The sequence below is a fragment of the Winslowiella toletana genome, from assembly GCF_017875465.1.
Classification (GTDB): Bacteria; Pseudomonadota; Gammaproteobacteria; order Enterobacterales; family Enterobacteriaceae; genus Erwinia; species Erwinia toletana.
This window is the reverse complement of record NZ_JAGGMQ010000001.1, coordinates 803,825-861,495: the sequence shown is the minus strand read 5'-3', so window position 1 is coordinate 861,495 and position 57,671 is coordinate 803,825. Positions and strand designations below refer to the sequence as shown.

Sequence of the window (57,671 nt, the reverse complement as noted above, 5' to 3'; positions counted from 1 at the left end):
TACCGATTATCGAGATTATGGAAGCGGCAGGATTTGTCACTAAATCGAATTTTAATCGCGAGTTTTTGCGTATTACCGGTAAAACGCCATCGCAATGGCGCACTGCACAGTTTGTGGCGGGCAATATATCCGGAACCCGCTGCTGACAGCAGCGCCAGTTCTGGCTTTTTATTACCAGTGCAGCTACTGTATCGGGATCGCAAAAACCGCGCCGACACTTTGCCGCCATAGGTTCCTCTTGAAATATCTTGTCTCGTTTCGCACTACGTTAAGGATCTCCCGCTACCTGTTTCGGGCGCTGGCATTAATGCTATGGACGCTGGGCGCGCTGCTGACCGCCTTTTTTATCATTAACGTCTTACACGAGAAAGAGTCGCAGGTGCGTCAGGAGTTCAGCGCCAACTACGATCAGGCGCAGTGGTATATCCATCACTCCACCGACGTCACGCGCGAGCTGAAATATATTGCGGAAAACCGTCTTAACGCTTCCGCCAACGGCCTCGGTATGCTGAATGGCGTATTCCCCGGCAAAACTACGCTGCCACAGTTTTACCCGCTGTATGCGGATTCCGACTGTTCATCGATGAGCAGCAGCTGGCGCAGCTCGCTGGAGTCACTGAGTTATTTTCTGAATTACTGGAAAACCAATTTCTCATCTGCTTATGAACTGAACCGGGTGTTCTTTATCGGCGGCGAAAGCCTGTGTCTGGCGGATTTCGCTATCGGCAGCGCTTCGATCGATCGTGAGCGGGCGCTGAAATCACTGAATGAGCGCATCTTGCGCTACCGCAACAGTAATACCGATGAGCGTAAAAACAGCCTGTACTGGATCGCCTCTGCTACCCAGCCAGGCGTCGGCTACTTCTATATGATCACCCCGGTGTATGTCGCCAATAAACTGGAAGCGCTGCTGGGGATTGAGCAGAATATCCGGCTGGATGACTTTATTGCGCCGGGCAATCTGCCGGTGGTGGCCACCATTATTGACCAGAATAATCAGCCGATTCTTTCGTCGGCGCGCAATGGCGCCAGCTTTGCTACCGATAGTTTGCCGGAAGATAAAGCGTGGTTCGGCTACCTCGATGGTTATAAGCAGCTGGTTATGAAGAAAACGCTACAGCCCTCATCACTGAGCGTGGTCTACTCCATCTCCACTGATGTGCTGGTCAGTCAGCTGAAAATGCTGATTATCAATGCGCTGTTGCTGAATTTATTAAGCGGTATTGTGCTGTTTTCACTGGCGTGGTTGTTTGAGCGCCGCATGTTTCTGCCCGCGGAGGATAATGCTCACCGGCTGGAAGAGCATGAGCAGTTTAACCGTAAGATCGTTGCCTCGGCGCCGGTCGGGATCTGTATTCTGCGCACCAGCGACGGCACCAATATCCTGAGTAATGAACTGGCGCATAACTATCTGAGTTTGCTGACCCAGGAAGATCGCCAGCGCCTGACCGAGATTATTTGCGGCCAGCAGGTTAACTTTGTCGATGTGCTGACCGGCAGCAATACCAATCTGCAAATCAGCTTTGTGCACTCCCGCTATCGCAATGAAAATGTAGCGATCTGCGTACTGGTGGATGTCAGCGCACGCGTGAAAATGGAAGAGTCGCTGCAGGAGATGGCGCAGGCGGCAGAGCAGGCCAGCCAGTCGAAATCGATGTTCCTTGCTACCGTCAGCCATGAACTGCGCACCCCACTGTATGGCATTATCGGTAACCTCGATCTGTTACAGACCAAAGCGCTGCCAAAAGGCGTTGAATCGCTGGTTACCGCGATGACGAATTCCTCCAGCCTGTTGCTAAAAATTATCAGCGATATTCTCGATTTCTCGAAAATCGAATCTGAACAGCTGCGTATTGAGCCGCGCGAATTCTCACCGCGCGAGATCATTACCCATATCGCCTCCAACTATCTGTCGCTGGTGGTGAAAAAGCGCCTGACACTTTACTGTTTTATCGACAGTAAAGTGCCGATTTCACTGGATGGCGATCCGCTGCGCTTACAGCAGGTAATCTCTAATCTGCTGAATAACGCGATTAAATTTACCCATACCGGCTGCATTATTCTCCACGCCTATGTCAAAGAGGGGTATCTGGCGTTTCGTGTGCGCGATACCGGCGTCGGCATTCCGGCGAAAGAGATTACCCGCCTGTTTGATCCTTTCTTCCAGGTCGGCACCGGTGTGCAGCGTAACTTCCAGGGCACCGGCTTAGGGCTGGCGATCTGTGAAAAGCTGATCAATATGATGGATGGCGATATCGAGGTGGATTCCGAGCCGGGGATGGGCAGCCAGTTTATTATCCGCATTCCGTTGTATAACAGTCAGGTAGTAGCGCCACCGCTGCATGAAGGTTTGCAGGATAAACAGGTCTGGCTGGAACTGCGCAATGAGTATCTCGCCAGCTTCCTTGAAAGCCTGCTGCATGAGCACGGTATTCAGGTTTATCGCTATGACGAAAGCCGTTATGGCAGCGATGATGTGATTATTACCGACTATGATTTTGTCGCACAGCGTCAGGTGCGGGCGGTGATTGAGTTTGATGGCCTGCATATTGATATGCCGCAGGAAGTCAGCAGCGGACGCTGGGTATACAGCACCGCCACGCCTCACGAATTACCGGCGCTGCTGGGCCGTATCTATCGCGTACCGCTCGATGTGCCGGAAGGTCTGGCGCTGATGCCGGCAGCGGAAGAGAGCGTCAATAACGAGGATATTCTGATCCTGGTTGTCGACGATCACCCGATCAACCGTATGCTGCTGTCCGATCAGTTAGCCTCGCTGGGCTTCCGGGTGAAAACTGCGCAGGACGGTGTCGATGCGCTGAATGTGATTAGCCGTAGCGAGATTGATATCGTACTGAGCGACGTCAATATGCCGAATATGGATGGTTATCGCCTGACGCAACGGTTACGCCAGCTGGGACAGACGTTCCCGGTGATTGGGGTGACGGCAAATGCGCTGGCGGAAGAGAAGCAGCGTTGTATGGAAGCGGGGATGGATAACTGTCTGTCGAAACCGGTGACGCTGGATACGCTACAGAAGACCTTGTCGTTTTATGCGGAGCGGGTAAGAAAGGGCAGGGAAGGGTAAAACCAGGGCGGCGATAACGCCGTCATTACAGATGGTGCAAAATTCGCAATACGGGCGGCGATAACGCCGCCCCTACGGATGGTTCTGGGTAGGGGCGGCGTTATCGCCGCCCGTGATCATCAGAACTTAGTCTTTCTCGACCGGCATTGAGCTGACTGAAGAGAGATAGTTCAGCAGTGCAATATCGTTTTCCACGCCCAGTTTCATCATCGCTGATTTCTTCTGGCTACTGATGGTTTTGATACTGCGGTTCAGTTTTTTGGCAATTTCTGTTACCAGGAAACCTTCTGCAAACAGACGCAGAACTTCACTCTCTTTTGGTGACAGACGCTTATCGCCATAGCCACCCGCGCTGATTTTCTCCAGCAGTTTCGCCACGCTGTCCGGCGTATACTTCTTGCCTTTCTGCAGGGCTGCCAGCGCTTTCGGCAGGTCGGTTGGCGCGCCTTGTTTCAGCACGATCCCTTCAATATCCAGATCCAGTACTGCGCTGAGGATCGCCGGGTTGTTGTTCATCGTCAGAACGATAATCGACAGATCCGGGTAGTGGCGTTTGATATATTTGATCAGAGTAATGCCGTCGCCATATTTCTCGCCTGGCATCGACAAATCGGTTATCAGTACATTTGCATCTAACTTCGGTAGGCTGTTAACCAATGCTGTGGAGTCTTCGAACTCACCAACAACGTTTACCCATTCAATCTGTTCAAGTGACTTACGAATGCCAAAAAGAACAATCGGATGGTCATCGGCAATAATTACATTCAAATTATTCATCTTATTGGTTACCTTGCTGCAGCAGTTCATCGACGTAAGCGTCGATGTTACTGGTGGTATTTTTAATGTTTGAATCGTCACACTCTTTAATGTGCTGTTCTAACGTTTCACAAAGCTGCTTGCCTGGTACCAGATTGAGCATGGCAAACACGCCTTTCAGGCGATGCGCTGTCTGAGCAAGCGAACTGTAATCTCTGTTCGCCGACTCATTATACAATCTCTTTACATCATCCGGTACTGTGTCGACAAATAGCTGGTAATAACCGCTATTTAACAGCGGTGTGTCATCCTGTTCTTCAACAGGTTCATCACCAGGCACATCCTGCGCCAGTTGTTGTTCAATCAGTTGCAACAATGCATCCAGCACTGCGCTACTGATATTGAAGTTGACCCGGTATTGATTATCGCTAATCGCCCGGAACCCCATCTCATCATCCGTGAGCAATAGTGACCACGGCGTTAAACGCGCCGGATCGTCAGTGACCAGAACATCATGATCCTGGCCGGAGAAGCGCTCATCCGGCGTAATGCAGTTGGCGCCCCAGTTCTCCAGTTGATGACAGACAATTTTGCGTACGTCATCAACAGTAATTTCAATTAATGCGGTCAGCCCCTCCAGCAGTTTCTCTTCCTGCGGCTGCTGGTTTTCCAGCGGCATCTGCAAATTAATACTGTAGCGGGTGCCAATATCCGGTTTGGCATGCACTTCTAAATGGCCGCCCAGCTGCTTACACAGCTGCTTGCACAGGAAGAAGGCGAGGCCGGATGCCTGACCAAAGCGATCCTGCGAGGTTTCGCCAAGGAACGGGAAATCGGTATTACCCAGTTCATCGACGGTTAAACCGGCACCGGTATCGACGATCTGAATCGTCAGACGATCGGGGCGCTCTGCCGGCGAGTCGATATCCAGCGTAATCTTGCCCCAGTTGGTGGTGGTCAGTGAATAGTGCAGCAGCGTGGTCAGTACCTTGCGAATGGCGCGCTGATCGCCAAAGCGCATTTCGTCGCTGCTCAGGCGGTTGCGCACCAGCAGCGTCAGCCCTTTACGGCGCGTCAGCGGCAGCATCTCTAATGCCACATCATCCAGCAATGTTTGCAGATTGAAAGAGGTGGCATCCGGCGTCCAGTCATGGGTTTCCAGCCGGTTCAGCAGCACAATATCCTCGACCAGACGATGCAGCGCCTGGGTTTCCTGCAATATGTCCAGCTGTGCGTCATCTTCACTGTGTATGCTGAGCTGCTGGATATGCTCCACCACATTACCCAGCGGACGATACAGCGCATGACCGAGATTCTGCAACAGCTGTTGCCGCATCTGATGGTTCTTATCCAGCACCTGTTGCGCTTTTTGCAGCTTTTTATTTACCAGCAGTTCACGGTCCTGGTCACGCATCATAAACAGCTGAGTATGCGGCGACACTACGCTGCGCGCATGGCGGATTTCATACACTTCATTATTGACCGTCGCCTGCAGCACGCCCTGATGCTGATCAGACATATTAATGATTTTTTGCAGGTTCAGATGCGGCAGCAGATGTTCGGCAATTTTATTGCTGATAATGGTGCGGTTAGTGGCAAAGTCATACACCAGCAGGCCGACCGGCAGACTGGCGACAATCTCTTCATTCAGCACCCGCAACGCATCAAGTTCGGCGCTCTGATTCTCACTCGGACGCAGCGACTGGTGTCGCAGCAGAAACAGTCCGGCCAGTGACATCAGCAGCAACAGCAGATTAGCCAGCAGTGGCCACATCAGATTACGTAAGGTATCGAACACCAGGCTGCTAATCGGCACGCGATACACCAGCTGCAGTGGGGTGCTGGTCAGCGAAGAGGCAATCTCGACATTCGGATTAACCAGCGAGATCCGGGTGTTCTGCGCATCATCATCACTTTGCGTGCCTTCGCTGGTGACAGTGCTGTCCTGTTTCAGCTGGAAATTTTCCAGCGGCATATTATGCGGGATCAGATCGTTTACCGGCAGATCAAACGCCACCACCGTCGCCAGATGGCCCGGCTGATTAAAGGTGGTACGCACGGTAAAATAGTTATCGTTCTGCCAGGTAAAGCGGCGCAGTGGCGAGAAGCTTTCGCGCTCGTCCAGCGCATTGGCCTGCTGCAACATCTCTGCACGGCGTGCATCAACAATACTGTTAATGGCGCTCTCTTTATAACGCGTGGCCATATCTTTTAACGGCAGCGTGGAGACCAGAATCAGGCTGTTGTCCTGACCATTAAGGAAATACATCGACCAGGTGCTGTTTTCCGCCCCCCACAACGTGTCGAGATAGTTGGACATGCGCAAGGTCATATCCAGCGTGCTGCTGTCGTGAGAACCAAAAATCAGCGCTTCAGTTTTACGGCGCGTCTTTTCCAGATAATAAACATCCTGGCGCAGCCGCGTCTCCTGCAAACTGTTTGGCGGCGTCCCGGCGGCGCTGGCCGCGAGATTTTCATAGATTTGCCAGGTGGCAAAACGATAAGTGTCGATGCGTTTTTGCATGCTGTGGGTGATATCGGACATCGCGTAGCGCTTTTCCGTCAGCCACGCGTTAACCGCGTTATGGATCATAAATCCTAACGCCAGCAGTAGCACCAAAATGAACATCACAAAGAAGCGCGTGACATTGCCTGAGGTGAGGGGAAACTTATATGGCACCATAGCTTAACGTGACACCCAAAATTATCGTGTAACCAGCCGGGCGCTGGCAGCAACAGCTAAAAGCAGTACCGCGATGGCTGTAAAGGCCGTCGTCAGGCTAAACCACTGGGAAACAAACCCGACCAGTGCCGGACCTGCCAGAATACCTGCATATCCGATGGTTGTCATGGCCGAAATCGCCAGGTTGACCGGCATCGCATCCTGTTTTCCGGCCGCGCTGAACAGGATCGGTACGGTATTCGATGCGCCAAGCCCCACCAGAAACAGCGCCACTAATGTCACTGTCACGTCGTTTACGCTGACCGCAAGGAAAATCCCGGCCGCAGCGCTCAGGCTGCCACAGAACAGAATCGTGGTGCTGCCGAAGCGACTGACGGTGCGATCGCCGGTCAGACGGCCAATGGTCATCGCGACGGAGAACACTGCATAGCCCAGACCGGCCTGCGATGCGGGCATGCCGCGGCTGTTAGTCAGGAACAGCGCGCTCCAGTCGAGAATCGCCCCTTCGGTAAGAAACAGAATAAAGCACAAGATGCCGAGGAACAGCACCCAGCCGCGCGGCAGCACCAGCAGCGGCGTATCAGGCTGATGCAGACGCTGGCTTAACAGATGCTTCTGACTGCTTAACAGCAGCAGAAAGATCAGTGCCGCCACCATCAGCACCGCATGCAACGGCATCAGGCCCGTCCACAGCAGGGCGCTGACCAGACCGGCGCCGGCGATGCCGCCGATACTAAAGAAGCCGTGGAAACCTGACATCATGGCGCGACCGGAGGCTTTTTCCACCTCGACCGCCTGAATATTCATCGCCACATCCAGTACGCCGATGGCGGCGCCAAAAATCATCAGCGTGATTGCCAGCGCAATTGACGTCGACAGCGTGGCCAGTAGCGGCAGCAGCAACATCACCGTCAGGCTGGCGAAGACAATCAGCGCCTTGCAGCCATACCTGGCCACTAACTTGCCGGTCAGCGGCATGGCGACCAGCGAGCCGAAGCCCAGCGACAGCAGCAACGCGCCCAGTGAGGCATCACTCAGGCCAATACGGATTTTTGCGTAGGGAACCAGCGGCGCCCAGGCGGACATGCCCAGCCCGGCAATAAAAAATATCACGCGGGTGGCCAGCTGCGTGGCGGGCGACTGTTGCCGCGGAATGACGGAGTCCGTACTGGTCATTAATATGCTTTTATTTTCAACTATTCAGGTGCTCTTTTTACCATATAAATGGCGCGTTTAGAATGTAAACAGTCGTAGTGAACCTTTTGCCACCCGCAGCCAGCAGGCATTTAATGTAAGCCAGAGAGTAATTAACCGATAAAAACGGCAGTGTTAACTTAATTCTCCGCACTAAGGCCAATTTCCAGATATTTCCTGGCAGGGGCATAAAGGTTCGTAAAACGAAAATAAGAGGTCAGCTATTGAAAACGTTTATTTTTAACCCTTTCCCGCGCTTCGCTTCTGCCGCTTAACTTTTCGCCACCCAGAGCATGCTCTGCTTGTGCGGGCAATCACAAATCCTTGTGAATTATATTCATTATTTTCCCCTGTAAATTATGTGGAATTTGGTATTTTTCACCATGGTTTCGCTCTGCCATCGGCGTTAAGTCATCGTCGCCAGCCTGATTAAAATCAAATCATTAGGTGTGTAGTTTATTATTTATTCAGAAATAATTGGAGCAATATGATAATTTTTTCTAAACTGTGAAATTAAATTAATTTATCGATAAGATAAATATTCATCACGACTTAGTGCCGCTTAATTGCTTATATCTGGATAATGAAAGAAAGAGGAAATAACACCTCATAGCACTGTTTAAGCCATTTGCACGACTTTTTTTGCTTTTTTTCGCTGATAAACACCAGGTCAATAAATATTCACGAAGGTGAAAGTTAATGATTTCGTAATCACCAGGATTCTGCAGATTTTCTGTAGTTTCTTGCGTGGCGTTTACCCAACTGGTGTGTAAGGGGTTACTTAGATGGCACAGCTCAATGAAGGCCGCGTCGATATTATCTCACGCGATAACGGAACGCTGATCTCCCAGGCGACTGGCGGCGCTAACCATACGGTAATGCTGACTGAGCCTAGCGTGGTGAAGATAAACGGCACTCGTGCGATGGTCGTGGAGTTTGAGCGGCAGGGAAACGATCTGATCCTGCACATGCGCGATGGAAGCGTTGTGCGTTACCAGCAGTTCTTCTTCGATGACGTCGATGGTTCACACAGTGAGCTGGTGTTCGATGACGGCGTCAACCCGCCTGAACATGCGCTGTTCCCGGTCACCACCGAGATGACTGATGCGACGACCGCGATGGCGATTACCCCAACGTACGAATCACTGGGTAACCTTGAACCGCTGTTGTTGGCCGATAACGAAATTTCCGGTGGTGTAATCACCGCCGCCGGTATCGGCGCGCTGGGCCTGGTTGGGCTGGGAGTCGCCGCAGCGGGTGGCGGAGGTGGTGGTGGCGGAGGTGGGGGCGACACAACGCCAACACCGGTTCAGCCAACGATTACCATCAATCCCTTTGCTGGTGACAATATTCTTGATGCCGGTGAAAAAGGCAGCAGCCAGACGATTTCCGGTACTACCACCAATGTTGAAGCGGGCCGTACGGTAACCATTACGCTCGGTGGCGTGACCTACACCACTACGGTAGCGGCCGATGGCAGCTGGAGCGTCGCGGTTCCTCCGGCCGCGTTACAGGCGCTGGCCAACGGCAGCACCACCATTGCTGTCAGCGTTACCGATGCTGCCGGTACTGCCGCCAGCGACACCCAGGCGATTACCGTCACCGGTCCGGTAGTGGAGGTTCCCACCATCACTATCGGCGCCTTTGCCGGTGATAATATTCTTGATGCCGATGAAAAAGGCAGCAGCCAGGCGATTTCCGGCACCACGACCAATGTTGAAGCCGGACGCACGGTCACCATTACGCTTGGTGGTGTGACCTATACCACCACCGTGGCGGCCAATGGCAGCTGGAGCGTCAACGTACCTTCCACCGCCTTGCAGGCGCTGGCCGAAGGCGCCACCACCATCAATGCCAGCGTCAGCAACAGCGCGGGCGCCACCGCCAGCGACAGCCAGGCGATTACGGTGACCGGTGGTGATAATGAGCAACCCACACTTACCCTGAATGATTTTGCTGGCGACAATGTGCTTGATGGCGCAGAGAAGCAAATCGATCAGTTGCTTAGCGGGACGACGACCAATGTCGAGGCAGGCCGAACCGTTACGATTACGCTGGGTGGTCAGACTTACAGCACGCTGGTGCAGGCTAACGGCAGCTGGAGTGTACTGGTGCCGTCAGCCGCGCTGGAAGCGCTGACGGCGGGAACCACCACTATCAGCGCCAGCGTCAGCAATGCTGCAGGCAATAGCGCCAGTGACAGCAGTGCTCTGGTGGTTCAGCCGGATACTGCAGGCAGTATTGCGCTGGAGCCGATTAGCGATGATGGCTATCTCGGCGCCGGGGAAGTGGCCGCCGGGTTAGTGATTAGCGGCACCACTACCGGTGTCACTGCGGGCAGCATCGTGACTGTCAGTTTCAACGGCAATAATTATACCGCCATCGTCAATGCCGATGGCAGCTGGAGCGCCACCATTCCTTCCCCGGCGCTGAGCGCACTGCCTGATGGTGTACTGACGGTCAGCGCCAGCGTCACCGACAGCAATGGCGATCTGATCAGCAACAGTGGTCAGCTCAATGTGCTGATCAATAGCTCACCGGACGCCACCATCGATCCGCCATTTGGCGGCGACGGCACGCTGAATGGCGATGAGGCCAGTAACGATCAGACCATCGGTGGCAATACCGGTGTGACCGGCCCCGGCCAGACGGTAGTGGTGACCATTGGCGGCAACGATTACAACGCGCCGGTGGCTAATGACGGCAGCTGGACCGTCACCATTCCGGCGCAAGACCTGGGTAACCTGCCGCAGGGCGGCGCTAACCCGATCATAGTGGTAGTTACCGATCCGGCGGGCAATACCAGCACCTCGACGACGCCACTGGTGGTGGATACCTTGCCACCGGCGCTGACCCCAGGTGTACCGATCTCTGGTGACGGCTATCTTAACCAGCAGGAGCAGGCTCAGCCGTTAATTATTGGCGGCAGCGGAGAAGCCAACGCCAGCATTGTGGTTACCCTTGCGGGGGTTAACTACCCGGCAACGGTGGACAGCACGGGTCAGTGGTCGGTCACTGTTCCTGCCAATACCCTTGCTGACGGCAGCTATACGGTGGCGATCACCGCAACCGACGGCGCAGGCAATACCACCACGGTTAACAGCCCGCTGACGGTCATTGCCGATCCGGCTAATTTCCCCACTATCACCCTTAATCCGTTTGCCGGCGACGGCATACTCGATGGCGCTGAACAGCAGACTGAGCAGTTTATTACCGGTACCACTGATGCGCCGCAGGGGCAGACCATTACCGTCACGCTGGGCAATACCAGCTATACCGGCATTGTCGAGTCGGATGGCAGCTGGTCGGTCAGCGTTCCCGCCAGCGCGCTGGCGGGGCTGAACAACGGCACGCAGAACTTCACCGTCAGCGTTAACGATGCGGCAGGCAACACCAGCACCAGTGATGGCAGTTTTGACGTCGATACCACTCTCGCCGCGATTGCGCTTGATCCACTGAGTGGCGACGGCTATCTCAATGCGCAGGAAGCGACCAGCGATCTGACCGTTAGCGGTACTTCAGGCAATGTGGCGGCGGGCAGTGTGGTCAGCTTTGTGATTGGCGCTACAACCTATACCGCGATTGTGCAGGCTGATGGCAGCTGGAGCACCACGGTTCCGTCTGCCGTTCTGGCTAATCTGCCCGATGGTCCGTTAACCATTACCGCCACCACGCCGGGCGCTAACGGCGCCACTATTACGGCGGACGGCACGCTGAATGTGGTGATCGCCAGTCAGCCTGCGGCCACTATCGATCCGCCATTTGGCGGTGACGGCGCGCTGAACGGCAACGAAGTCAGTACCGATCAGACTATCAGCGGTAATACCGGGGTGAATGCGCCCGGTCAGACGGTGCAGGTTACCCTCGGCGGCAATAATTACACCGCGCTGGTGGGCAGCGACGGCAACTGGTCAGTGACTATCCCGGCTACGGATCTGGGCGATCTGCCGCAGGGCAGCAACAATCCGCTGGTGGTGGCGGTTACTGATGCAGCAGGAAATACCAGCACCTCGACTACGCCGCTGTTGGTGGATACGGTGGCGCCAGCGCTGGGACTCGACGATCCGATTTCCGGTAACGGCTATCTGAATGCGCTGGAGCAGGGGCAGCCGTTAGTGATTGTGGGCAGCGGCGAAGCCGATACCAGCATTGTGGTTACGCTGAATGGGGTGGATTACCCGGCCACGGTCACCAGCGGCGGTCAGTGGACGGTAACCATTCCGGCGGCCGATCTGGCGAATATCGCCGATGGTAACTACAGCGTTGGTATTGTCGCCAGCGACGCGGCGGGCAATACCACCGCCACCAGCGCGCCGCTGGTGGTGGATACCCAGTCGCCTCCGCTGGCGCTGACTACGCCAATTTCCGGTGATGGTTATCTTAACCAGCAGGAGCAGGCCGAACCGTTAATTATTGCCGGCAGCGGTGAAGCGGGCGCGAATATCGTCGTCACCCTTGATGAGGTTGATTATCCTGCTACGGTGGACAGTGACGGCAAGTGGTCAGTCACCGTCCCGGCAAATACGCTGGGCGATGGCAGCTATAACGTGGCGATCACCACCACCGACGGTGCGGGTAATGCCACTACGGTTAACAGCCCGCTGACGGTTATTGCCAGCCCGGCTAATCAGCCGACCCTCACGGTCGATCCGCTGACTGGCGACGGGGTGCTGGATGGCGCAGAGCAGCAAACCGAACAGTTCCTTACCGGTACCACCACCAATGTACAGCACGGACAAGTGGTTACCGTTACGCTGGGTGGCGAGAGCTACACCGGCGTGGTGCAGGCCAGCGGTGCCTGGTCAGTCAGTATCCCGGCCAGCGCGCTGGAGGGGCTGACTAACGGCACGCAGAACTATACCGTCAGCGTCGACGATGCAGCGGGCAACAATGCCAGCGACACGGGCAGTTTTGTGGTGGATAACACCGTCGGCGCGATTGCGCTTGATCCCCTGAGTGGCGACGGCTATCTCAATGCGCTGGAGGCGGAAAGCGATCTGACCGTCAGCGGCACCTCAAGCAATGTGGCGGCGGGCAGTACCGTCAGCTTTGTGATTGGCACCACCACCTATACGGCGATTGTGCAGGCCAATGGCAGCTGGAGCACCACGGTTCCGTCCACTGTCCTGGCTAATCTGCCCGATGGTCCGTTAACCATTACCGCTACCACCCCGGGGGCAAACGGCGCCACGATCAGCGCGGACGGGACATTAAATGTGGCGATTAACGATCTGCCGCAGGCGAATATCGATACACCGTTTACTGACGCGATCCTGAGCGGCGATGAGTCGAGGAGCGATCAGACGCTGACCGGCAACACCGGCGCGACCGGTGACGGACAGACGGTGACGGTGACCATTGGCGGCGTCGATTACCCCGTGCAGGTGGCGACAGATGGCAGCTGGAGCCTGCTGGTGCCGTCGACCGCCTTGCAGAACCTGCCGGAAGGCCCGACTACCATCGTGGTGGCGGTCAGCGATGCGGCGGGTAACAGCAATACCTCAACCACCACGGTGCGGGTGGATACGCTGCCGCCAGCGCTGGATATTGAGCCAATTTCCGAAGATGGCCGGGTTAATGGCAGCGAACAGAATCAGCCGCTGCTGATTGAAGGTCATGCGGAAGCAGGATCGACAGTCATCGTTACCCTTGATGGCGTCGACTATCCGGCGACTATTGATGCCAGCGGCTACTGGACGGTCAATGTGCCGTCTGCGGTATTGCAGGGGCTGATTGATGGCACCTACCCGGTCAGCGTCACCGCCAGTGATAGCGCTGGCAATAGCACCACGCAACTTAGCAGCATTATTCTCAGTACCAGCGCCCCGGCCTTTACTCTCGCGCCAGTCGCCGGTGATGGCATGCTTAACAGTATTGAGCAGGGCGTGCCGCTGGAACTGAACGGCACCGGTACGCCGGGCGACAGCGTGCAGGTTACGCTGAATGGCAAAAGTTACAGCGCCATTGTCGATGGCAATAACAACTGGTCGGTCAATGTCCCGACCGGCGATCTGGCGGCGCTGAATAACGGCAGCAGCTACACCGTGGCGGTCACCGTCACCGATCCAGCAGGCAACAGCGCCTCGCAGCAAACCGGGCTGGTAATTGATACCAGCGCGCCGGTCGTCACACTTAATCCGGTTGCGGTTGATGGCATACTGAATGCCAGCGAACAGACGCAGCCGTTAATTGTCGGTGGCAACGGCACGGCGGGCGATACGATTACCGTCACCCTGAATCAGGTCGAATATAGTGTGGTTGTTGGCCAGAACGGTCAGTGGGAGGTGACAATTCCGGCGGCGGACCTGACGAACCTGCCCGGCGGCAATAACCCGCTGACGGTGGAGGCGCGCGATCCGGCGGGCAATACCAGCACGCAGAGCACCAACCTGCTGGTTGATACCGCCGCGCCAGCGCTGGAACTGAATCCGATTGCGGTTGACGGCACGGTAAATGCCAGCGAACAGGGGCAGCCGCTGCTGATCAGTGGTAGTGGCAGCGCCGGGGATATAATTAGCCTCACCCTTAATGGTGAGAACTACACCGCCACCGTTGGCAGTGATAACCAGTGGAGCGTCAGTGTTCCGGTTTCCGCGCTGGGGGCTATCGCCGATGGCACTTATCCGCTTACCGTGACCGCCACTAACGCCAGCGGCAACAGCAGCAGCACCAGCAGTAATCTGACCTTTGATACCGCTACACCAGCGTTAACCGTGGAGCCGGTATCCGATGGTTACCTCAATAATCAGGAGCGCGACGAAAACCTGACGATTAACGGCACCGGCGACGCTGGCGATAATGTCACGGTGACGCTGAATAATGTCGATTATCCGGCGGTGGTAAACAGTGACGGTAACTGGTCGGTGCAAATCCCGCCTGCGGTGCTGGCGTTGCTGCCGGATGGTCCTTATACCGTCAGCGTGACGGTAGTGGATGCGGTGGGTAACACCAATACCAGCACCAGCCCGTTAATCGTCGCCGCCGATCCGGCTAATCTGCCGACCATCAGTGTCGATCCGTTTACCGGTGATGGCCAGCTGAACGGCGCGGAGCAGGGCGAAAGTCAGATTCTGACCGGTACCACCACTAATGTGCAGGCCGGACAGCTGGTAACTGTGCTCCTTAACGGTGTGCCGTATACCGGCGAGGTAAAAGCCGGTGGCGCCTGGAGTGTCAATATCCCGGCCAGCGCTTTTGCCGGTCTGCAAAACAGTACGCAAACCTTTGATGTCAGCGTCAGTGACCTCGCCGGCAATCCTGCCACCGGCAGTGAAACCTTTACCGTCGATAACAGCTTCAGCGCACTGGCGATTGGCATTATCAGTGGCGATGATTACCTCAACGCCATTGAGGCGCAATCCGATCTTACCATCAGTGGCAGTTCAAATAATGTTGCCGAGGGCACGACCGTAACGGTTACGTTAAATAACATTGCGTACACCGGCACCGTTGATGCAGACGGCAAATGGAGCATCATCGTCCCGACCGCGGATTTGCAGGTGCTGCCGGATGGCCCGCTGACGGTTACCGCTACCAGCACTGACAGCAACAACAACCAGGTGACCAGCGAAAATACGCTAAATGTGGCGATCAATACGCTGCCGCAGCCGACGCTGGATACGCCGTTTGGTGATGGCGTGCTCAGTGCGGATGAAGCGCAGAATCCGCAGACGCTGAGCGGCACCACCGGCGTGATTGCCGATGGGCAGCAAGTGTTTGTCACCGTCGGCGGTGTGCAGTATGCGGCGCTGGTCGATGGCCAGGGTAACTGGACCGTCACTATCCCGCCCGCCACGCTGCAAAATCTGCCTGACGGCAACGCCAATGTGGTGGTAGTGGTGGTCAGCGATGTGGCTGGTAACAGCGATACCTTAACCACGCCGGTGGTGGTGGACAGCACGCCGCCGGATATTGCGCTTAACCCGGTCTCTGGCGACGGCATAATTAACGCCACTGAACAGGGCTTGCCGCTGGCGATCAGCGGCAGCACCGAAGCGGGTAGCACGGTGGTGGTGACCCTGAATGGCATCGCTTATCCGGCGATTGTGGCGGCCAGTGGCAGCTGGAGCGCCACGGTTCCGGCCAGCGCATTGCAGGCGCTGACCGACGGCAAATACGATATCAGCATCACTGCCACGGATGCGAATGGCAACAGCGCCACCGTGCTGACGCCGGTCACGCTGGATACCAGTGCGCCAGCCTTTACCGTCGCGGTTATTGCCGGTGACGGCACGCTGAATGCCAGCGAACAGGCACAACCGCTGGCGATCAATGGTACCGGCGTCGCCGGTGACAGCGTCAGTGTGATCCTGAATGGCAACAGCTATAGCGCCACCGTGGGGGCGGATGGCCAGTGGACTGTCAATGTTCCGGCGGCCGATCTGGCAACCCTGACGGATGGCGTTTATCCGGTTCGCATCACCGTCAGCGATGCCGCAGGTAACAGCACCACCCAGCAGGTCAGCCTGCCGGTAGATATTACCCCTCCGGCGCTGACGCTGAATCCGCCTTCCGGTGATGGCATTCTCAGCAGCGCAGAGCAGGGACAGCCGCTGCTGCTTAACGGTAGCGGAGAATCTGGCGATAACATCACCGTCAGCCTTAACGGTAAAAGCTATCAGGCGACAGTTGGCGTAAATGGCCAGTGGTCGCTGGAAGTGCCTGCCGTCGATCTGGCAGGGTTAAGCGAAGGGGCTAATCCGCTTAGCGTCACCACCCGCGACAGCGCAGGCAATATCACCACGGTACAAAGCAGCCTGACGCTGGATACCACTGCGCCAACACTGACGGTAGCGATTAATACCTTTGCCGGTAATGGCATTGTTGATGGCGCAGAGCGCGCGGTCGATCAGATTCTGAGTGGCACCACCAACGCAGAGGCCGGGCAAACGGTAACCGTGACGCTTAATGGCGTCAGCTATAGCGGTCTGGTGCTGGCGGGGGGCGCGTGGAATGTCACCATCCCGGCGGGGGCAATGGCTGGCTTAAACGATGGCAGCCAGACGCTGGCGGTCAGCGTCACAAACGCCGCCGGTAACAGCACCAGCGTTAGCGACAACTACACCATTAACACCAGCGGCAGCAGCCTGGCGATTGCGCCAGTCAGCGATGGTTATCTGAATGCCAGTGAACAAGGGGCAGCGCTAAGCATCAGCGGCCAGAGCACCAATGTCACTGCTGGCAGCATCGTGGTCGTCACGGTGAATGGGGTTGATTATAACGCAACGGTGAACGCCGATGGCAGCTGGACAGCAACGGTGCCAGCCGGTGCGCTGAGCCTGGTGGCCGACGGTCCGTTAGCGATCAGCGCAACGGTAAACGATGCGGCCGGTAATCCGGTTACCAGCACCAGCAGCGTAACGGTGCTGGCAGATACCCTGCCGACGGTAACCATTAATCCATCATTTGGTGATGGCTCGCTGAATGCCGATGATATCGCGGCGAACGGCACGCTGACCGGCAGCACCGGCGTTGCCGGTGAGGGTCAGACGGTTAGCGTTAACTTTGACGGTACGACTTACAACGGAACCGTAGCCAGCGACGGTAGCTGGACCATCTCCATTCCTGCTGCGGCGTTGCAGGAGCTGCAACAGGGCACCACCAGCTTTACCGTTACCGTCGGCGATGTAGCGGGTAATACCGCGACCGGCAACGGCAGCGTGCTGGTGGATACGCTGCCGCCAGCTCTGCTGGTGGGGGTGCTGTCCGGTGATGGCGTGGTTAATGCCACCGAACTGGGCCAGCCGCTGGCAGTCAGCGGCACCGGTGAAAATGGCGCGACTATTGTCGTCAGCTTTGCTGGCACGCCATATACCACTACGGTAGACACCAACGGTAGCTGGACGCTTAATATCCCGGCTGATGCCCTGAGCGGTCTGACTAACGGCAGTTACGATCTGACGGTGACCGCTACCGACAGCGCGGGCAACAGCACGCAGCAGCCAGCCTCGTTTACGGTGAAAGCCGACGCGGCCTCGTTGCCGACCATCAGCTTTGACGCCTTTGCCGGGAATAATGTGGTGGATGGCGCCGAGCAGCAAACGGCGCAGACTCTCTCGGGGGTTACTACTAACGTTGAAGCGGGTCAGACGGTGACCATTACTCTTGATGGCGCTATCTATACCGCGATTGTGCAGCCGAGCGGCGCGTGGAGCATAGCGATTCCGGCGTCCGCTTTACAGGATCTGGCTAATGGCGACAACAGCCTGGTAGTGGCAGTCAGTGATGCTGCAGGTAACAGTATCAGCAACACTCTCGACTTTAGCGTAAACAATGCGCTGTCCGGACTGGCCGTCGATCCAGTCAGCGGCGATGGCTATCTGAATGCCACGGAAGCCGGGCAGGATCTGCTGATCAGCGGGACTTCACAAAATGTGGCGACCGGCAGTACGGTAACCATCGAGTTTAATAATCAGACCTTTACCGCTGAAGTGGGCGCCAATGGCGTCTGGAGCGTGGCGATCCCACCGGCCGCGCTGGCAGGTCTGACGGATGGCCCGACGACCGTCAACGTCAGCGCTACCGATGCGGCGGGTAATCCGGTATCCAGTGATGCCACCCTGAATGTGCAGATTAATGAACTGCCAGATGCCACCATTCTGCCGCCATTTGGCGACAGCATCCTGAATGCGGCGGAAGCGGGCAGCACGCAGACCCTGCGTGGCAGCACCGGCAAAGCGGGGGACGGTCAGCAGGTCAGCGTCAATATTAACGGTGTTGACTACAACGGGCTGGTAGACAGCGATGGCAACTGGACGGTCAGTCTGTCACCGACGGTGCTACAGACACTGGGCGCAGGCAGTATGGTGGTGACGGTCACTGACGCTGCGGGTAACCAGGATCAGGTCAGCGCGCCGTTTAGTGTCGATCTTATTCCACCAACCTTAACCATCGATACCATTGCCGGTGATGGCCGGGTCAATGCAGCGGAATCGGTGGCGGCGATCGCCATCTCCGGCACCACCACTGCACAGGCGGGGCAGATTGTTACCATTACCCTTAATGGACAAAGCTATACCGCCACCGTTAATGCCAGCGGTGTCTGGTCACTGGATCTGCCTGCTGGCGCGCTGGCCGGGATCAGTAATGGCAGTTATACCCTGACTGCGACGGTCACTGATGCGGCGGGCAATCCGACCAGCAGCAGCAGTGCGGTGACGGTGGAAACCGCCGCGCTGGTGCCAACCTTCAATACGCCATTTACTGATGGCTATCTGAACAGTGCTGAAGCTCAGCAGCCGCAGACGCTGACTGGCACCACCGGCGCTAGCGGCGCCGGACAATCGGTGGTGGTGAATATTGGCGGCACTGATTACAACGCGCAGGTAGATGCCAGCGGTAACTGGTCACTGGTGTTGCAGCCAGCCACGCTACAGGATCTGAGCAGCGGCAATCTGCCGATTGTGGTGACGGTAACCGATGGGTCCGGCAATCAGGGGGTGATCGACAGCACCGCCAGTGTGGATTTCCAGGCGCCGACGCTGACTATCAGCACCATTGCTGGCGATAATATTATTAATGCCGCCGAGTACCAGCAGGTAGTGGCAGTCAGCGGTACTGCCTCGGTAACTGAGGCGGGTCAGCAGGTGACCGTGACCTTTAATGGCGTCAGCTATCAGACGCTGGTGCAGAGTGACGGCAGCTGGAGCGTCAACCTGCCAGCGGGTGCGTTGCAGGGGCTGGCGGATGGCAGCTATCCGGTTAGCGCCGAACTCAGTGATAAAGCGCTGAACAGCACCAGCGTGACGCAGAACATCACCATTGATGCCAGCCCGGCAACTTTGCCAACGCTGACCATCAGCGCGGTGTCTGGCGATAACTATATTAATCAGGCTGAGGCTGGTCAGGTGCTGGCGATCTCGGGCACCAGCACCAATCTGGAAGCGGGTCGTACGGTGAGCGTGGTGCTGAATGGCAAAACCTATACCGCGACGGTCGACGCCAGCGGCGGCTGGAGCACCAATGTACCGGCCGCCGATGCAGGCGCGCTGGCCGACGGTGCGCAAACCATTACCGCCTCAGCCACCGACACCGCAGGCAATCCGGCCAGCAATACCCATAACGTTACGGTGATTGCGGCGGCGGCGGACCAGCCAACGCTGAACTTTAATCCGGTCAGCGGCGATGACATTATCAATGCCCAGGAATCCAACAGTAATCTGATTATCAGCGGCACCAGTCAGCGTATACCCGCTGGCGGCAACGTGCTGGTGACGCTGGATGGTAAAACATACAACGCCACGGTGGATGCTAACGGCAACTGGAGCACCACTGTGCCGGCTGCCGATGTGCGCGCACTGGATCAGGGCAGCAATACCGTCACCGCCAGTTCGGCCGATGTCGCCGGTAACCCGGCTAACGCCAGCCACAACTTTACCGTTGATACGGTCGAGCCGTTGCTGAGCGTCACGCTGGATGCGGGTGATGTGCTGAATCTGGCGGAAGCGCTGGCCGGACTGCTGGTCAGCGGCCAGACCGAAGCGGGATTAACCGTCACGGTCACGCTGAACAATAAAGAGTACAGCGCCACGGCGGACGTTAATGGCGCCTGGAGCCTGACCATTCCATCCGGCGACCTGCTGTTATTGCAGGATGGCGAGCTGGGGGTTGGCGTATCGGTTACTGACCGTGCGGGCAATACCAGCACCGACGTGGTCAATCTTGATGTGCTGATTAATGCGCTGCCAGTGCTGAATATTACCACTCCGTTTGTCGATGGCCTGTTAAACGCGGCGGAATCGCTGGTGGCACAGACCATCACTGGCACATCCAGCAATCTTGCGGTGGGTACTGCGGTGGTGGTCACCATTGGCGGACTGACCTTTAATGGCACGGTCACTGCGAATAACGTCTGGAGTGTCAATATCCCGGCGGGCAGTCTGGCGGGACTGAGCGATGGCCAGCTACAGGTTGAAGTCAGTGCGGTTGACACTGCCGGTAACCCGGCGACCGCCACGGTCAGCGCCGATGTGCTGATCAATACCTTGCCGGATGCCACCATTCTGACGCCATTTGTTGACGGCTTACTGAATGCGGCGGAAGCAGGCGTTAATCAGCTGATCAGCGGCACTACCGGGATCACGGGTAGCGGCCAGACGGTGACGCTGAAAATTGATAACACCACCTTTACCACCACCGTCGATCAAAATGGCAACTGGAGCGCCACCCTGACGCCAACGCAGCTGGCGGCGCTGGGCAACGGCACCCATACCATTGACGTCACCGTAACTGACCGCGCGCAGAACAGCGACAGTACGACGCTCGGCTTCAACGCCATTATCACCGGTCTGCCGCAGCCAACGCTGGCGACGCCGTTTGTTGATGGTTTCCTGAATGCAGCGGAAGCGGCAGTTAATGGAGCACTGACCGGCACCACCGGTATCACCGGTGCGCAAACCGTGAAGGTTACGCTAAACGGCACCACCTATGACGCCACCGTGGATGCCACGACCGGCGCGTGGAATTTGCCGCTGAGCAGCGGTCTGTTGCAGAGCCTGCAGGATGGCAATCTGCCGATCAGCGTGGTGGTAACCGATGCGGCTGGTAATGTCGGCAACACCAGTGGTTCGCTGACAGTAGCGGTAAATAGTCTGCCCAATGCGACCATCAATCTGCCATTTGGCGATGGCGCACTGAATATTGACGAGGCCGCAGTCAGTCAGCTGATTAGCGGTAAAACCGGCGTGGTGGGCGCGGGTCAAAGCGTCAGCGTACTGATTAGCGGCTTTAATGGTGATAATCCGCTCAACGCCACGGTTGATGCTAATGGCAACTGGTCGTTGTCGCTTACGCCAACCCAGCTGGCGACACTGGCGAATGGTACACACAGCATTACCGTGACCGCCAGAGACGCCGCAGGCAACAGTGATGTGGAGACGCTGAATGTCACCACTGCGCTGACCCTGCCGGAACCGGTGATCAATACGCCGTTTATTGATGGCGTACTGAATATCACTGAAGCGGGAGCGGCGGTGACCTTAACCGGCAGAACCGGGGTGGATGGACTTAATCAGGGCGTACAGCTGAAAATCGATGTTAACGGTATCAGCTATACCGGCACCGTCGATGCCAGTGGTAACTGGTCGGTGAATATTCCGGCCGGGGCATTAAGTGGATTAACCAACGGAACCCACACTATCAACGTGACGGTCACCGACAGTGCCGGTAATACCAACAGCGAGAGCCTGAACTTTACCGCCTCACTGACGGCGCCGGTGCCGACGCTGAATCTGCCGTTTACCGACGGTTACCTTAACGCCGCCGAAGCGCTGGCAGGAGGCGTGTTAAGTGGTAAAACCGGCGTCACCGGCGCGGGTCAGTCCGTCAGTGTCACCATTGCCGGTACCACCTATACCGGCGCTACCGTTGACAATAACGGTAACTGGACGCTGAATGTCGGCAGCGGCGTGCTCTCTGCGCTGGGCCAGGGTACGGCCAGCGTGGCGGTGCAGGCTACCGACAGCGCGGGTAACGTCGGCGCGATTAATGGCAGCTTTACGGTGGATACGCAAGTACCGACCATCACCATTACGCCATTTACCGGCGATAACGCGCTGACTTATCTGGAAAGTTTAACCACTCAGACCCTGGGCGGCACCACGACCGGCGCGAGCATCGGCTCGGTAGTGACGGTAACCATTGGCACTGCAACCCTGAGCGGAGTGGTGCAGGCGAATGGCAGCTGGACGGTGAATGTTACGCCGGCGGCGATGCTGCAGCTGGGTACCACCAGCGGCACCATCAGCGCCTCGGTCAGTGATATCGCCGGTAACGTCGGTAATTCCAGCGCGACGGTGACGGTCGATCTGACGCCGCCGCCAGCACCGCTGGTTACGCTGACGCCAGTTGGCGGCGACAATATCATCAATGTGGCCGATGGCACCGGTAATGTGACGCTGGCAGGGACCTACGGCAATATCGGTACCGCGGGCGGCACCGTCACCGTAACCATCAATGGTGCGCTGGCCGGTACAGCCGTGGTTTCCACTGATGATGGCAGCTGGAGCATCAGCGTGCCAAATACCAGCTTTATTGACGGCAATGCGGTGGTCAGTGTTACCGCCAGCGGGCTGGATGGCTCCGCCACCAGCAACTCAACCGTGGTGGTGGATCGCGTGCCGCCAGTGCTGACCATTGGCGCTTTCACCGGCGATAATGTGCTGAATGGCAGTGAAGCCACCGCCACGCAGACCATTAATGGCACCGCCTCGCTGAGTGAAGCAGGGCGCACGGTGAGTGTCACTTTAAACGGCAAAACCTACACTGCCGTGGTGCAGGCCAACGGTAGCTGGTCGGCTGCAGTACCGGCGGCTGATTTGCAGGCGCTGGGACAGGGGGCGCAGACCATCAGCGCCACCCTGAGTGATGCGGCGGGCAATCCCGGCACCGCGACCCATGCGATTACTGTCGATACTGGCGCACCGCTGCTGCAGGTGGATGCATTGCTTGGCGATAACGTGCTGAATGCGGCCGATATTCTGTTAACTCAGACTTTAACCGGCCGTGCGACTGGCGCCGAAGGGCAGACCATCGGCCTCTATCTTGGTGACGGCGCGCCAATTGCCACCGCAGTGGTCAATGCCAATGGCACTTTCTCGATTGACCTGACACCGCAAGTGCTTGGCTCACTGACAGACGGCGCGCTGGTATTTGGCGTGCGGGTCAGTGATGCGGCCGGTAACCAGACGGACGCGACGTTAACCGTTAATAAAGTGGTTAACAGCGCGCTGAATCTGGTGGTGGATACGCTGTTCGGCGACGGCTTCCTTAATGCCGCCGATACCGCAGTCGCGCAAACGATCAGCGGCATCACCACCTCTGCCGGGGTCGGCGCTACTGTGGCGCTGACCATTGGCGGCACCACGCTTACCGCAGCGGTGGGGCAGGATGGTAAGTGGGCGATTGTTGTACCGCCAACGCTGCTGGATGTGTTTAACGATGGCAATATCGCACTCCAGCTGACGCTAACCGATGCCTACGGCAACACCAGTACTGTCGATAAAACCTTTACCGCGATTGTTGATAACCTGCCGCAGATCGGCGCGCTGACCGGCCTGTTTGGCGGTGATAATCTGCTGAATATTGTCGAATCCACCGTGGAACAGACCGTGAAAGGGGTAGTGACGGCGGCGACCGGCTCAACGGTCACCGTAACCCTGGGCAGTAAATCCTACGCGGCGACGGTCAATGCGCTGGGTGAATGGAGTATCAAAATTCCGCCGCTGGATCTCGGCGCACTGACCGATGGCACCCTCGCGCTGGGGGTGAAAGTGGTGGATCCGGCCGGTAATACCACCTCGACCTCGGTTGATGTCGGCATCTTTACCGCGCAGCCTTCTATTACCCTCAGCCCGATCTTTGGCGATGGCATTCTGAATATTGCCGACCTTGCCACCGGTCAGATTATTAGCGGTGTGGTGAATAATGTGGCTGCGGGCAGCACCATTACGCTGGGCATTGGCGGCAATACGGTGACGGCGGAGGTCGGTGCCAATGGCGCCTTTAGCGCTACCGTCTCGCCGGATATTCTCGGCACTTTAACCAGCGGCAATTTAACCATCTCCGCCAGCGTGACCGATGCAGCGGGCAATACCGCGTCCGCTTCACAGGGACTGGTGGTTGACGTTATCCGTCCGGTGGTGAACCTTGCCACACTGTTTGGCGACGGACTGCTGAATGCGGCTGATGCGCTGTTAACCCAGACCATCACCGGTACGGTCAGCGGTGCGGAAGCCGGTTCCCGGGTAGTGGTGACCATCGGTGGGCAACAGTTTGTTACCGCCACCACCGGTAATAGCTTCAGCCTGGCGCTGACGCCAGCGATTCTGCAGGGATTACTGGATGGCAACCTGACGGTGGGTGTGGCGGTAACCGATAGCGCCGGAAATACCGGTAGCGCGACGGCCGGCGCCATCGTCGGTATTCATAATCTGCCGGTGATTACGCTTAATCCGCTGTTTGGCGACGGCATTCTGAATCTGGTGGAATCACTGGTAACTCAGACGATTACCGGTACGGTGACCAATGCGGCTGGCTCGACAGTAAGAATCAATATCGGTAATTCCACCGTCACCGCCCAGGTCGGTAGCGACGGTAAATTTAGTGCGACGGTAGCGCCCGATATTCTCGGTACGCTGCTGAACGGTAACCTGACCGTCGGTGTTTCCGTGACTGACGCGGTAGGCAATACCACCGGTGTCAGTGCTGGCGTACAGGTGGGTATCAGTAATCCACCGACCCTGACGCTGAATACCGTATTTGGCGATGGCGTACTGAGCGCCGCCGATCTGAACTCGACGCAAACCATCAGCGGCAGCAGCAGTAATCTGGCGGTTGGTTCAACGGTCAGCGTGACGCTTGGCGGCAAAAGCTACAGCGCCCTGGTGGCCAGCGGTGGCGCCTGGTCAGTCAGCGTGTCTAAAGCGGATCTCGCGTTACTGAGCAACGGTAATCTGACGGTAAATGCTTCGGCCACCGATGCTTACGGCAATGTGGCGACGAAGAGTGGTTCCGTCAGTGTGATTACCAATACGCCGCCAACGGTCAGTATCAGCGCGGTATTTGGCGATGGCCTGCTGAATGCTACGGATGCGCAGAGTGCGCAGACCATTACCGGTACCACCACCAATGCTGAAGGGTCGACGGTGACGGTGAAAGTCGGCAGCTCGTTAACTCTGACGGGGACGGTCGCTGCGAATGGTACCTGGAGCGTCAGTGTGCCGTCCGCCAGCCTGATTGCGCTGGCTGATGGTACGCAAAACGTCACGGCTACGGTGACCAATGCCGCAGGTAACAGCGGCAGTGGCAGCAGCAGCGCCAGTGTGATTACGCATAGTCTGCCATCGGTCGCGCTGGGCGTGCTGTTCACCGACGGCTATCTGAATCTGTCAGAAGCCTCTGCCACTGAAACCATCACCGGGACGTCGACCAATGCGGTCGGCAGCCGGGTATCGGTTGATGTGGCGGGCACGGTGTACACCACCACGGTGCTGGCAAATGGCACCTGGAGCGTCAACGTGCCATCTTCGACACTGCGCGGCATCTCTGATGGCAGCCACACGGTACTGGTGACGCTGACCGACCCGGTAGGTAACACATCGGTGGCGGGCAGCAGCTTTACCGCGAAAACCCACGATCTGCCGGTTGTCGGCGTCGATCCGGTGCTTGCGCTGGTTAATGTGCTGCTGAATGGTCTGACAGTTTCCGGCGGCACACTGAATCTGGCGCAGGGTACGCGCGTTAATGTGACCCTGAATGGTTCAACCATGCAGGCCACCACTGATGCGCTGGGCCGCTACAGCGTTAAATTCGCTGGCGGACTGTTAACCGCGCTGAATCTGAATTCGATTGTCACGGTGACGGCAGTTGACGTCGCGGGTAACCCGGCATCGACCACTACCACCCTGTTGCTGGGTTCATTGTTGCCGGTTGCCACAGCGGCAACCTCATCGCTGGCGCTGTTCTCGGTGGCGGCCGATGATGCGACCTCGGTCGATACACATGCGTTAGCCGCCACCGCGGCCAGCCATGAGGAAACCGCTAAAGCGAGCAGCAGCACCGAAACCTCGGCTACCACCACGGTTGAGTCGACGCTAACCACCGATGCGGATAGCGCAACCAGCGCGGCAACGGCCACCAGTAGTGAAAGCACCACTGCCACTACAGATGAAACGGCCAGCACGGCGGCTGATGACAGCAGTTATACCATCGGCGGCGTGGTGATTACGCTGGCGGATGGCACCACCCATGAGGGGGCAACGGTCACCGGTAGTCTGGGTGATGATACCGTCACCGTTAATAACCTTAACTTCGAGCATATCGATGGCGGGGCGGGTACCGATACGCTGGTGCTGGGCGGTGAGCATATGGCGCTCGATCTGACGGCGCTGGGTCTGAAAGTGGAGCATATCGAAGTGCTGGATCTCGGCGCATCGGGCACCAACAGCGTCAAGCTGGATCTGAATGAAGCGTTGAAACTGACGGATACGCAAAATGAGGATCTGCTGATTAAAGGTGCGGATGGCAGCCAGGTGACCCTGAGCAATACCGATGGCGGCGTATGGGCGACGGTAGGTCAGCGTACCGTCGATGGTCAGGTATTTGATGTTTATCACAATTCAGCCCTGACCAGCGATAACAGCCTTGGTGATGTGCTGGTGCAACATAATCTGCAGGTGCATGTCGTCTGATGGATTAATGCAGTACTTAACAGGGTCACGCCAGGCGTGGCCCTTTTTTTTCTCACCAACGGTAAATTTGATGAATCTGGTTTAACTGTTTGCGCCATATGAAAAAAAAAGCGTGGCAGTTAATAAACAGTAACCCGCTAAAACTGGTTAATACGCCTGATTTAAACGGTACTGGCTGAATTTTAGCGGAAAAGCGCCCGTTTTTAGCCTGTGGCGGGCGACTCTGTGCTGCCGGAGTGCGGGTGATATCAAAATAACAGGCTGTTTGGACAGGAAAAATTGGCCAAACTGTTCTATTAATTTAATGGTAGTGAAAATTTCCCGGGACAGGGAAACAACGCTGAAAAGTTAATTTAATTTATCGAATGGATGCGTTTGATACTTTGCTAACCGTCCGTAATGGACTTATCGCTGTATAAGGAACCAGGCATGATGCAAACCTCGCTGCTCCCCATTTTTGCTGAGACGGGCTATACCGTTAACAGCCGACAACAAACGCTAAAGCTGTGGTGTTAATCATGAACAGAGTGTTGGTTTCGTTGTGTGTTGGCGCGTTTTGCAGCCTGTCGACACAGTATGCCGTTGCGGCGGCAGAACCCAAGGCAGAATTTAACTGGCGAGCGGCGCCCACCGAGGAGCAAATTGCCACCCTGACATTGCGCGAGGCGATTTTGCGCGCCTTTGCGCGCAACCCTAAAATTGCCGAAGCCGCTGCGCAGATCCGCGTCGGTGAGGCCGATCTGGATGCGGCAAAAAGCGCCTGGTATCCACAAATTTCGCTGCAGGCCAGCGGCGGACGCTCCAACCAGACCGACTCGGCGGGCAGCCTGAATAATAATGCCTCCGGGGGGCTGACGCTCAGCCAGCTGCTGTATGACTTTGGCCGTACCGGCGGGGCGATCGATGAACAGCATGCATTATCTGATGCTTATCGCTTTGGTCTGTACGACACCATGACCACCGTGGCGCAGGATACCCTGCAGGCCTATCTCGAGGTGAAGCGCTATCAGGCTTTGACACTCGCCTCGCGCAGCAATATCGCCTCACTGGAACATGTGCGCGATATTGCCCAGATGCGCGCCGATGCCGGACTCAGTTCGCAATCCGATGTATTGCAGGCGGGAACCCGTATCGCCGGGATGCGCGCCACACTGGAACAGTATCGTGCGCAGCAGCGCTCGGCGCAGGCGCAGCTGACGGTGCTGACCGGGGTGGTTTCGGACAATCTGCCGGAACTGCCGCAAAGCCTGCTGCAACAGCAGGTCACGCTGGACAAAATTGCCTACGAAAAAAGCGCCGCAGTGCGCAGTGCGCAGGCCAAACAGGAAGCGGCCAGCGATCGTGTCCGTCAGGCGCAGTCCAACCACTGGCCCACCATCAAAGTTGAGGCGGGGCGCACCCGCTATGAAAACGACAACCGCTCTTACTGGGACGATCAGCTGCAGTTACGGGTTGAAGCGCCGATCTATCAGGGCGGTTTAGTTAACGCCAAAACGCGTTCGGCGCAAGGCGAACGCGAAGCCGCACTGGCGGCGATTGAACAGTCAAAGCTGGATATCAACCAGCGGGCATCCACCGCGTATGCCGATATGATTGGCGCCCAGCAGCGTCAGCAGGCGGGGGAGGATCAGCTGGCCAGCGCCGATCATACCCGCTCGGTCTATGCCGATGAATACAAACTGAATAAACGCAGCCTGAACGATCTGCTTAGCGTCGAACAGGATGTCTTCCAGGCCGACAGTATGCGCACTGTAGCGCTCTATGACGGCTGGGACGCCACCGTACGCTATGCCGCGGCGGTAGACAATCTGCTCGATATTATGGGGATCGATCGCGAAGCGAACAGCGGGCAAACCCTGCCTGCGTTGTAATGGTTCACCTGCGTACCACGAATAAAAGGCAGTAATGATGACGACACAAACCGCAAGCACCGAAAACTGGATTGAGGCGATGCTGCGCGTAGCCGCCCGCTTTGGTAAACCGGCCGAAGGTCACACCCTGCGCCAGCAGATGCGCTGGTTTGAGCATCTGAGCGCCAGCCAGCAGCTGGAACGACTGGCGGGCCTGCTTGGTCTGCACCTGACGATGATGCCGCGCGATAAAATTCGCTGGCGTCAGGAAGTGACGCCGGTGGTGCTGATTCTGGAAAACGGCAGCGTGGCGGTGGTCGAAGCCATTGATGCGGAAGGCAATGCGCGTTACTGGATCAGCGACGGCGGCGATGTGGTGCGCGAAACCGAACTGGCGCTGCTGCTGGCGCAGAGTAAGGAGCAGGTGGCGATTATTGGTGTCGCGGCGCGCGGGCGTGATGCGCGTATCGACGAATTTGTGCAGCCCTATAAAAAGCACTGGTTCTGGCATAACTTTCGCGGCATGGGACGGCGTATTGCCGAGATCTCACTGGCGTCTATCGTCGGTAATGTGCTGGCGCTGGCCGGTATTCTGTTTTCGATGCAGGTCTATGACCGGGTGATCCCGGCGCAGTCGGAATCGACGCTGTGGGTGCTGTTTGTCGGCGTGCTGATTGCGGCGGCGATTGAATACCTGATCCGCCTGATGCGTACCCAGGTGTCGGATGTGATGGGTAAGCGCATCGATTTAAAAGTGTCGTCAATGCTGTTTGCCCGCGCGATGAATATTCGCAACGAGGCGCGACCGAAATCCACCGGTTCCTTTATCTCGCAGCTACGTGAAATCGACCAGGTACGTGAACTGCTGACCTCCACCACCGTCGGGGCGGCGGCGGATATGCCGTTTGTGATCCTGTTCCTGTTTATTATGGCGTTTATCGGCGGCCCGCTGGTGATTATTCCGCTGCTGGCCATCCCGTTAATCGTGATCCCCGGCCTGCTGTTGCAGATCCCGATGGCTAAGCTGGCGAAAGAGGGGATGCGCGAAGGGGCGCTGCGTAATGCGGTGCTGGTGGAAACCATTGAAGGGATTGAAGATATCAAAGCGTTGCAGGCTGAGCCTTACTTCCAGCGCCAGTGGGAGCAGACGCACGAAGTCAGCGCGGCGATAGGGATGAAACAGCGGCTGTGGGGCGCGCGCCTTACCGGCTGGGCATCATCGGTGCAGCAGCTGACTTATGCCGGCATGCTGGTGTTCGGCACCTATCTGGTGCTGAGTGGCGATATCACCACCGGGACGTTGGTGGCCAGCAGCCTGTTGTCATCACGGACGATTGCACCGCTGATGCAGCTTACGATGGTGTTCTCGCGCTGGCAACATGCGAAAAGCGCGATGAACGGTCTTGATGAGCTGTTAAAACGTCCGCTGGATCAGCCGGAAGAGGGCGAAGTTGCCCACTGCCCAACCCTGACCGGCCACTACGATCTGCGCAATGTGCAGTACACCTATGATGAAGAGAACGTGAAAAACGTGCTCAATGTGGCGAAGCTGCAAATTAAGCCGGGTGAACGTATCGCCCTGCTCGGCAAGGTGGGAGCCGGCAAATCAACGCTGCTGAAACTGCTGGCCGGTCAGGCCAGCGCCACCCAGGGCAAAGTGGTGGTGGATGGCGTGGATATTGGCCGGATTGATCCGGTGGATTTGCGTCGCCAGCTGGGCTGGTTATCGCAGGATTCGCGCTTATTCTTTGGCACCCTGCGGCAGAACCTGATGCTGGGCAATCCGCATGCCAGCGAGCAGGAGATGTTGCAGGCGCTGCGCATCAGCGGCGCGCTGAGTCTGGTGCAGCAGGATGCCGCCAGTCTTGACCGCATTATTAATGAGGGCGGGCGCGGGCTGTCCGGCGGGCAGCGGCAGATGGTGATGTTAAGCCGCATGATCCTGCGTCAGCCGCAGGTGGTGTTGATGGATGAGCCGACCGCGTCAATGGATGAGCAGCTGGAAGAGCATGTGATTCGTCAGATGCAGGGCTGGCTTTCCGGACGCACGCTGGTGCTGGTTACCCACCGTCCGGCGCTGCTGAAGCTGGTTGACCGTATTGTGGTGATGGATAACGGGCGGATTATTGCCGACGGTCCGCGCGATGAGATTCTGCGTGCGGTCACCCCAACTAATCCCGGCGCCACCAGGGCGGGAGATGCCGCATGAGCCTGATTCTGATTGACCGCGATCTAAAGCGAAATGAAAAACGCACTTCGGCGATTATCTGGATTTCGACCGCCGCGCTGGTGCTGTTTCTGGTCTGGGCGCACTTCGCCATCCTCGATGAAGTGACAGTGGGCACCGGTAAAGTGACGCCTTCCACCCGCGCGCAGGTGATTGAAAGTCTCGATGGCGGTATTGTGGAACAACTGAATGTGCATGAAGGGGATATTGTCGAGAAGGGCCAGGTTCTTGGACGACTGGATCCGACCCGTTTTCAGTCCAACTTTGGCGAAGCGCAATCCAAAGCGCGCACTTTACGCGCCTCAGCTGAGCGCCTGCGTTCAGAACTTACCGGCGCGCCGTTGCAGTTTAGTGCTGAAACCCTGCAGGAGCCGGAGCTGGTGGCGCGCGAAACACAGCTCTATCAGTCACGTCGCCGTAATCTGACAGAGACCGTCAGAAATCTGCAGCAGTCGATGAAACTGGTGCAGGATGAGTTGCGGATGACGCAGCCGCTGGTCGCCAAAGGAGCGGCCGGACAGGTTGAGGTGATTCGGTTGCAGCGCCAGGTGGCAGAACTGCGCGGTAAAATCGATGAAGCGACCAATGACTATGCGGTGCGCGCGCGTGAAGAGCAGGTGAAGAATAACGCCGATCTTGATGCGCAATTGCAGGTGCTGACCGGTAAGCAGGATCAGCTGAATCACGCGGTGCTCTATTCGCCGGTGCGCGGAATTGTGAAAGATATTCAGGTTACCACCGTCGGCGGCGTACTCCAGCCGGGCGGCAAGCTGATGGAAATTGTGCCGCTGGAGGATCAGCTGCTGATTGAAACCCGCATCAACCCACGCGATATCGCCTATATCCGGCCAGGACTGCCGGCGACAGTGAAAATTACCGCTTATGACTCCTCAATCTACGGCAATCTGACGGGCGATGTGGAGAGTGTCTCACCGGACACCCTGCAGGATGAGGTGAAGCGTGATCAATACTACTATCGCATCTATGTACGCACACAAAAGGCCGAATTAACCAATCGCGCCGGACGCACCTTCCCGATAGTGCCCGGTATGGTCGCCAGTGTTGAAATTAAAACTGGTCAGAAATCAGTGATGGATTATCTGATTAAGCCGCTGAATAAAGTTAAAGAATCAATGCGCGAACGCTAGGAAATAGCGCCAGCAATAATTAAGACGTCGATTATTTCCACAAAATAAATAAGTGGAAATAATTGCCGCTTATAAATGAGCATTGCGTGCTAAAAGATGCAAATAATGCGCTAATAAAGAGCGGTTATTTTTCGCGTGTAAAACAGGTTTACGTTTAATGACGATCAGATAATCAGCGGAAAACGGGCAAAAAAAATGCCGAACAAATAACGTTCGGCGGGAAATAACGGTATAACATCTCATTCGGGGTGAATGAAGGTAATAATCAAATAAAATGATGATAGCGGGTACATTCTATAACCTGATGGCAGATTATTTTTATCATTCAGTGCTTAAAATGTAATTTTATGTAATTCAATGATTTATAAGGTTTAATATATTTTGGTGCATTAAGTGCTATATTTTTTAGCTATGAGTGCTGTGTAAAAGTTCCGCAAAAATTACATTTTGAAATATGTATCATTTAGTTTGAAACAGTTTCGGAGATTCAGTAGCATTTTCCCGATAGCATATTAGTTCCCTCAAATTGACAATAGCTTGCCGGCTGAATTTTAAACGTTCAGCACGCAGTGGCAAATAAGGCACATAACTAGAGGGTAATAAAATGAAACTTCGAGTTCTTTCCCTGATGGTCCCCGCGATGCTGATCGCCGGCTCAGCGGGTGCAGCAGAGATCTATAATAAAGACGGCAACAAATTAGATCTCTTCGGTAAAGTCGATGGCTTGCACTATTTCTCCGATAACGACGGCAGTGATGGCGATCAGTCCTATGTTCGTTTCGGTTTCAAAGGTGAAACCCAGGTTTCCGACCAGCTGACGGGTTACGGCCAGTGGGAGTACCAGGCTGCACTGAACAACGCGGAGTCAGAAGGCACCGCAAACAGCTATACCCGTGTCGGATTTGCGGGTCTGAAATTCGGTGATGCGGGTTCTTTCGATTACGGTCGTAACTACGGTGTGGCGTACGATATCGGCGCATGGACCGACGTACTGCCAGAGTTTGGCGGCGACACCTACGGCGCTGACAACTTTATGTTCCAGCGCGGTAATGGCATGGCCACTTACCGTAACAGCAACTTCTTTGGTCTGGTCGATGGCCTGAACTTCGCGGTTCAGTATCAGGGCAAAAACAGCAGCGCCACGGAATCGCCAAACGGCCGTGATGTTCTGGGCCAGAATGGCGATGGCTGGGGTATGTCCACCACTTACGATATCGGTTCTGGCTTCGGTATCGGCGCCTCCATGTTCTCCTCTGACCGTACGACAGACCAGAACGCCCCAGACACGCTGGGTAGCGGTGATAAAGCGACCGCTTATACCGGTGGTCTGAAATATGACGCCAATAATATCTACCTGGCGGCGATGTATACCAAGTCCTATAACGCAACCCGTTTCGGCACCAGTGGTTCCGGCGCATACGGTTATGCGGATAAAGCAGAAAACTGGGAACTGGTGGCGCAGTATCAGTTCGACTTCGGCCTGCGTCCGTCACTGGCTTACGTCACCTCACGCGGTACCGATGTTGAAGGTTATGGCAAACAGAACCTGAAAAAATACATCGATGTGGGCGCGACTTACTATTTCAACAAAAACATGTCCACCTATGTTGATTACCAGATCAATATGCTGGATGACAATCAGTTCACCCAGGATGCTGGCGTGAATACTGATGATATTGTGGCGCTGGGTCTGGTTTACCAGTTCTAAGTGTCAACGGGGGCGTCGCAGTGCGCTCCCGCTCCTGCCTTAACCAAAATGCCAGCGTAATTAGCTGGTGATTCATATAAATAAAGCCAGCATTGCTGGCTTTATCATTGTTTATTCTTGAGTGTTATGATCTTCTGCTGCGCTATCGCAGCCTGGATAATGAGCGTGAAAATTCAGGATGTCTGAGATTTTCTCGCGCTTTTTGCGCATAAAATCTTCATCATACTTTTCACTACCTTCACCGAACAGAACCTTGTGATCGCTGACACCATGGAAGATTGCTACCTCCCAGGCGCTGTCGTAGCCAATGGGAATATCGACCATCTTTCCGCGAAACGAAACAATGATCAGGGGGTCATGTTTTCCAGCAATAATTCGGCCATGAAAAAAACCAACATAATACCCGATGCCAGCAGCTACACGCCCGTCAGCAGCTTCAAAGGTATCCATGGCTTTAACGCGTCCCCAGCCGGGTGAATCGTCGCCAGAATATAGAGAGATTGTGTGAGTGTCTTCGATATGATCAGTGAGCCTGATCACCGTCTGGAGAAGTGTTTCACCAAGAGTAAAATTCATTTTATGCATTTTTTCAGTGCCGTATTCCAGTCTGGCACTGGCGTAAGCAAATTCTTCGCTGAACTCAACTTTTGCTATAAAGCGTTTCTCGATCGCCACGATGTTTGTTTTCTCCCTGAATCCTTTCTTCAGCCTGAGCAAACATTTTACTCAGCTGAGCCGTCTTCTGCTTACGCGTCCCGGTAAGCCTTACAGTCGGAGCATCGAGACTAAGAATTGCAGCATTCTGCTTTGGAGAATGTTTCATAAAGAGCCTCCGTTAATCTACGTGAGCAGTATAAACTCTGAGCAGGCCGATGGGAATCAGGCCTGCAATATTTACAAGCACTGATCGCTATCGCGCCAGTATCGCCCCCAGCGCCTCCTCCAGCAGTAACGCCGTTCGCTCAATATCTTTACCCATCTGCACCTGCACAATCGCGCCATCCACTAATATCGCCACCAGCTCCGCCCGGCTCTGCTGCTCTGCGGGTAAATGCGCGGCAATCGCTGCGCACATTTGCTGCTTATGCTGTTGCACAATAGCCAGCGCCTCTGGCAGCGTATCGGCCAGTTCGGTGGCGGCATTGATAAAGGCGCAGCCGCGAAAGTCGGGCTGTTGAAACCAGCGGTGGAATGCCGCGGTTAACGCCCGGACAGGATTTTTTGCGCACTGTTCTGCCGCCAGCAACTGTTGAAAACCGGCGATCCAGCGCTGATGGCGCAACTGCAGGAAAGCCAGAACCAGATCGTTTTTCGCCGGAAAATGACGATAGAAAGTCACTTTGGTGACGCCAGCCGCCGCAATAATCTTGTCAACGCCCGTCGCGCGAATACCATCCTGATAAAACAGGCGATGGGCGCTGGCAAGAATACGATCGTGGGCGCTGGCTTGCGCATTACAAGGTTCGGAGATCAGCATCAAATTCCTCAGATGGTGGTAGACAACTCTGTCTACATACGGCAGAGTAATACAGGTAGACAGAGTTGTCTACTTACTTCAGGAGGCCATATGTCATTAGTTCCCCCGTTTGATAATGCCAGCGCCAGCAAAAAAGTGCGTATGGCCGAGGATGCGTGGAATTCACGCGATCCGCAACGCGTCGCGCAGGTTTATGCGCCGGACACGCGCTGGCGTAATCGCGCGCAGTTTATCCATGGTCGCGATCAGGTCGTTGCCTTTCTGACCCGTAAATGGGCGCAAGAGCACCAGTATCGTTTAATCAAGCAGTTGTGGGCCTGTAGCGACGATGTGATTGCGGTGCGTTTTGCCTATGAATGGCATGATGACAGCGGTAACTGGTTTCGCAGCTACGGCAATGAAAACTGGCGCTTTAATGCGGAAGGTTTGATGACCGAGCGTTTCGCCAGCATCAACGATTTGCCAATTCAGCCGGACGATCGTCTGTTTCACTGGCCGCTGGGGCGCCGCCCGGATGAACATCCGGGATTAAGTGAACTGGGTTGTTAATAATCAGCTCTGCCGCCAGCGACAGAGCCTGAGATGGCTTAGCCTGCCGCCATTTCGCGTTTAAATACCGCCAGCGTATGGGCTTTGACGCGGATAAACTCCGGATCGCTCATCGCTTCCGCACCGCGTGGACGCGGCAGGGTAAAGGGCACAATTTCGGCGACGCTGGTGGGCCGCCGGGTCAGCAGCAGGATCTCGTCAGCGAGAAACACCGCATCTTCAAGGTCATGAGAGACAATCAGCATGGTCACCCCGGTGGCCTGCTGCACTTCCTGCAGCTTGTCACGAATAAACAGCGTCATTTCAAAATCCAGCGCGGAGAAAGGCTCATCGAGAAACATCACCTCCGGGCCAGGCGCCAGCGCACGCATAATACATACCGTCTGCTGCTGTCCACCCGACAGCTCATACGGATAACGCTGCAAATCAAAGCGGATATCAAACATCTGCGCCAGTTCCTGCACCCGCGCCTGCACCGCGCTTTTACTCATGCCGCGGCGCAGCAGCGGATAAGCAATATTTTTCCATGCGCTCATCCATGGGAACAGCGCCTCACGATAGTTCTGGAAGACATAGCCAATGGTGGTTTCAGCAAGGGTTTTGCCATCAAACAGCACTTCACCCTGGTCGGGCGGGATCAGCCCGGCCACCATATTCATCAGCGTTGATTTGCCGCAACCATTCGGGCCGAAAATCGAGACAATCTTGCCCTTTGGCAGATCAAGATTGAGGTTCTGATAGAGCGGCTGACCGGCAAAAGATTTATACAGGCCGCGAATAGTGACGTGGGTGTTACGGGCGGGATAGATCATTTCCGTTGTCGTCATGCTTTGCCACTCCAGTGGACGAAACTTTTCTCAATCAGCAGAAAAACCAGATTTAGCAGGTAGCCAAAAGCGCCGGTAATCAGAATCGAAGCGTACATATCTTTGATATTAAACACCTGCTGGGCGTCGATAATGCGGTGTCCCAGCCCGGTTTCGGAACCGATAAACATCTCGGAGACAATCACGATCACCAGCGCCATGGAGACGCCGGTACGCAGGCCGACAAAAGTCTGCGCCAGGCTCTCCATCAGCATAATGTCTTTAAAAATATGCCAGCGTGAAATTCCCATCACTTGCGCCGCCATTAACCGGGTCTTTTTGGCGTTCATTACGCCATAAGCGCTGTTAAACAGGATCACCAGCACCGCCGCAAAGGCGGCAATCGCGATTTTATTGGCGTCGGTGATGCCGAAAATTAACATAAATAGCGGGATCAGCGCCGACGAGGGGGTAGAACGAAAGAAGTCGATCAGGAACTCGACGCTGCGGTAGACTTTTTCGCTGCTGCCTGACACGATGCCGAGCGGCACGCCAATCACCGCAGCAAAAGCGAACGCCATTAGCGTGCGATACAGCGTGGCGCCAATATCCTGCATCATGCTGGCGTCACCCAGCATCGAAAACAGATAGCCAAGGGTTTCACCAGGCGAAGGCAGCAGCACCGGATTAAGCCATCTGGCGCTTACCGCCGTTTGCCACAGCAAAAACAGTACCACCGGGCCGATAAACGGCAGCAGGCGACGTGACCAGCGTGATGACATATAACCTCCCTGTCAGGCGTGATAGATAATTTTGGCGACGTCTACTGGCTGACGGAAAATTTTACGCTCGCTAAACACGTCATAAAATTTCTGGAACCATTGCAGATTATTGCCCGTAAGCTGGTCGTACATCACAAAGCCCGGCAGCGGCACCTCTTTCACCAGTGCCGGTTCAATGCTGGTGTAGCCTGCGACGTTTTCACGCGCGGCATCCGGGTTTTGCTGAATAAATTCAACGGCTTTGCCATAGGCGGCGATAAAGGCTGTAGCCTGCGCATTTTCACTGCTGATAAAACTGCTGGTCAGCGCGGCAGCGCCGCCAAACCATGGCGCGGCGGCATCGCCCAGCACATATCTGGAAATCACGCCGGTCTCCAGCACCCGCGCCAGACCTTTCATACGGCCCACGGTACCGGTGGGTTCGAGGGTATAGACACCGTCGACTTGTCCGGCAGCAAGGGCAGGGGCATGCTGACCGACCGGCAGCTCCATCACCTGTGGCGCGGTAAAACCATTTTTTTCCAGAATGATTTTTGCCATAGTGACGTTCTGAATGCCGGGGCCGCAGGCAATTTTTTTGCCTTTTAGTTCTGCGATGCTTTGTACTGTGCTATTGAGTGGCACCAGAAATTCATCCAGCACCATTTTTTCATTAGATGGATTGGCGCAGATGATTTTAAACAGATTGGGACTGGTGATTTCACCCAGTCCCAGTGCGCCAGTAGCAGTACCGTTGGCGCAGCCGTGAATGCGGCCAGTGATCATCGACTCGACCACTTGTTGTGCGCTGGCGAATTTTACCGCTTTAACATTGAGTCCGGCCTGCTTAAACAGACCGCGCTCGACGCCGACATATAGGGGTAAACCGCCGACAATCGGCCAGTAGCCGATGCGAATCTCTTCTTCGGCGGCGAAGGCCAGCTGACTGCCGAGCATGCCCTCCAGCGCCACGCCACCGAGGGTCAGGGCGGAGTACTTCATCAGGCGGCGGCGCAACAGGTCAATATTTACCGTTTTTTTATCTTCGCTCATAGCCAGCTCCCAGCTTCTCAATGTTGTGTACACTTGTATACAAGATAAAAAACATTAAGCAGAAGTTGTGCCAGGTTTACTGCTGGCGCTGTACAAGGGATTTATCGCTGGCGCACCGGATTGCTAGCATCGCTTTGGTGCAGCTTGTTCCGTAATGGTGCTTGCGTGCGGAGATCAAAAAAGCCCCGATAAACGGGGCCTTAATGGAATGCTAGCGATGGCGTTGGCGGGTAAGAGTTTTAGCTCGAGTCTGTTTATAATATTTATGGCCTGAGTAAATCACCAGACCAATCAGCACTACGAGGAGCACGATATTTTGCATATAAGTCTCCTTTATAGCTTGTTGTCATACGCAAATAGCTTGAGTGAGATCGCTGTCTCGGACATTCATTCTGGTCAGGCGAAGCGCTGGGGTCAAGGGGGCGTTGGCTGATTTACAAATGCTTTAACTGCGGCAATTTTTGTTAACAAAGAGCAACAACAGGGAAATAGTATGAAGTGTTATCTGCTGCGAGGGGCGTTTTTACTGGCATGTTTAACCGTAGCGTCCTGTGACAGGCCGCAGGCGCTGGCGGCTTCTCCGCTGGTGCTGGAAGGTAAAACCATGGGCACATTCTGGCGCGTCAGCCTCGCGGGGGTCGACAGCACGCGTGGCGCCGCGCTGCAACAGACGATTCAGCAGCAACTTGATGAGGACGATCATCAGTTGTCAACATGGAAAACCGATTCCGTACTGTCCCGTTTTAATCAGTATCGCGGCTCGCAGCCGCAGCCGGTCAGCGCCAATATGGCGCATATCATCACCATGGCGCTGCGGATTGGCATTAAAACTGGCGGCGCGATGGATATTACCGTCGGGCCGCTGGTCAATCTGTGGGGTTTTGGGCCGGACAGGCAGCCAACTCATACGCCAGACCAGGCGGAGATTGATGCGGCGCGCGCGCTGACCGGCTTACAGCATCTGAAGGTGATCCAGACCGGTGAAGGACAATGGCTGCAAAAAGATCTGCCAGCGCTGTATGTCGATCTCTCGACGATGGGTGAGGGTTTTGCCACTGACCATCTGGCGCGACTGATGGAGAAAGAGGGGATTAATAACTATCTGGTCTCCGTCGGCGGAGCGGTGCTGACGCGCGGCAGAAATGCCGAAGATAAACCCTGGCGCGTCGCCATCCAGAAACCTACCGATCAGCAGAGTGCTGTGCAGGCGGTGGTCGATTTACAGGGGCATGGCATCAGCACCTCCGGCAGTTATCGCAACTATTATGAGCTGGACGGGAAACGTATTTCTCATGTTATTGACCCGGTGAGCGGACGCCCGATTGAGCATAAGCTGGTATCAGCAACGGTGATCGCCACCACCGCGCTGGAAGCGGATGGCTGGGATACCGGACTGATGGTGCTGGGTACGGAAAAAGCCAGACAGCTGGCGATACGCGAAAAACTGGCGGTATATCTGATCAGTAAGCAGGATGACGGTTTCACCAGCTGGATGTCGCCGCAGTTTGCGGCCTTTATTCAGAAACAATAGCGCCGCCGCTAAGCGGTGCAGGAGAAAAGTATGCTGGATCTGTTCGCTGATGATGCGCCCTGGTCGGAGCCGCTGGCAGAGGGCGCGGTGATATTACGTCGTCTGGTGCGTGATGAGGGGGCGGAATTGCTGGCACTGGTGCTGGACGTGGCGGCGCAGAATCCGTTTCATCACCGCATTACGCCGGGTGGCCACCGCATGTCGGTGGCGATGACCAATTGCGGCGATCTTGGCTGGTCAACCGATGCGCGTGGCTATCAGTATACCGAACAGGATCAGGCCACCGGACGACACTGGCCACCGATGCCGCCACGCTTTCGTCAGCTGGCGACCGCCGCTGCCGCACAGGCGGGGTTTGCTGATTTCCAGCCTGACGCCTGCCTGATAAACCGCTATGAGCCGGGCGCGAAACTTACCTTGCATCAGGATAAGGATGAAAAGGATCTGCGCCAGCCGATAGTTTCGGTTTCACTGGGTCTGCCGGCGGTGTTCCAGTTTGGCGGTTTTGAGCGTGGTGACGCCACGCAGCGCGTGTTGCTGGAGCATGGCGATGTGGTGGTATGGGGTGGCCCGTCCCGTCTGCGCTTTCATGGCATTCTGCCGCTTAAAGCCGGCGTGCATCCCCTTGCCGGCGCTTATCGCTACAATATTACTTTTCGTCGCGCGCATTGACCGGGGCCGATAACGGCCCCCCCCCACAACATCGTAGGGGCGGCGTTCTCGCCGCCCGTGTCGATAATTGCCCCCACAACCGAAAACCGATAGCAGAATGAGAATTATTATTGCTATCGAATCGCTTCTCATTAAACTGCTGGCAGCTTGTTCTTTTTGTTTTTCTGATTATTTTAAAAAACACAGGAAGTTGTTATGGAGTTGCTTTACGTTGTTTATAAGCAGTACCGCTGGCCGTTTATCCTGGTAATGATCCTCAGTCTGCTCAGTGCTGTGCTGGGGATTGGACTGATTGCTTTTATTAACCGTGAGTTAATTGTGAATGTTAACTCGTCGCTGCTGGTGCTTCCTCAGTTCCTGGGTTTATTGCTGCTGCTGATGGCGGTCACTTTTGGCGCTCAGCTGGCGCTTACCCAGCTGGGACATCACTTTATTTATCGTCTGCGCGGCGAATTTATAAAACGTATTCTGGATACCCGCGTTGAACGTATCGAACAGATTGGTAACGCCCAGCTGCTGGCGGGGTTAACCAGCGATGTGCGCAATATTACGCTGGCGTTTGTGCGCCTGCCGGAGCTGATTCAGGGGATTATTATCACCATCGGTTGCGCCGCTTATCTGGCGTGGCTTTCGCCGCAAATGATGATGGTGACCACTGTCTGGGTGGCGGTCACCGTGGTTGGCGGCTGGTTGCTGGTGTCACGGGTTTACCGCCATCTGGCGACGCTGCGTGAAACCGAAGATCGTCTGTATAAAGATTATCAGACGGTGATCGATGGCCGCAAAGAGCTGGCGCTGAACCGCGAACGCGCGCAACAGATCTTCGAAGATGTCTATCAGCAAGACGCGAAAACCTACCGTCACCATATTGTTCGTGCCGATACGTTCCATCTGAGCGCGGTCAACTGGTCGAATATTATGATGCTTGGCGCGATTGGCCTTGCCTTCTTTATGGCCAACAGTCTTGGCTGGGCAGATACCGCCGTGGCCGCCACCTATTCACTGACGCTGCTGTTTCTGCGTACGCCGCTGTTGCAGGCGGTGGGCGCGTTGCCAACCTTACTGAGTGCGCAGGTAGCGTTTAATAAGCTTAATACCTTTAAGCTGGCGGACTACCGTGAAGCGTTCAGCACACTGCCGCCGTCGAAAAACTGGCAGACGCTGGAACTGCGCGATGTAGTGTTCCATTACGGTGACAGCGGTTTTGCCGTCGGTCCGATCAATCTGACCCTGAAGCGCGGTGAACTGGTGTTTTTGATTGGCGGCAATGGCAGCGGTAAATCGACGCTGGCGATGTTGCTTACCGGTTTATATCAGCCCGCCTCCGGTGCGCTGATACTGGATGGCGAAGTCATTGATAGCGAACGCCTCGATGAATTCCGTAAGCTATTCTCGGCGGTGTTTACCGATGTTCATCTGTTTGACCGCCTGATTGGCCGCGACGGTGTGCCTGCCGATCCGGCGCTGGTGCAACAGTGGCTGGAACGCCTGAAAATGCAGGATAAACTGAAGCTGGAAGGCAATAAGGTGCTGAATCTGCAACTGTCCAAGGGACAGAGCAAGCGTCTGGCGCTACTGCTGGCCACCGCCGAGCAGCGCGATATTCTGCTGCTGGATGAGTGGGCTGCCGATCAGGATCCGCATTTCCGCCGCATCTTCTACCGCGAACTGCTGCCGTGGTTACAGGGAATGGGGAAAACGGTATTTGCCATCAGCCATGACGATCACTACTTTATCCATGCTGACCGTCTGCTGGAAATGCGCGATGGCCAGCTGAGTGAGCTGACCGGCCATGAACGTGAGCAGGCGACGCTCGACGCGGTAAAACGCACCGATACCGCACACTAAGGTTTCTGCCTGCTGAGGAGACATGATGAATATGCAACAGATGGTGTTGTTAATATCCACAGGGTCTCTTTCTGCCGCATGGCTCTGCTGGCTGGTGAAAGCTAAAAAGATTGATAAGTGGCTGGCGACAGGGCTGTTTACCGCGCTGATGCTGGTGTGCAGCCAGGTGGCGCGCAGTGATTTCCTTAACTCAGACGCTGACAGCACCCGCAGTGTGCACCAGCAGGTCAGTGAAAGCCTCGATAAGTTGCCGGTGATGGTCACCCTGCAACAGCAGGATCCGGCAACCCGTCTGGCGCTGGAACAGTCGGTACTGGCGGCGATTGAGCAGGGTATGAGCAGGCATCAGGCGCTGGGGCAGTTGCAGGCTGAGATCGCCGAAGTGATTGGCAGGCGGGTCTATTACGCGCCGGACAGTGATATCAATCAGTATATGGCGGTCACGCTGTTACAGCTTGGCGAGCTGCAACAGCAGGGCGGTAGCCTGTGCTTTCAGTTCCTGTTTCCACAAACCGCGGGTGGCATTGACCCGACGAAATATAATTCGGCAGAAGTGTTAATGCAGCGCGTGGAAACGGATAACCATCTGCTGCTCGCCTCTTATCAGCAGCCGCAAAGCAACAGTAAGCAGGATACATTGCAGGCTAATGCCCGTATGCAGCAGATTGCGCAACAGCTGGGACAGAAGTATGGCGATGACCTGAAAATGCTGGTGCCACCGCAGCGTAATGATGTCGATCATCAGCAGGTGTGCCGGATTATCAGCGATCTTTATCAGCGCGTGATGGCGCTGCCGCCAGAGCAGTCTGCGCCGGTGCTGCGTATTATGCTGCGTAGCGGTGAGTCCTGATGAGTTAAATGCATTTATTTTGAAGATATTGTTATTAGTCAGCGGGATAGCAAAAGGCTAAGCTCTTTTCAGACCCGGGCATCAGCAGCCTGCCGTCTTTCCTGAACTTTTCTGTCGTCTTGCCAAATGGTTAACGCCGGTTTATCACATTGATAAACCGGCTTTTTTATCGCTAAAATGCGGAGAGTTACAGTACGCTGGCGAGGAAACGCCGGGTACGCGGATGTTGCGGCTGATTCAGTACCTGTTGCGCCTGTCCCTGCTCGACGACCTTGCCATCAACCATAAAGACCAGCCGGTCCGCCACTTCGCGCGCAAAACCAATCTCATGGGTCACCACCACCATAGTGGTGCCGGAACGCGCCAGTTTTTTAATCACATCCAGCACTTCACCGACCAGCTCGGGATCCAGCGCTGATGTTGGTTCATCAAACAGCATGACACGGGGATTGAGTGCTAACGCGCGGGCAATAGCAATACGCTGCTGCTGGCCGCCAGAAAGATGGCGCGGCCAGGCATCGGCTTTTTCACGCAGGCCAACGGTGTCCAGCAGCTGATACGCCAGCGCGATAGCCTGCGCGCGGCTCTGCTTTTTGTGCGCAATCGGCGCTTCAATAATATTCTCCAGTACCGTCAGATGCGGGAATAAATTGAAGTTCTGAAACACATAGCCCACTTCGGTGCGCTGGCGCAGAATGGCTTTCTCTTTCAGCTCATGCAGGCGATCGCCTTTACGCTGATAGCCAATATAATCACCATCAATCTGAATATAGCCTTCATCCACGCGCTCAAGATGATTAATGGCGCGCAGCAGCGTCGACTTGCCGGATCCTGACGGACCAAGGATCACCGTGACCGAGCCGGGATCCAGCTCCAGCGACACCTCATCCAGCGCCTTATGGCGACCGAAGCTTTTACTGACCTGGGTAATGCTTATCTGACCGCGCACCGTGTTTGTTGCGTAATCAATGGCTTCTGACATGGCTGACTCCCTGAGCAAGGCTGCGCCGTTGCAGGCGTTGACGGATCTGACGCCACAGTGGCGGTCGCTGGCTGCGAGTGGCGCTGCGCGCCAGCCAGCGTTCAACGTAGTGCTGGATCACCGACAGCACGGTGGTGACGATCAGATACCATACCGCGCCCACCATCAGCAGCGGGATCACCTGCTGAGTGCGGTTATAGACCATCTGAATGGTGTAAAACAGCTCTGGCATCGCCAGTACATAAACCATCGCGGTGCCTTTCGCCAGACTGATCACCTCATTAAAACCGGTGGGAATAATCGCGCGCAGCGCCTGCGGTAAAATAATGCGCATGGTGCGACGGCGCGCTGGCAGGCCGAGCGCCATCGCCGCTTCAAACTGCCCCTCATCGACACCGAGAATGCCGCCGCGAATAATTTCGGCGGTATAGGCCGCCTGTACCAGCGTCAGGCCAATAACCGCAGTGGGAAACTGGCCGAGCACATCAATGGTCTGATAACTGGCGAATACCAGCGGGGTAAACGGGATACCCAGCGACAGCGTGTCGTACAGGTATGAGAAGTTATACAGAATGATCAGCACCACAATCAGCGGCAGCGAACGAAACAGCCAGATATAGCCCCAGGCGAGACTGGAGAGTAACCACGAAGGCGAGAGGCGCGCCAGCGCCAGTGCCGATCCGAGCAGAATGCTGAACAGAGTGCCGAGCAGCGTCAGCAGCAGGGTCTGCGCCAGCCCGTGCAGAATCACCGGATCAAAGAACCAGCGGGCAAACACCGACCACTCCCAGCGCGGATTCAGCGCCACCGACTGGATCACCGCTGCAAGGATAAATAGCGCCAGTAATGCGCCGAAATGGCGCAGCGGATAACGTGCGGGCACCACGCGTAATTTTGTAGTTAATTTCACTGACCGCTCCTTAACTGGCATCGGCGTTTGCCGTAACGGTTAACGGTTTGGTAAAACGCAGACGGCCATCATAAGGCGGCAGGGCGTAGCTTTCCGCATCGCGGGTAATATCAAACTGCGGCTGATAGCCATGCGCCAGATAGAGCCGTACCGCCTCGGGCTGACGAAAGCCGGTAGTCAGATAAAGCTGCTGATAACCGGCGCGCAGTGCGCGCCGCTCCAGTTCCTGCAGGATCACCAGCGCCAGTCCCTGACGGCGCACATCCCGGCGCGTCCAGATGCGTTTCAGCTCGGCGGTTTGCGCATCAAACGCTTTATAGGCGCCCATGGCGATGATTTCGCCGTCGCGCTCCAGCACAATAAACAGTCCCTGCGGCGGCAGATACCACTCGGTCAGCTCCTGCTCCTGTTGTGCGGAAAAAAAGTCGCCGTAACGCGCTTCATATTCACCAAACAGGCCGCTAAGAATCGGTTGCAGCTCCTCCGCTTCCGGCGACAGCTCGCGAAATTGTGTCTGACTCATGGTTACCCCCTTAATCGCCGAGGCCTGGTGGATTGATTTCGGAATGGTCGAGGCGTTCAATGCCTTCACCCCAGCGGTTCAGCACCTTGTCGTAGCTGCCATTTTTAATCACGCCATTCAGCGCAATATTGACCGGATCCACCAGGCCATTGCCTTTTTTCAGGGTGACGGCGATATGCGCCGCTTTTGGCCAGCCACCGTCAACGCTGCCGACGCGTCTGGTCTGGCCGGTCAGCGCGGCTTTCCATGCGCCAATCACATTCGGACCAAAGTAAGCATCCGCACGGCCCGACTGCAGGGCCAGCGTCTGCGCCGCATCATCTTTGCTGTAAACCGGGGTAAAGGCTTTCAGCCCTTTAGCCTGATTGGCCTGATCCCACGCCAGCAAAATGGCTTCCTGATTAGTGCCGGAACCGACGATAATCCGCAACCCGGCAATATCTTCCGCTTTAGTGATGGCGCTGATTTTGCTGGTGGATTTGACATAAAAACCGAGTGAATCTTTACGGTAAGTAGCGAAATCGAATTTCTCCTTGCGATCTTTGGTCACCGTCACATTGGTGATAGCAGCATCATATTTGCCGGATGCCACGCCCAGCGGCCAGTCTTCCCACGAGGTGGCGACCACATTCAGCTCCAGGCCAAGGCTGTCAGCCACCAGGCGGGCGATATCCGCCTCACTGCCGAGCAGAGTTTTATTATCATCGGAAAACAGCGTTAACGGCGGTGAGTTCAGCCCGGCAATCGCCACGGTAAATTTGCCCGGTACCGCAAAGCGGTGAGCGGCCGGAATACTGGCGATGGCCTGCGGATTTTTCCCGGTATTCACCGGCACTTTATTGGCTTCGACGCTGACGCCCTGGCCGTTGAGATTGACCTCTTCGGCAGCAGTGAAGCCGCTGCTCAGCAATCCGCAGAGCAGTGCGAGGGTAAATAGTGGATTCGTTTTTGTCATCTCAGACTCTTATTGTGTGAAGGATGCAGCAGCAGGTGAATTTTTTAACGCCGGGCGTATCGCGGATGACGGCCACCGATTGCCGTCATCATTAACCTCCCGGGCGGTATTTATTGATGGTTATGCGGTGGCTAACTGATGACCGGCGAGTAATTCCAGCGACCTGATACGGCGATATCCGTCACTGACTGGTGTATCGATAATAAATTCATCGATATTAAAACGGCGCTGTAAAGCATCCAGCTGTTGATGCACTTCGCTGGCGTTGCCTTTTATTACGGAAGAGACGCGTGGTTCTATACGATAATTTTCTGCGCCAGACTGGCGAATAAAGGCATCGGCCTGCTCCAGGCTGCCGACGGTGACACTCTGGCCATCAGCGGTCTGTACACGATAATGTTGCAGGTCGCTGGCCAGCCGTTCCGCCTCTGCCGCGCAGTCGGTGGTAATAACCTGTACCGCCAGCAATGCGCGCTGACCACCGCTGTGGCGATGGTAAGCCTCCAGTGAGCGCGCCAGCTCATCAATATCGCCATTAATATGCGCCGCAAAGACGAACTGCCAGTCAAGACTGGCTGCCAGCCGGGCACTGTTTTCGCTGGCGCCCAGCAGAAAACGTTGCGCCGGCTGGGAGGGCAGCGGGGTCGCCTGCAACTTATCCTGTTGCGGCGCGCTGTTGTCAGGTCGCAGCCAGCGATCAAGCTGCTCCAGCTGGGCGGCAAAATCGCCTTTTTCCGCCTGATGCAACCCCTGCTGTAACGCGCGGGTGGCGAGCGGCAGACCGCCGGGCGCTTTGCCAACGCCGAGATCAACGCGGCCAGGCGCCAGCGACGCCAGCAGATTAAAGTTCTCCGCTACTTTATACGGGCTGTAGTGCTGCAACATTACACCGCCGGAACCCACGCGCAAACGCCGGGTATGCGCCAGAATCCAGGCAATCAGCACTTCGGGCGCCGGGCTGGCCAGCGCTAAGGTATTATGATGTTCCGCCAGCCAGAAACGATGAAAACCCCACTCTTCAGCACGCTTTGCCAGTTCCAGGGTACGGGCTAACGCCTGCGACGGCGATTCGCCGTCGGCAACCGGGCTTTTATCCAGCAGGCTCAGTCGATAGGCCATAGTAGCGATTCCTTAATTACTGTTGGTGTCGGCAATTATTGAAGTCGCTAACAATTCCTGTAAAACAACAAATTTTGCTTTATGTAGCGATTAAACGGGATTAGCGCTATTGCTTGCTGGCAGATTTGGTTGGCACAAATTGGCATTTGTCGGGGGGGGATTACGCGGGTTTTAATGAACCTTCATTTACAGAGGAGTGAAACGATGAAAGGTTTATGGCTGCATTTTACCCGTATGTTCCATGTACCCTCTGGTATGGCAACGCTGGATAGTTGTCGGATCATTGAAGCTATGATGCCGATGGTCGAGCTGTACGGTGTTGATATTCATGGGCTGCCTTCGCAGCGCGACGATATTGAACCTCGCTAGTTACAGCGTGGCGCAGGCGACGGCAGGTCAGAGCTCATCAATAATCAAGGTGGTGATCTCATCCTGCTGTTGTTGAAAATAGCCGTTAAACAGGCGTCCGGCCTGCAGTCCGGCACTGAAATCGCGCGTCAGCCTCAGCTGCGCGCGACCCGTAGCTCCCTCCAGCCCGACAATTTCGGCACTGTGAAAATCCATAAATTGCCGCAGCAGCGGAAACAGCGCTTTATACAAACTCTCTTTTAAAGAAAACGTCAGCGTCAGCGCCTGCGCCAGCGGCAATCCGCACTGTTTTAATACCTGCAATTCGCTGGCGGAGACAATCATTTCACTCAGTTCAGATGCGCTCTGCGCCTGCATTGTCTGTTCCGCATCCACGCCAATCTGGCGACCCGGTTGCGCCGCAGCGGTAACAATTACCGCCCGCTGCGTGGTATGGCTTAGCGAGCCACAGAACCCTGGCGGCCAGATCGGCGCGCGCTGTTCATCATTCAGCAGCAGAAAATCGTCCACTCCAGCAGCGGCCAGTGCGCGGCGCGCGGCATAGCGGCTGGCAAGGTATTCCGCACGGCGTTTTTTTACCGACTTACTCAGATGCGCAGGGGGATCGACCGCCAGCAGGGCGAACAGCGAATCGTCAAAATGGTGCAGTTCAAAACGTATCTCTGTCAGCCTCAGCCATGAGAACTGCGGCAGCATTATCTCGCGCAAGGTGCGGATAAACGGCGTCGGCGGATAAGACAAGCTAATGAAATCGTTGAGCATGGCCTGCACAGTGTGAGTAAGCGGTGGGCAAATTACAGCAGCAATAGTCGATAAATTCAATGAAGTGGCGGAAGAGAAGTGACTCAGGAGCACACTCCTGAGTCATCAAACAGGGGGTAACTTAATCGTTTGGCGGAATGGCGAAGCCCTTTAACGACACAATAAAGTGCTGGCTTCCTTTGCTGATTTTGGCGCCTTTTTCGCACCAGCGGCTGGCGAGGCGGAAGAAATCGTCACTGCCAATATCATAGGCCAGTTCGACTTTATTAATCCCTGAATGCAATAATTCTTCTGCGTCTTTGTCGTTTTTTGCTTTCATAACAACCATGGTTATGGTTCCGTGTTGGCAATTTTGAGACGCCAGAATAAGAAATTTATATGACAATTTTATTTCAGGTCGATGAATTAAGATTAATGCCAGCATAGTTTGCAACGCAGCGCACGCTTTGTGCGGCAAAACGGCAGTTATTGCTGATCGTTGCTAAAGCCGGGTCCGGCTTGTTGGTTGCGATGCTGCGCTAAAAAAACCAGCTGCAATAGCTGGCTTTGAAGATTAACGCCTCTGGCATCAGGCGATCTTATTTTTCTGCATTACCACCAGTCATACTTAAAGTTCATCAGCAGAATAAGGGCGCTTATCGCCATTATGTTTACGGAAACAACGATTTTGCTCATGCAATCATCCCGTTATGGTTGGCCTGATATGATTTTAGAACAAGATTTTTGACCCGCCACTGTGGTTTTGCTGCGTGATTAAATTCTGCATGGTGGGCAAGGATGTTAAGCAGTTGTTAGTGGGAGCGTTATTGCCAGTATTTTGCACTGTATTAGAATGGTCTGCATTCCGGGTGCGGAGGAGGGCATTAGTGAAAAGACTGGCGGGTGAGCATTTCTCTGATTCAACTTTGGCGAGAAGTAATGCGATTGCATTGGCAATGCATATGCATTATGTTATGCCTGTCGAGAGCAATTGAACTCAGCGATGGTCAATGCCTGATGTGTCAAAACCGGAGTATTAAAAATGATTGATTTAAACCAGGCGGAAGTGTCACTGCGCGCTGAATCGCGGCTCACCGAGCGCAGTCAGACCACTATTCCCGCAGCGATTCGAGATGCGCTGCATCTGAAGCCAGGCGAAGTTATTAAATATTCCCTGCTGTCAGGTGGTCAGGTCATCATGTCCCGGCAGAGTGAGGAGCAGAGTGACCCGGTGGTAGCTCAATTTCTCATGTTTATGGAGCATGACATGCTGAAAAACCCGCAGAATATTCACCGTGTGCCGGTGGCTTTCTGGGCGGACATTAAAGAACTTACTGCTGGAGTTATGGTTGATTTAGACGCGCCGCTTACTGATGACGAGTAGGAGGCTGGTGTGGATTTTTTGGAAATTAATGGCTGGAAGGTTTATTTTTACTCGTGCTTCATCTCTCAGTTAACGCCGCTATATCAGGCGGTGGCTGCACTCAAAGCGAATCATCAAGATAATTACCACAAGAAGCGCCAGACAAAGTTGTTAGCGGCGTATGTACAGGTGATAGAGCGGATCGCTTCTGACCCTCTCGGATCGCAATTCCGGCAGGGTGATACGTTGGGAGTAAATAATAAAAACTGGTTCCGCGCTAAATTTTTGCAGCAGTACCGTCTGTTTTATCGCTGCAGCGAGCAGCATAAAGCCATTGTCATCGGATGGGTAAATGATGAAAACACCTTACGTGCTTACGGTAGTAAGACAGACGCCTACAAGATATTTGAAGCTATGTTAAAGCTTGGTGATCCGCCCAGTGACTGGGACACCTTACTTGCCAGGGCGAAAACTGACACGCAGGCTATGCCACCAGAACTCTTTGAAGGTTTTTGATGGCGAATAAGGCGTGTATCGGCGGGTTTTACTGCCCGCTATCCTCTTATATTCCATAAAGCCTTCCTTAACGCACGAAACCATCACCAAATCCCGGGCAATAAAAAACCAGCCATAAAAGGCTGGTTCTTAAAAGGTTTTTTGGTCGGCACGAGAGGATTTGAACCTCCGACCCCGGACACCCCATGACCGTGCGCTACCAGGCTGCGCTACGTGCCGACACAGTACAATAATAGTACCGTTTTCGTTTTTGATTGCAAGCCACTGATGCGTTAACCGCTTTAAAAATAATCAGTTAGCAATGAATCTTTTCTCTTCCGTCAGCACCTGCAACAGCAACGCCAGTTGCGGTTTATGGTTCTTCAGCGGCTTACCATCCTGACCAAATGCCTGATAGCTGCCGTTATTATCAAGGATCAACGTGCTCTGCGGTGTAGTGATCACCAGACGGCGATCTTCCCCGGTACTGGCGACCCAGTCATGACGGCGCTGCGCGGCAAACAGATCTTCACCCTGTGAATACTCCCCTGATGCGGTGCTGACATGCAGCAGACGTTGCATCAATGTGGTCATCACATCCTGATGGTCGGTCAGTTTGTTGACCTGCTGCGCTGGCGTATTTGGCCAGTGCACTACCAGCGGTACCTGTAAACGCGCACGGTTGCCGTCGCTGGTATTGTCATCCAGCGCCACACCACGTTGGGCAGTAATGACCACCACGGTATTTTTCAGCAGATCTTTCTCTTTTAAGCGATCCAGTACTTGCTGAATCTGCTGATCAACCCGCGCCGCGCCGCGCAGATAACGACGGCTGCTATCCTCGGCATTGCCCGCCAGATCGCTCAGACCATCGTAAGAGATATAGGAGAACCACGGTGCACGATTTTCTTTCTGGCCATCCAGCCACTGCTGCCACTGGCTGGTGGTTTGTGCGTTCGGCTGGTTCTCAGAAGAGGGCAGGGAGAAATCTGCCAGCAGCGCCTGACGGTACAACGGTGAACTAAAGCCATCCGAGGCGAACAGACCAAACTGATAGCCTTGCTGACTCAGGGCATTTATCAGCGCTGACGGGATGCGCGAGGACAACACGCCATCCATATAACTAGGCGAGATACCGTAGAACAGACCAAACAAACCGGCATCATCTGAGCTTCCGGCGCTAAAGTGCTGGCTGAAGCGTACGTTTTGCTGTGCAAACTGTTGCAGATTCGGCAGCGCTTTCGCCATGGTCGCTTCATTAAGCCCATCGACGGTAATCACCAGCAGATTGTGGCGCGTGCCGCCGTCGCGGAAACTGATATCGCTTAACGGATAGGCTACCGACAGCGCTTCCGGATTCCCCTGCTGCACCAGACGACGCTGATACTCCTGCGCATCCAGCAAACCATGCTTCTCAAGGAAACGACGTGCGGTCATCGGATAGGAGAGCGGCAGGTTAGCGCGCTGCATGGTAATCGGGCGATAGAAGTTAGCGTCAGCCCAGATATACATCAGGTGGCTGGTAAAGAAGGCGGTAATAAACAGCGCGGCCAGCGGCTTGCCGAAGCTGCGGCGATTCAGACTGCGCAGCTTCTGCCAGCTCCAGGTGGCGAACAGCATCTCCACCAGGAATATCAGCGGCAGGCTGATAAACATCAGCTGCCAGTCACGCGCCATTTCACTCTGATCGGGGTTGACCACCAGTTCCCACACCACCGGATTAAGGTGCAGATGGAAACGGCTAAACACCGCGCTGTCGACCAGCAGCAGTGTCATTCCGGTGGTGGCGACAATGGCGGAGAGGAGCCTCATCAGCCGCTGCGACATCACAATAAAGGTTAGCGGGAAGATAATCAGCAGATAACCGGCAAACACCAGAAAGCTGAAGTGGCCGATCCAGCTGGTAAAGGCGTAGAGCCGACCGCCCAGCGATGCAGGCCAGTCGGCAAGCAACAGGAAGCGGCTGCCCAGGATAAAGGCAAAAATGATATTAAACAGAGCGAACCAGTGCCCCCAGCTAATCATCTGGGAGACTTTTTCACGGTAGCGCTGCCGGTTGGTTACCATAATGGGGTCTGGATCATCACATTAATGGGCTTTATCTTCGCGAACAGAAGCCTGAAGTGCATCAGCGAAGGAACGTGCCAGTATCTGGCGTTGTGCAGGCGCCACGCTGGTATTGATTAAATTGGTCACCATATTTCCGAGGATCATCAGGGAAAGATCGGTTGGCGTCTGGTTTTTTTCCAGCACCTGGACCATTTCTGCGAGGATTTTCTCCACGCGTTCGTCACTATAACGGGATGATTGTGGCATAACGTCGAATTATTCAAGTATTAAAGGGCGGTATCTTACCGTATCAGCGCGATTTTTTCCGCACTTTTATCGTAAGCGGCGTGTTAATGCTGGTTGATCGCGACGACGCGCAGTGATTGAATACGCGCCTGAGCCATTAAGGAGAGTTTACCATGAGTCTGGATATCGATCAGATTGCCCTTCACCAGCTGATTAAGCGCGATGAACAGACGCTGGAGCTGGTTTTGCGCGCGTCGTTGCTGCCGACTAACGCCACAGTTGAGGCGATGGTGGAAGAGTTACACCGCGTCTATAGCGCAAAAAGCAAAGCCTACGGCCTGTTTAACGAAGAGAGCGAGCTGGCCGATGCGCTGCGCAACTGCCGTAAAGGGGAGGATGATTTCCTCGCTTTTAGCCGCGCCGCCACCGGACGTCTGCGTGATGAACTGGCCAAATATCCGTTTGCCGAAGGCGGAGTGGTGCTGTTCTGCCACTATCGTTACCTGGCGGTGGAGTATCTGCTGATTGCGGTGCTGAGCAGCCAGAACAGTATGCGCGTTAATGAAGAGCTGGATATCAGCTCGACGCACTACCTCGATATCAACCATGCGGACATTGTCGCGCGTATCGATCTGACTGAATGGGAAACCAATCCGGAGTCGACCCGTTATCTGACTTTTCTGCGCGGACGCGTGGGGCGCAAAGTTGCCGACTTCTTTATGGATTTCCTCGGCGCCAGCGTCGGTCTGGACACCAAGGCGCAGAACCGCGGTCTGTTGCAGGCGGTGGATGACTACTGTGCAGAGTCCGAACTGGATAAAGGCGAGCGGCAGAACTATCGTCAGCAGGTTTACAGCTACTGTAATGAGCAGTTACAGGCGGGTGAAGAGATTGCGCTGGAAGATCTGTCAAACGAACTGCCGCCATTAGGTGAGAAGAGTTTCCAGGCTTTTACCCAGGATCAGGGCTATGAGCTGGAAGAGACTTTCCCGGCGGACCGCAGCACCCTGCGTCAGCTGACCAAATTTGCCGGCAGCGGCGGCGGATTAACGCTGAATTTTGACGCCATGCTGCTGGGCGAACGTATTTTCTGGGATCCGGCGACCGATACGCTGACCATTAAAGGCACGCCGCCTAATCTGCGCGATCAGCTTCAGCGCCGCACTGGCGGTAAATAAAGCAAAAAAAAACGCCGCATATGCGGCGTTTTTTCTTCAACTGATTCGCAATTAAGCGCGAACGAAGTCGATGTGGTGCAGTTTTGGCTTGAACGGATGACGCTGAACAGCCTGGATCTTAACTTTAACTTCTTTGCCATCAACAACCAGGGTCAGAACTTCGTCGTAGAAACCTGGTTTGGTCTGCTGGTTCATCACTGAGTCATGATCCAGTTCGATAGCTACAGCTGCTTCCGCGCCACCATAAATGATTGCCGGGAATTTGTTAGCTGTACGCAGGCGGCGGCTCGCACCCTTACCCTGCTGTTTACGTTCTTCTGCAATGATAGTGAACATGTTATTTCTCATTCAATAAATGTTCCTGCTACAGGCGACCCAGTAACAGGTTGGATTGTTCGTACTATAGTGTGCTCAGGCTTTCGCAAAAGCGGGCGGCATTATAGCCGCGTTTGCCGGTGCGGGCAAACAATACCGTCGTTAACTCAGCTCGTTGGCGCGGCGAAAGCGGCCCTGGTAATCAAAAATTTTCTCGCGCACCTGCCAGAAATGGCGCTGCTGACGGGCGACAACAAAATCAGGATGGCGCAAGAGCGGTTGCAGCGCCACCACATCAGCGGCGCTTTGCCAGCCAAGCGGCACGCCCGGCGCGCGCTGATGCGGACGCATAAACAGCTGTTCAAAAGCCTTACGCTGCGCCGGGCTTTTTAAGCGGAAGCGTTCGCTGACGCTGGTGCCATCTTCGTCAAAATAGCTGGCTTTCAGCCACTCGCCTTTTTCATCGCTGCCATGCGTCAGTTCCATCCCGCCGCAACGCAGCACCAGCGCATCTTTCAGTTTTAGCGCGGCCTTAAGCATATCGTCAGGATCAACCAGCACCGCGTCGCACTGATGGCAACGGCGTGCGGCAATATCGTTCTCGGCATTGCAGTGCGGACAGCTTTTAAAGCGAAAACGGTAGTCGCACTGCTCGCGCTCACCGTCGTCATCTTCCATCACGCCCTGACAACGACGGCCAAAGTGTTCAATGATGGCGCCGTCGGCAGTGGCTTTACCCCAGAAGGTATTGGCAAAGCCGCAGGCAGGGCAGAACACCTGTACCGGCTGATTGTCGCTTTTGCCTTTTGGCGCGCCCACTTCCGGCGTGAAAAGATCGTGCGGATTACCGGCATAGTCGAGGATCAGGCAGTCGCTTTTCCCTTCACACAGGCGTAAACCGCGACCAACAATTTGCTGATACAGGCTGACGGACTCGGTAGGCCGCAGAATAGCAATCAGATCCACATGGGGAGCATCAAAACCGGTGGTCAGCACCGCCACATTCACCATATAGCGCAACTGCTGCGCTTTAAACGCGGTGATAGTGGCGTCGCGCTCCGCCGCCGGGGTGTCGGCGCTGATTAACGCCTTACCCGGCGGTAACAGACCGAGGATCTCTTTGGCATGTTCGACAGTGGCGGCGAAGATCATCACCCCTTTGCGGTCGGCAGCGAACTCAACGATCTGCTGAATAATATGCGGCGTCACGCGCTGCTGCTGTTTCAGCTCGCGATTAAGATCGGCCTCGCTAAACAGACCGTTTGGCTGGGCGTTCAGGCGACTGAAATCGTATTGCACCACCGGCATATCCAGCCGTTCCGGCGGCACCAGGAAGCCATGCTTAATCATATAGCGCAGCGGCAGTTCATAAATGCAGTCACGAAACAGCGCCTGATCATCGCCACGCACCATGCCGTGATAGTGGAACTGATAGATCCAGCCTTTGCCCAGCCGGTAGGGGGTGGCGGTCAGCCCCAGCAGGCGCAGCTGGGGATTATGCTGACGCAGATGATGAAGAATCTGGCGGTACTGACTGTCGTCATCGTCGCTGATACGGTGGCATTCGTCGACAATCAGCAGCGAAAATGCGCTGTCAAATTGCTCCAGATTGCGCGCCACTGACTGCACGCTGCCAAACACCACTTTACTGTGGCTCTCTTTGCGTTGCAGTCCGGCGGCAAAGATATCCGCATCCAGCCCGTAAGCCTGGTATTTGCTGTGATTCTGCGCCACCAGCTCTTTGACGTGGGCCAGCACCAGCACGCGCCCACGCGCCAGCCTTGCCAGTTCGGCAATCACCAGGCTTTTGCCCGCGCCGGTGGGCAGTACAATCACTGCCGGTTGCTGCGAACCACGGAAGTAAGTGAGCGTGGCATCCACCGCTTCCTGCTGATAAGGACGAAGAGTAAACGACATAACAAGGCACAATTCTGGAAACAGGGTCGTATTATGCCATGAAAGCCGCTGAACGGTGCGATCCCCTCTGTCAGGCGCGCTTAACACTCGCTATACTGTTCAGCAATACCTTCCCGGGCGCGCAGGCGCTTTTCAAACGTCTATCGCAAGATGACGTCGGATTTCATTTCAAGAACACAGGCAAAGCAGATTTAATGCGACTCGATAAATTTTTATCTCAGCAACTGGAAATTAGCCGGGCAATCGCCGCACGCGAAATTCGCGCTAAACGTGTCACCATTGATGGTGAGATCGTGCGTGACACGTCGTTTAAGCTGGAACCCGAGCACCAGGTTGAATATGACGGCAATCCGTTACAACAGCAGTTTGGGCCGCGCTATTTTATGCTGAATAAACCCGAAGGCTATGTCTGCTCGACAGACGATCCCGATCATCCTACCGTGCTGTACTTTCTCGAAGAGCCAACGGCTTACAAACTGCACGCCGCCGGGCGACTGGATATTGATACCACCGGTCTGGTGCTGATGACTGATGATGGTCAGTGGTCACATCGTATTACCTCCCCGCGTCATCACTGCGAGAAAACCTATCTGGTGACGCTGGAGTTGCCACTGGCTGAGGATACGGCGCAGCAGTTTGCCGATGGCGTCCAGCTACATAACGAAAAAAGTCTGACCAAACCGGCGACGCTGGAAGTGATCGGCGAGCACCAGGTGCGTCTGACCATCAGTGAAGGGCGTTATCATCAGGTAAAACGTATGTTTGCCGCAGTGGGCAACCGGGTTGTCGCGTTACATCGTGAACGTATTGGTGAAATTGCGCTGGATGACGATCTGGCTCCGGGTGAATACCGGGCGCTGACTGCAGAAGAGATCGCCAGTGTGGTGATACCGCAATAATCATATAAATAATAACAAGTAAGGGGCAATGGGTGCGGAAGGATAAGAACTCTTCACTGGGATTAGTGGTTATTCTCGGCCTGTTGGCCATGTTGATGCCGTTATCAATCGATATGTATCTGCCAGCGCTGCCGCAAATCGCCACCGAGTTTGGCGTATCGGCGGGTAGCGTGCAGATGACGCTTAACATTTATATTATGGGTTTTGCCCTTGGCCAGCTGT

The 57,671-nt window shown here is 55.4% G+C and carries 38 protein-coding genes and 1 tRNA gene (2 of these 39 running past the window's edge); 18 read left to right on the top strand and 21 right to left on the bottom strand.

Annotated elements, in window-relative coordinates:
- A protein-coding gene (locus J2125_RS04000; protein ID WP_017803468.1) for a helix-turn-helix domain-containing protein crosses the window boundary here: on the top strand, positions 1-146 show its end. Its footprint begins 844 nt before the window's first position; the window shows 146 of its 990 coding nt (coding positions 845-990); its start codon lies beyond the left edge, outside the window; the stop codon is at positions 144-146.
- A gap of 92 nt (positions 147-238) precedes the next feature.
- The gene (gene rcsC / locus J2125_RS03995) at positions 239-3,088 is read left to right on the top strand and encodes a two-component system sensor histidine kinase RcsC (protein WP_026112041.1); all 2,850 of its coding nucleotides are present in this window, start codon (positions 239-241) and stop codon (positions 3,086-3,088) included.
- 126 nt (positions 3,089-3,214) lie between these two features.
- Here rcsC and rcsB read toward each other — a convergent pair whose 3' ends face one another.
- From rcsB to J2125_RS03980, 3 genes are read right to left on the bottom strand one after another with little or no spacing between them, the layout of a single operon-like run.
- Entirely contained in the window at positions 3,215-3,865 is a 651-nt protein-coding gene (rcsB, locus tag J2125_RS03990; protein WP_017799486.1) for a response regulator transcription factor RcsB, read from the bottom strand.
- Position 3,866: 1 nt separating this feature from the next.
- Entirely contained in the window at positions 3,867-6,524 is a 2,658-nt protein-coding gene (gene rcsD, locus J2125_RS03985) for a phosphotransferase RcsD (RefSeq protein ID WP_026111486.1), read from the bottom strand.
- Between the two features lie 24 nt (positions 6,525-6,548).
- Positions 6,549-7,703, bottom strand: a complete 1,155-nt coding sequence (locus tag J2125_RS03980; RefSeq protein WP_017799484.1) for an MFS transporter — start codon at positions 7,701-7,703, stop codon at positions 6,549-6,551.
- A gap of 803 nt (positions 7,704-8,506) precedes the next feature.
- Here J2125_RS03980 and J2125_RS03975 point away from each other — a divergent pair.
- The 5 genes from J2125_RS03975 (at position 8,507) to ompC (ending at position 33,841) form a co-directional block, all read left to right on the top strand.
- Positions 8,507-26,908, top strand: coding sequence for an Ig-like domain-containing protein (locus tag J2125_RS03975; protein WP_209499466.1), 18,402 nt, complete (start codon positions 8,507-8,509; stop codon positions 26,906-26,908).
- Between the two features lie 518 nt (positions 26,909-27,426).
- Positions 27,427-28,779 carry a TolC family outer membrane protein gene (locus tag J2125_RS03970; RefSeq protein WP_017799482.1) on the top strand — a complete coding sequence of 451 codons (1,353 nt, stop codon included), beginning with the start codon at positions 27,427-27,429 and terminating at the stop codon, positions 28,777-28,779.
- A gap of 37 nt (positions 28,780-28,816) precedes the next feature.
- Positions 28,817-30,967 (top strand): type I secretion system permease/ATPase, encoded by a 2,151-nt coding sequence (locus J2125_RS03965; RefSeq protein WP_017799481.1) that lies wholly within the window; start codon positions 28,817-28,819, stop codon positions 30,965-30,967.
- A complete protein-coding gene (locus J2125_RS03960) occupies positions 30,964-32,133 on the top strand; it encodes a beta-barrel domain-containing protein (protein ID WP_017799480.1) in 1,170 nt (389 codons plus the stop codon). Before J2125_RS03965 ends, J2125_RS03960 begins: the two co-directional genes overlap by 4 nt.
- A 604-nt stretch (positions 32,134-32,737) precedes the next feature.
- Positions 32,738-33,841: a porin OmpC gene (gene ompC, locus J2125_RS03955; RefSeq protein WP_026111485.1), complete on the top strand. Its 1,104-nt coding sequence runs from the start codon at positions 32,738-32,740 to the stop codon at positions 33,839-33,841.
- 111 nt (positions 33,842-33,952) lie between these two features.
- On the opposite strand, the gene J2125_RS03950 is transcribed toward ompC, so the two are convergent.
- The 3 genes from J2125_RS03950 to J2125_RS03940 all read right to left on the bottom strand — a co-directional run bounded on the left by J2125_RS03950 (position 33,953) and on the right by J2125_RS03940 (position 35,318).
- Positions 33,953-34,516 carry a hypothetical protein gene (locus J2125_RS03950; RefSeq protein ID WP_157819412.1) on the bottom strand — a complete coding sequence of 188 codons (564 nt, stop codon included), beginning with the start codon at positions 34,514-34,516 and terminating at the stop codon, positions 33,953-33,955.
- Positions 34,482-34,664 (bottom strand): hypothetical protein, encoded by a 183-nt coding sequence (locus tag J2125_RS03945; RefSeq protein ID WP_157819411.1) that lies wholly within the window; start codon positions 34,662-34,664, stop codon positions 34,482-34,484. The genes J2125_RS03950 and J2125_RS03945 overlap by 35 nt, the downstream gene beginning before the upstream one ends.
- Positions 34,665-34,751: 87 nt before the next feature.
- Positions 34,752-35,318, bottom strand: a complete 567-nt coding sequence (locus J2125_RS03940; RefSeq protein WP_017799477.1) for a TetR/AcrR family transcriptional regulator — start codon at positions 35,316-35,318, stop codon at positions 34,752-34,754.
- Positions 35,319-35,408: 90 nt separating this feature from the next.
- Between J2125_RS03940 and J2125_RS03935 the strand changes: the two genes are divergently transcribed.
- Positions 35,409-35,867 carry a nuclear transport factor 2 family protein gene (locus tag J2125_RS03935; RefSeq protein WP_017799476.1) on the top strand — a complete coding sequence of 153 codons (459 nt, stop codon included), beginning with the start codon at positions 35,409-35,411 and terminating at the stop codon, positions 35,865-35,867.
- Positions 35,868-35,905: 38 nt separating this feature from the next.
- On the opposite strand, the gene J2125_RS03930 is transcribed toward J2125_RS03935, so the two are convergent.
- Genes J2125_RS03930 through J2125_RS03920 form a run of 3 tightly spaced genes read right to left on the bottom strand, consistent with a single transcriptional unit; the run spans position 35,906 to position 38,487 of the window.
- Complete coding sequence (locus J2125_RS03930; protein ID WP_017799475.1) at positions 35,906-36,694, bottom strand: ABC transporter ATP-binding protein; 789 nt, start codon at positions 36,692-36,694, stop codon at positions 35,906-35,908.
- Positions 36,691-37,455, bottom strand: coding sequence for an ABC transporter permease (locus J2125_RS03925; protein ID WP_017799474.1), 765 nt, complete (start codon positions 37,453-37,455; stop codon positions 36,691-36,693). The genes J2125_RS03930 and J2125_RS03925 overlap by 4 nt, the downstream gene beginning before the upstream one ends.
- A 12-nt stretch (positions 37,456-37,467) precedes the next feature.
- Positions 37,468-38,487, bottom strand: coding sequence for an ABC transporter substrate-binding protein (locus J2125_RS03920; RefSeq protein ID WP_017799473.1), 1,020 nt, complete (start codon positions 38,485-38,487; stop codon positions 37,468-37,470).
- 493 nt (positions 38,488-38,980) lie between these two features.
- Between J2125_RS03920 and apbE the strand changes: the two genes are divergently transcribed.
- The 4 genes from apbE (at position 38,981) to J2125_RS03900 (ending at position 43,388) form a co-directional block, all read left to right on the top strand.
- A complete protein-coding gene (gene apbE, locus J2125_RS03915; protein WP_017799471.1) occupies positions 38,981-40,018 on the top strand; it encodes an FAD:protein FMN transferase ApbE in 1,038 nt (345 codons plus the stop codon).
- 30 nt (positions 40,019-40,048) lie between these two features.
- A complete protein-coding gene (gene alkB, locus J2125_RS03910; protein ID WP_017799470.1) occupies positions 40,049-40,690 on the top strand; it encodes a DNA oxidative demethylase AlkB in 642 nt (213 codons plus the stop codon).
- Positions 40,691-40,885: 195 nt separating this feature from the next.
- Entirely contained in the window at positions 40,886-42,538 is a 1,653-nt protein-coding gene (locus tag J2125_RS03905; RefSeq protein ID WP_017799469.1) for a multidrug ABC transporter permease/ATP-binding protein, read from the top strand.
- Positions 42,539-42,563: 25 nt separating this feature from the next.
- Positions 42,564-43,388: a hypothetical protein gene (locus tag J2125_RS03900; RefSeq protein ID WP_017799468.1), complete on the top strand. Its 825-nt coding sequence runs from the start codon at positions 42,564-42,566 to the stop codon at positions 43,386-43,388.
- Positions 43,389-43,575: 187 nt separating this feature from the next.
- On the opposite strand, the gene J2125_RS03895 is transcribed toward J2125_RS03900, so the two are convergent.
- The 5 genes from J2125_RS03895 to J2125_RS03875 form a co-directional block, all read right to left on the bottom strand.
- Positions 43,576-44,370: an amino acid ABC transporter ATP-binding protein gene (locus J2125_RS03895; RefSeq protein WP_017799467.1), complete on the bottom strand. Its 795-nt coding sequence runs from the start codon at positions 44,368-44,370 to the stop codon at positions 43,576-43,578.
- Complete coding sequence (locus J2125_RS03890) at positions 44,354-45,280, bottom strand: amino acid ABC transporter permease (protein ID WP_017799466.1); 927 nt, start codon at positions 45,278-45,280, stop codon at positions 44,354-44,356. Before J2125_RS03890 ends, J2125_RS03895 begins: the two co-directional genes overlap by 17 nt.
- A gap of 10 nt (positions 45,281-45,290) precedes the next feature.
- The gene (locus J2125_RS03885) at positions 45,291-45,803 is read right to left on the bottom strand and encodes a GNAT family N-acetyltransferase (RefSeq protein ID WP_017799465.1); all 513 of its coding nucleotides are present in this window, start codon (positions 45,801-45,803) and stop codon (positions 45,291-45,293) included.
- 10 nt (positions 45,804-45,813) lie between these two features.
- Entirely contained in the window at positions 45,814-46,758 is a 945-nt protein-coding gene (locus J2125_RS03880; RefSeq protein WP_017799464.1) for an ABC transporter substrate-binding protein, read from the bottom strand.
- 120 nt (positions 46,759-46,878) lie between these two features.
- Complete coding sequence (locus J2125_RS03875; RefSeq protein WP_017799463.1) at positions 46,879-47,877, bottom strand: LLM class flavin-dependent oxidoreductase; 999 nt, start codon at positions 47,875-47,877, stop codon at positions 46,879-46,881.
- A gap of 204 nt (positions 47,878-48,081) precedes the next feature.
- On the opposite strand from J2125_RS03875, the gene J2125_RS03870 reads away from it, so the two are divergent.
- Positions 48,082-48,246, top strand: a complete 165-nt coding sequence (locus J2125_RS03870; RefSeq protein WP_017799462.1) for a hypothetical protein — start codon at positions 48,082-48,084, stop codon at positions 48,244-48,246.
- 27 nt (positions 48,247-48,273) lie between these two features.
- Here the strand turns inward: J2125_RS03870 and J2125_RS03865 are convergent, their stop codons facing one another.
- Both J2125_RS03865 and J2125_RS03860 read right to left on the bottom strand, forming a co-directional pair.
- Positions 48,274-49,008 (bottom strand): 4'-phosphopantetheinyl transferase family protein, encoded by a 735-nt coding sequence (locus tag J2125_RS03865; RefSeq protein ID WP_017799461.1) that lies wholly within the window; start codon positions 49,006-49,008, stop codon positions 48,274-48,276.
- Between the two features lie 121 nt (positions 49,009-49,129).
- The gene (locus tag J2125_RS03860; protein ID WP_017799460.1) at positions 49,130-49,336 is read right to left on the bottom strand and encodes a hypothetical protein; all 207 of its coding nucleotides are present in this window, start codon (positions 49,334-49,336) and stop codon (positions 49,130-49,132) included.
- Between the two features lie 693 nt (positions 49,337-50,029).
- On the opposite strand from J2125_RS03860, the gene J2125_RS03855 reads away from it, so the two are divergent.
- Together J2125_RS03855 and J2125_RS03850 are read left to right on the top strand one after the other, a co-directional pair.
- Positions 50,030-50,371 carry a type II toxin-antitoxin system PrlF family antitoxin gene (locus J2125_RS03855; RefSeq protein ID WP_017799459.1) on the top strand — a complete coding sequence of 114 codons (342 nt, stop codon included), beginning with the start codon at positions 50,030-50,032 and terminating at the stop codon, positions 50,369-50,371.
- Positions 50,372-50,380: 9 nt separating this feature from the next.
- On the top strand, positions 50,381-50,866 hold the full coding sequence (locus J2125_RS03850) for a type II toxin-antitoxin system YhaV family toxin (RefSeq protein WP_017799458.1): 486 nt from the start codon (positions 50,381-50,383) through the stop codon (positions 50,864-50,866).
- A gap of 142 nt (positions 50,867-51,008) precedes the next feature.
- Here the strand turns inward: J2125_RS03850 and J2125_RS03845 are convergent.
- From J2125_RS03845 to J2125_RS03835, 3 genes are all read right to left on the bottom strand, one after another.
- Positions 51,009-51,085 (bottom strand) — tRNA-Pro (locus J2125_RS03845).
- Between the two features lie 72 nt (positions 51,086-51,157).
- Positions 51,158-52,912, bottom strand: a complete 1,755-nt coding sequence (yejM, locus tag J2125_RS03840) for an LPS biosynthesis-modulating metalloenzyme YejM (RefSeq protein WP_017799457.1) — start codon at positions 52,910-52,912, stop codon at positions 51,158-51,160.
- A gap of 21 nt (positions 52,913-52,933) precedes the next feature.
- The gene (locus tag J2125_RS03835) at positions 52,934-53,161 is read right to left on the bottom strand and encodes a YejL family protein (protein WP_026111483.1); all 228 of its coding nucleotides are present in this window, start codon (positions 53,159-53,161) and stop codon (positions 52,934-52,936) included.
- 152 nt (positions 53,162-53,313) lie between these two features.
- On the opposite strand from J2125_RS03835, the gene yejK reads away from it, so the two are divergent.
- Positions 53,314-54,318, top strand: a complete 1,005-nt coding sequence (gene yejK, locus J2125_RS03830; RefSeq protein ID WP_017799455.1) for a nucleoid-associated protein YejK — start codon at positions 53,314-53,316, stop codon at positions 54,316-54,318.
- A gap of 51 nt (positions 54,319-54,369) precedes the next feature.
- On the opposite strand, the gene rplY is transcribed toward yejK, so the two are convergent.
- Positions 54,370-54,654 (bottom strand): 50S ribosomal protein L25, encoded by a 285-nt coding sequence (rplY, locus tag J2125_RS03825; RefSeq protein WP_017799454.1) that lies wholly within the window; start codon positions 54,652-54,654, stop codon positions 54,370-54,372.
- A gap of 141 nt (positions 54,655-54,795) precedes the next feature.
- A complete protein-coding gene (gene radD, locus J2125_RS03820) occupies positions 54,796-56,550 on the bottom strand; it encodes a DNA repair helicase RadD (RefSeq protein WP_017799453.1) in 1,755 nt (584 codons plus the stop codon).
- Between the two features lie 194 nt (positions 56,551-56,744).
- On the opposite strand from radD, the gene rsuA reads away from it, so the two are divergent.
- On the top strand, positions 56,745-57,449 hold the full coding sequence (gene rsuA, locus J2125_RS03815; protein ID WP_026111482.1) for a 16S rRNA pseudouridine(516) synthase RsuA: 705 nt from the start codon (positions 56,745-56,747) through the stop codon (positions 57,447-57,449).
- 32 nt (positions 57,450-57,481) lie between these two features.
- Positions 57,482-57,671, top strand: the start of a protein-coding gene (locus J2125_RS03810; protein WP_017799451.1) for a Bcr/CflA family multidrug efflux MFS transporter. The gene runs 1,004 nt beyond the window's last position; only the first 190 of its 1,194 coding nucleotides appear in the window; its start codon is at positions 57,482-57,484; its stop codon lies beyond the right edge, outside the window.

Coding starts and splice junctions, on each gene's coding strand:
- rcsB (WP_017799486.1), bottom strand. CDS start 3,865: ATGAATAATTTGAATGTAATTATTGCCGATGACCATCCGATTGTTCTT.
- J2125_RS03980 (WP_017799484.1), bottom strand. CDS start 7,703: ATGACCAGTACGGACTCCGTCATTCCGCGGCAACAGTCGCCCGCCACG.
- J2125_RS03975 (WP_209499466.1), top strand. CDS start 8,507: ATGGCACAGCTCAATGAAGGCCGCGTCGATATTATCTCACGCGATAAC.
- J2125_RS03970 (WP_017799482.1), top strand. CDS start 27,427: ATGAACAGAGTGTTGGTTTCGTTGTGTGTTGGCGCGTTTTGCAGCCTG.
- J2125_RS03965 (WP_017799481.1), top strand. CDS start 28,817: ATGACGACACAAACCGCAAGCACCGAAAACTGGATTGAGGCGATGCTG.
- J2125_RS03960 (WP_017799480.1), top strand. CDS start 30,964: ATGAGCCTGATTCTGATTGACCGCGATCTAAAGCGAAATGAAAAACGC.
- ompC (WP_026111485.1), top strand. CDS start 32,738: ATGAAACTTCGAGTTCTTTCCCTGATGGTCCCCGCGATGCTGATCGCC.
- J2125_RS03945 (WP_157819411.1), bottom strand. CDS start 34,664: ATGAAACATTCTCCAAAGCAGAATGCTGCAATTCTTAGTCTCGATGCT.
- J2125_RS03940 (WP_017799477.1), bottom strand. CDS start 35,318: ATGCTGATCTCCGAACCTTGTAATGCGCAAGCCAGCGCCCACGATCGT.
- J2125_RS03935 (WP_017799476.1), top strand. CDS start 35,409: ATGTCATTAGTTCCCCCGTTTGATAATGCCAGCGCCAGCAAAAAAGTG.
- J2125_RS03930 (WP_017799475.1), bottom strand. CDS start 36,694: ATGACGACAACGGAAATGATCTATCCCGCCCGTAACACCCACGTCACT.
- J2125_RS03925 (WP_017799474.1), bottom strand. CDS start 37,455: ATGTCATCACGCTGGTCACGTCGCCTGCTGCCGTTTATCGGCCCGGTG.
- J2125_RS03920 (WP_017799473.1), bottom strand. CDS start 38,487: ATGAGCGAAGATAAAAAAACGGTAAATATTGACCTGTTGCGCCGCCGC.
- apbE (WP_017799471.1), top strand. CDS start 38,981: ATGAAGTGTTATCTGCTGCGAGGGGCGTTTTTACTGGCATGTTTAACC.
- alkB (WP_017799470.1), top strand. CDS start 40,049: ATGCTGGATCTGTTCGCTGATGATGCGCCCTGGTCGGAGCCGCTGGCA.
- J2125_RS03905 (WP_017799469.1), top strand. CDS start 40,886: ATGGAGTTGCTTTACGTTGTTTATAAGCAGTACCGCTGGCCGTTTATC.
- J2125_RS03900 (WP_017799468.1), top strand. CDS start 42,564: ATGAATATGCAACAGATGGTGTTGTTAATATCCACAGGGTCTCTTTCT.
- J2125_RS03895 (WP_017799467.1), bottom strand. CDS start 44,370: ATGTCAGAAGCCATTGATTACGCAACAAACACGGTGCGCGGTCAGATA.
- J2125_RS03885 (WP_017799465.1), bottom strand. CDS start 45,803: ATGAGTCAGACACAATTTCGCGAGCTGTCGCCGGAAGCGGAGGAGCTG.
- J2125_RS03880 (WP_017799464.1), bottom strand. CDS start 46,758: ATGACAAAAACGAATCCACTATTTACCCTCGCACTGCTCTGCGGATTG.
- J2125_RS03875 (WP_017799463.1), bottom strand. CDS start 47,877: ATGGCCTATCGACTGAGCCTGCTGGATAAAAGCCCGGTTGCCGACGGC.
- J2125_RS03870 (WP_017799462.1), top strand. CDS start 48,082: ATGAAAGGTTTATGGCTGCATTTTACCCGTATGTTCCATGTACCCTCT.
- J2125_RS03865 (WP_017799461.1), bottom strand. CDS start 49,008: ATGCTCAACGATTTCATTAGCTTGTCTTATCCGCCGACGCCGTTTATC.
- J2125_RS03860 (WP_017799460.1), bottom strand. CDS start 49,336: ATGGTTGTTATGAAAGCAAAAAACGACAAAGACGCAGAAGAATTATTG.
- J2125_RS03855 (WP_017799459.1), top strand. CDS start 50,030: ATGATTGATTTAAACCAGGCGGAAGTGTCACTGCGCGCTGAATCGCGG.
- yejM (WP_017799457.1), bottom strand. CDS start 52,912: ATGGTAACCAACCGGCAGCGCTACCGTGAAAAAGTCTCCCAGATGATT.
- J2125_RS03835 (WP_026111483.1), bottom strand. CDS start 53,161: ATGCCACAATCATCCCGTTATAGTGACGAACGCGTGGAGAAAATCCTC.
- yejK (WP_017799455.1), top strand. CDS start 53,314: ATGAGTCTGGATATCGATCAGATTGCCCTTCACCAGCTGATTAAGCGC.
- rplY (WP_017799454.1), bottom strand. CDS start 54,654: ATGTTCACTATCATTGCAGAAGAACGTAAACAGCAGGGTAAGGGTGCG.
- radD (WP_017799453.1), bottom strand. CDS start 56,550: ATGTCGTTTACTCTTCGTCCTTATCAGCAGGAAGCGGTGGATGCCACG.
- rsuA (WP_026111482.1), top strand. CDS start 56,745: ATGCGACTCGATAAATTTTTATCTCAGCAACTGGAAATTAGCCGGGCA.